The sequence below is a fragment of the Fictibacillus fluitans genome (assembly GCF_030418125.1).
Classification (GTDB): Bacteria; Bacillota; Bacilli; order Bacillales; family Fictibacillaceae; genus Fictibacillus_C; species Fictibacillus_C fluitans.
On sequence record NZ_JAUHTR010000001.1, the window covers coordinates 403,190 to 459,809 of the forward strand.

The following is a 56,620-nucleotide window of genomic DNA, read 5'->3' on the forward strand; positions in this document are numbered from 1 at the left end:
TGCCATGGTATTTCCGAGAAGGTTCAAACTTTTGATGTCACAGCGGAGCCAGCGAATGTCAGGTGTCAAATAGGTTTTTACGCCTTTCTCCTGTGCTTCTGCGGGCGGATCCATTTTTCGGGCAAAACCGGTAATCAGGCAGGCAGCTTCTTTTTCGTATAAGTGAGCCCTTGCTGAAGCGCCTCTGGTCATTTGTATGTAAACAATGCCATTATGGATGTTATTCGCCTGAATCAATTCAGCGGTCTTCTCCTTTAGTTCCTCTATGGGACAGGGCATCTTCATTTCAAGCTTTCGGGCACTTTCTTCAAAACGGCGGAAATGCTCATCCATCGAGAAGGGTTTTCCACCATAGATATAGACAACTTCATAAATGCCGTCCCCAAAATTATAGCCTCTGTCCTCCATGTCGATGGATACATTCTCTCGTTCGGTAATCTGGTTATTAAATAAAACAAATGTATTTTCCATTACATATCACCTCGTATTCGATTATATGACAGGTTCACTGCCTTCCGCTACCATCAAAGTGGTTTTACGCCAGTTTAAAAAAAGATCGCCCCTAAACGCTGGCAATCTTCCTTGATGAATTCTATTCTTTTTTGGCGGAAACGACTTTTTGATTCTTTAATGTTACGATGTATTTGTCTTTCCCGACTTTTACTTTGAATTCATCATCGTACTGGTTCTTTAAATCTTCGTCCAGCTCGAACTTTTGCTGAAAATGATTGCTGATCGCTTTCAAGTTGGCTTTGCGGGCATTCTCTCTTTGTATGGAAGAAGATAAAACGATAATAAAAACAACGGTGCTGATGACAAAAATAATCTTCGCTTTTCTGCTCACGGCCGGCTCCCTTTCTCCATTTGATTCCAAGGATAAGTATATCCTATCTTCGCCATGAAAAAAAGCAGACGTTTGGTCTGCTTTTTCGTCTTATTTCCACCAGTCATCCTGCGGAGCGGCAGGAAGGCGACGTTTATGTTCTGTAATGGCATACCGGTGTTCGATTTTTTCTCTCGCTTCTCCAGAAACTTCTTTTCCTTCCAGATAATCATCCAATTCATTATACGTAATGCCAAGAGCTGTTTCATCGGGCACTCCTGGTTTGTCATCTTCAAGATCAGCCGTTGGCACTTTCATGTAGAGCCTTTCTTCTGCTCCAAGATCCTTCAACAGTGCTTTTCCCTGTCTTTTGTTAAGACCGGTTAATGGAACGAGGTCACATGCTCCGTCTCCGTATTTGGTGAAAAACCCGGTAATTGCTTCAGCTGCATGATCCGTACCGATGACAAGGCACTGGTTGGCTGCTGCAATATCATATTGAACTTTCATTCGTTCTCTGGCTTTAATATTGCCCTTTAGGAAATCAGTGATCTTTCCTCCAGTTGCCTCGTGGAAGGCGTCTGCCGATGCATCCACCGCATTTTTAATATTTACCGTAACCGTGCGATCTGGATGAATGAAATTCATCGCGCGTTTTGCATCTTCTTCATCATGCTGCACTCCGTAAGGAAGACGGACGGCGATAAACTGGTAGCTGTCATCTCCTGTTTCCTGCTTTAATTCATCGACTGCCATTTGGGCCAGCTTTCCTGCAAGCGATGAATCCTGACCACCGCTTATTCCCAGGACAAAGCCTTTCAACTTATTGCTCTTCACATATTCCTTCATAAATCCAACTCTGTTTTTGATTTCCTCCTGTGGATTTATTTCAGGTTTCACTCCTAAATCATTAATAATCTTTTGCTGCGTTTCATTCATGATTTCATCCACCTTTATCGAAGTAATATAGTAATAGTACCCTGTAATATAAAACCAAAAACTATGTTAACTTTTATCACATGGTATTATATCATTCCTGTGCACTGTTGTATTATTTTTATTACAAACGGTATTCTTTTTTCAAATCGGAGAGCTCTGAAAGCGAGCGTGCAGACCAGTCATCCGCTCTTTGCTCCAATTCCTTTTGCATCTCATCGAGTGAGGCCTTCAAGGATTCAGCATAATCAGGCACATGCTCTTCGAAGGGTTTGACAGTATGGTCCGGAGCCCATGTTTTTTCGTGAAAAGCCAATGCTTTTCGCTGATGAAAAAATGGAACATCCACCTGGTTCGGATTGTGCAGATCTCCCTGTTTCGGATGCTTCAAAACAGCCAGAATGCTCACGAGCACTTTTCCGTTTTTCACCTGTTCTGCCTCACCTATGTATTTCCCAGTCTTGTATAATGCGGTAACTTTCATTCCGGGTTCAATTGAATTCATGGTTTTGGTCTCCTTTCGATTTCTTTCATCACCTCAAAGGCTAAATCTTCATTGCCAAATAACGAAAGCACACCGAGGACGGTTCCGTCCGCTATTTCATCGGATTCCTGTTTTGGAACGGTTTGTTCCAGCATATGATTGAGCATTTTATTTTCCTGCTGGGCAGGGTAGGCACGGAAGTACAATGCTTTCGGATCAATATCGTGATTGATGCACCATTGGGCAAACACGAGGATCATCATGCCTTCATCTTGCTTGTAATTTTGAATAATTTGCTGTTCCAAGTCCTTTGGATCCATATGTTTCACTCCTTCATTCCTCTTTACTATCATAGCATCCCTTGAAAAAAAAGAAAAAAGCTGGTGAAGGATTTTGTGTAAAATCCTTCTCCAGCTGATTTGATGTTACTTGCAATTATTGCTGAACGGGTTTTTTCCAGAAACCGACGAGCAGTGCTGTAACGAGAGCACCGATCAGGATTGCCAGCCCATAAAGGAACGGATTTCCTTCTACAAATGGAACAACAAAGATTCCGCCGTGAGGCGCCCTGAGACCGATGCCAAACAGCAGCGTAAGCGCTCCTGCTGTTGCGGATCCAATTACCGCTGAAGGAATCACGCGTCCCGGGTCAGCTGCCGCAAACGGGATGGCACCCTCGGTGATGAAGGAAAGACCCATGACATAGCAGGTTTTTCCTGCTTCACGCTCTTGCTTGGTAAATTTATTTCTGAAGATGGACGTTGCAATGGCAAGTCCGAGCGGCGGTACCATTCCACCTGCCATAACCGCTGCATGCGGTGCAAAGTTACCCGCATCAATCATTGCGATACCAAATGTGAACGCCGCTTTATTGATGGGGCCACCCATATCAATGGCCATCATTCCGCCAAGCAGAAGACCAACCAGAATGGCGTTCCCTTTGCCCAATCCCTGGAGCCAGGAAGAAAGAGCTTCATTCAATGCCTGGACAGGATCATTAATAACAAAGAGCATGATCAAACCGGTAATCAATATACCAAACACCGGGTAGAGCAATACGGGTTTAATGCCTTCCAGGGATTGAGGAAGCCTGGAAAACAGTTTTTTCAGCCCAAGAACAATGTAACCGGCAAGAAATCCGGCGATCAGGCCTCCGAGGAATCCACTGTTTCCTGTAGATGCCAGGAATCCTCCAACCATACCTGGAGCAAATCCGGGACTGTCCGCGATACTTCGGGCAATAAAGCCGGCAAGCACTGCAACCATTAAAGCAAACGCTGTTTTTCCTCCGATGGCATCAAGCGCAGCAGCAAATTGATTATAGGAAGGATCTTTCGGATCGGCTGCATGTATACCAAACATGAAGGAAATCGCAATTAATATCCCGCCTCCCACGACAAAAGGAAGCATATTGGAAACACCGTTCATCAAATGGCGGTAAAATGCCGATTGACGCTTTGGTTTTTCTCCGCCTTCAGATTCTTGCGGCCTGCTGCCTGCCGAATAAACGGTTCCCCTTTTTTCTGCTGCATCATTCAGAAGCTTTTGCGGGTTTCGGATGGCCTGGGCCACCGGAACCTGAATGAGCGTTTTTCCCTGAAAACGGTCCATCTCCACCTGCTTGTCCGCAGCGACAATAATAGCTGTCGCTTTTTCAATATCAGAGGAGGTTAAACGGTTTTTCACACCGCTTGAGCCGTTGGTTTCCACTTTCAGCTTCAATCCAAGCTCATTCGCTTTGGCTTTTAAAGAGTCAGCAGCCATATAGGTGTGGGCGATACCGGTAGGACAAGCAGTAACAGCGAGTACATACGTTTCATCCTCAGCGGTTTCTACAAATTGCTCTTCCGTTTCCTCTTCTGCTGCTTCAGCGGCTTGTTTTTCATTAATCAAGGTAATAACTTCATCTTCTGTTTCCGCTTTCAGCAAACCTTCACGAAAAGTCATATCCATTAAATAAGACGACAGCTTGGATAACGTCTCAAGGTGTTCATTGTTGGCGCCTTCACTAGCTGCAATCATGAAAAACAGGTGGGACGGCATGCCATCAAGAGCATCATAATCCACTCCCTCCAAACTGCGGCCAAACGCAATGGAAGGGGTTTTTACAGCAGCCGTTTTGGCATGAGGAATGGCAATTCCTTCACCGATTCCTGTTGTGCTTTGTGATTCTCTTGCCAGAATCGCTTCACGATAAACATTTTTATCATTCAGCTTTCCGGCTTCATCCAATTTATTGACAAGCTCATCAATCACATTCGGCTTATCCGTTGAAACCAGATTAAGCTTTATCGTTTCTTTCGTAATCAGTTCTGTAATCTTCATTCTTGTTCCCCCTCTATCAGGTTTACGGTTACTTCCGGAAGATAGCGGTCAATATCCTTTACCGTACAGAAACCTGTGGAAAAGGCAGAAGCGCTTCCTGCTGTAACCCCATATTTAAATGCCTCAAGCACATTTTTATGTCCGGTGTAATGAGCAAGAAATCCGGCAACTACTGAATCGCCTGCTCCAACGGAGTTTTTCAAAATCCCCTGTGGCACATTGGCAAAAAGAGCAAGGTCTTTGCTGACAAATACTGCCCCGTCACCGGCCATGGATACAAGCACATGCTGCGCACCTTGGGCTACAAGCTGTTTTCCATATGCGGCGGCCTCCTGTGGGCCATGGATGGCGGCGCCTACAAGATCACTTAGCTCGTGGTGATTTGGTTTAATTAAAAATGGCTGATGAGCCAGGGCTTCCTGTAAAGGCTTTCCTTTTGAGTCAAGTATGGCCTGTGCTCCCTTTTCCCGAATGGAGGTAATTAGTTGACCATAAAAATCTTTTGGTAAACTGGAAGGCAGACTGCCCGCCAGCACAACAAAATCAGTGGGTTCGAGATTCGCCAGCAATTGTTCTTCAAGCTGTTCCAATGCAGATGCGGGAATGGAAGGAGAGATTCCATTGATCTCTGTTTCTTTTCCGGTATTCAATTTAATATTGATTCTGGTGTTTTCTTCGACCCTGATAAACCGGGTGCCAATCTCGGCATTCTTTAATGAAGTTTCAACAAAGTCACCGGTAAAACCGCCGACAAATCCGGTAGCGATGCTCTCCACACCGAGGTTTTTCAATACTTTAGAAACGTTGATTCCTTTTCCCCCTGCCACTATGGATTGTTCATTGACAAGGTTGATATCGCCTTCCATCAGACCATCTGTTTTTACGAAATAGTCTATGGAAGGATTTAATGTTACTGTATATATCATTTTTCCACCGCCTTAACCAAGGTCTTCTTTTCAAATGGTGCAAGCTGTACTTTTTGGCTGTTAACCGTAATAATAAATGCTTCTTCAAGCAGAGCGACTTTGGAAAAACTGGATTTTCCAAACTTCGACGGATCTGCGAGGATATATCTTTCCTGAGAAAGTTCAAGCACCTTTTGCTTTAAAATGGATTCTTCAGGATCCGGGGTAGTATATCCCCAGTCTTCATGAATCCCGTTTATACCGATAAAACATTTATCAAACCGGTAATTTTCCAGGCTTTTTATGGCTCCGCTGCCGATCATGGCACCTGTCTTTGGCTTAATGAGACCGCCGACAAGATACGTGGGAATCCCCTTTTCCACGAGCGGCTCCACAAGATGAATCCCGTTCGTCACAACGATCAGGTTTTCCAGATTCAAATGCGGAATCATCTGCATCGCAGTTGTTCCGGCATCCAGATAAATGCATTCATGCTCCTGAACCAAAGAAGCGGCATATTCGCCTATCTTCTGTTTTTCCTCCACGTTTCTGGAGGTTTTCTCGGCAAGGGAAGGTTCTTCCGCTTTGTCCTCGATCCTCGATGCCCCGCCATGTATTCGTTTTAGTCTTTTAGCTTTTTCAAGTCTGTCCAAATCTCTGCGTATAGTTGATTCCGAAGAACCAGTTTCCTGAACAAGTTCTTCGAGGGTCACTACTTTTTGGTTATCGATCAACGATAAAATAATTTCCTGGCGCTGTGAAAACAGCATTATACCCCTCCTTGCTGCTGTTTTTATTATAAAGTAAGCCTTTTCAAAAATCAATCAAAAACTTTCAAAAACAATCAATTTCAATCATCAATTGTAATTTTCAGTCATAATCGTTCATTTGAGTGAGCGTTTTTGAAAAAAAATAAAAAGCAGCCAGAGAAACCTGGCTGCTTTTGGCTGATTTTAATTATTGTGCTTTTGTTTCATTCATTTCATTTTCAATCTCATATCGGTTTTTCGGATGCTTGCGGCATTCGTCCGAACATGAGCGTTTATATTTAACTTCACATTCCTCACAGCAAACGTGCTGACGGTTGCAATCCGGATTTGCGCAGTTTACATAACGATCTTCAGTTTTACCGCAATAATAGCACTTGGCAATAACCACATCTTCTTCAGTGCGGTTGACAGGAACTGCGATTCTTTCGTCAAAGACGTACATTTTGCCATCCCAGTACCGTCCTTTTGTTTCCTCGTCCTTGCCATAGGTTGTAATTCCGCCATGAAGCTGGTAAACGTCCTTGAAGCCTTCTTTAAGAAGGTATCCTGAAAACTTTTCGCAACGGATTCCCCCGGTGCAGTAGGTAAGGACTTTTTTATCTTTGAACTGATCAAGGTTTTCTTTCACCCATTCCGGAAACTCACGGGACGCTTTTACATTCGGGCGAATCGCATTCCGGAAATGGCCGATTTCATATTCATAATCATTTCTTCCGTCAACAATGACAACATCGTCCCTCTGGATCATTTCCAGCCATTCTTTTGGGCTCAATCGTTTGCCGGTAACCTCGTTCGGATCCACGTCATCTTCAAAGCGCCATGTAACAAGCTCATTTTTTGGACGAACGAACATTTTTTTGAAGGCGTGCTCTTCTACTTCATCAATCTTAAAAACGATATCTTCAAAACGGGGGTCGCTCTTCAAATCACGCATATATTGCTCGGTTTGTTCAACCGTGCCGGAAATTGTCCCGTTAATGCCTTCAGGGGCTACAATAATACGGCCCAGTACGCCGAGTTCCTTGCAATACTTTAAATGTTTTCTTGCAAAGTATTCATGCTCCTCGACTGGCACATACTTATAATACAATAAAATTCGATAAGGCTTTTGCATTTCGTTTGTCATATTAATCACCAACCTGCAACGTTGAATTTTGTTTTTGAAATGCGTTTTTACATATAAAAAACCACCGGATTTCCCCCGTGGTATTTATAACTTTAATTGGCGCGCCCACCAGGATTCGAACCCAGAATACGAGAGCCGAAATCTCGTGTGATATCCATTTCACTATAGGCGCTTAACTGACTGTTTTGGTCACCGTCACGAGATATATCATAATCAATTTTCAGGAATAATACAAGCCTTTTTGGGAAAATAAATTTATTTTTTATTTAAGACTTAATTTTCCAGCGATTTTCGGTTGATATATCCTTCTTCTACGCCATGATAATGAGTGATGGCCGGTTCTCCCTGTCTCCAGCAGAGCAAGACTTCCTCGTTTCCGATCATACCCGGAAAATCGATAAGCCCTGCATGAATATCTTTTAGTTCCGCCCCAAAGGAATGAATATTATGGATATAGCTCTGTGCCTCCATTTCCATAAAATCCAGCTTGCTTTCAAGGACAAAAAAATCCTCATCCGGCGGATTGTCCGACAACCGGAGCTTTTCTAATTGATCATAAAATTTCACAAAAGAAAGCTGAAGATGCTGAAGGGCTTCTAGTTCACGTGTGATAACCGGCAAAAGCTGGTTTGCTTCTTCAACAGTAAAATATTTCATGCTATTGACTCCTCTAGTGTTTAATACAATTCTATTATAACAACACTTTGGACGAATAGCATTAATAAAGTACCGGGTATAAAAACTCAAGCTTAAATTAGACGGTTGCCGTCTGCTTTTTTGGCTGCTTCAGGTCCAGATAAAAATTTCTTACCTTCTCATCTTCAAGAAGTTCCGGGAAGTCCCTTCGGTATTCGGAGCTGATTAAAAGGTAAGCTGCCAATGCCCCGGAATTTTTCGTCATGAGACGGCGAAGAGTCAGCCACTTTTCCTGTTTTGTTTTTAGATGGAATTTTGTAACAAACAGCATCATTCTATCATCCGCACTGAAGTTGTTATGGTTTCCGCTATAGAGTGTAAGACTAGTAATTCCTTTCATTCTCCATCACCATCCCCTTCAAGGTCTTTTTACCATTATTATTCAATGTTTTTAGAAATATACTTCCCCCTGCTAAATAAATCTATTACTACTAGTAAACTTATTTTTAATTACTAGACTGTTCAGTTTGCGATTTGAACGATTTTTTGCTTTAATTGAATTATCAAAAAATGGGAAATATTGATAAAATTAAAGGAAAAGCGGGGAATAAGCATGTCAGTCACAAAATTCAATACGTTTCAATTAGAAGAGGCAACCATCTCATACATACAGGACGCGTTGGAAAAAGAAGAAATCACATCGCTAAAGCTCGTGACCCTGTACATCGAAAGAATTTCGAAATATAACCACAACGGCCCAAAACTTAATGCAGTTATAGAAATCAACCCTGATGCCGTCAACATTGCAGAAGCGCTCGATGAAGAAAGAAGGCACAAAGGAGCAAGAGGCCCCCTGCACGGGATTCCGGTTTTGATCAAAGATAATATTAATACCGGTGATGCCATGCACACGAGTGCCGGTTCTCTTGCTCTGAGTGAATCCTACGCCGACCAGGATGCCTATATCGTAACCAAATTAAGAGAAGCGGGCGCCATTATCCTCGGAAAGACCAACCTGACGGAATGGGCAAATTTCATGACAGAAAACATGCCGAATGGATTTAGTTCGCGAGGCGGCCAGGTTCTGAACCCATATGGCCCAGGGAAGTTTGATGTCAGCGGTTCAAGCTCAGGATCAGGATCGGCAGTGGCCGGAAATTTTGCAGCAGCTGCGATAGGAACCGAAACATCCGGATCGATCACAAGTCCTGCCGCCGCCAACAGCCTTGTCGGGATTAAACCGACAGTTGGCCTGGTTTCAAGGTTTGGCATTATTCCGATTTCTGTCAGTCAGGATACCGCAGGACCGATGACTCGTACGGTAGCTGATGCTGCCATACTTCTTGGAGCATTGACCGGACTAGATCATAATGATGCCGCTACGGCAAAGGCTGCCCATTCAGGGAAAACCGACTATACCGTCTATCTGAGGGAACACGCTTTAAACGGTGCACGGATCGGTATTTCATATGAATATTCCATCCGTGAACTTTCTCCTTCCCAGAAGGATTTATTTGATCAAGCCATTGCAGCAATGAAGGAAAAAGGAGCGGAAATGGTCTTTCTGAATTCAGCGACCCCACTGGAACAGGAGGATGGAGGTTTCGATGTTTTGCTTTATGAATTTAAGTCGGGAGTCAATTCCTATTTGAAACGGCACACCAGGCTTCCATCGATCACCTCACTTGAAGATGTGATTGAGTATAATTCAAAACACCCTGGAGAATGCCTGAAATACGGGCAGGTTCTTTTGGAGCAAAGTGAAAACACATCCGGGACACTTACCGAATCCTCCTATTTAAACAGCCGTCTGAACGACCTCCAAAAAACCAGGGAAGATGGAATCGACAAAACTCTTAAGGAATTTCAGCTGGATGCCATTTTATATCCGACAGATGCAGGGTACGGATTTCCCGCAAAAGCAGGGTATCCTTCAATAAGTGTTCCCGCAGGCTATGATGAGGAAGGCAAACCCTTTGGCATCCTTTTAACAGCAGGTGCTTTTTCAGAGCCGAAGCTGATCGCACTCGCCTACTCCTTCGAACAGGCAACAAAGCACCGCGTACCCCCAAAACTATAAGACTGCAAGAAAACCGGCTCCCAAAATGGAAGCCGGTTTCTATATATTAATGCAAGATAACCTTTAATGAAATAATCCCCGAGATACTGCTGAGCGCTTTATCAATATCTCCTGGTGTTACATCGTAATGAGTGGTAAATCGTATGGTTTGGGGCCCAAAAGCAACCGCAAGAATGCCTTGCTCCTTGAGCAGCTGCAAAAATTGGCCGGCGGAAAATCCGGTTTGCCCGATATGAACCAGCACAATATTGGTATCCACCTGATTTTCGATGGAAAGTGCCGGAATATCCCTTAATCCGTTTGCCAGCTTGCGTGCTTTTTCATGATCCTCATGCAGCCGCTCTGTCATCTCAGTAAGTGCAATCTGCCCCGGTGCGGCGAGCACACCTCCCTGGCGAAGTCCTCCGCCAAGTCGTTTTCTCCACTTTCTTGCTTTCCGGATAAAATCCTCCGAACCTGCAATCAGCGAACCAACCGGTGCTCCAAGCCCTTTGGAAAGACAAATTTGGACGGTATCACAATAAGAAGCGTAGTCTTTCACACTCATTTCACTGCCTGCCGCTGCATTAAAAAGCCGGGCGCCATCCAAGTGAACAGGAATCGAGGCTGCGGAACAAATCTTGTAAATGTCTTTCATATCACGCAGGGGAACGATTGCTCCTCCTGCCCTGTTATGTGTATTTTCTAAACAAACAAGGCTTGTATCAGGGTGGTGGATATCATCACTCCGAATCGCAATTTTTACATCCTCCGCCTGCATGGAGCCGCTGATTCCCTTAACCAGGCGGGGTTGAACGCCTGCAAAAGCCGATATAGCGGCTCCTTCATACATGAAGATGTGTGAATCACTTTCCATAATAACTTCACTGCCAGGCGCCGTATGAGTTAAGACTGCAATCTGGTTTCCTTGCGTTCCGCTCGTGACAAACAGCGCACTTTCCTTTCCGAGCATGTCAGCGGCGGTTTCTTCCAGGCGATTAATGGCTGGATCTTCTCCATAGACATCATCCCCCACCTCCGCTTCATACATGGCCTTTCGCATACGCTCTGTCGGCTTTGTCACTGTATCACTTCTAAGATCGATCATTGCTCTATATCCCTCCGGGTGTGTTTTTTATTTATCGTACCATAATTGCTTTTTAAAAAAAGAAAAAACTCCGGCAGCCCGGAGTTCGTTTACGCTTAAAGCCGAATGACCGGCTTCTTCTTTGGTTGCAACCCAGCGGTAAGATCCGTTTTTCTTTGGTTCTTTTGAACATCACCTTCCACCCGCTGATAGCGGAGAGAGGCTACAGCCATGTCACCCACCTGCCTTCCCAATTTCATCCCTTCCTCAACATCCGCCTTATAGTGAAGCCCTGCCAAAAACAGAGTTAACGAAATCTCCTCTGCCAGCATTTTAAGTTTTCGGTTCTCATGGGGAAAGAAGTAAGACAGGATCGTGTGAGCACAGCCGGCAGAAGATGCCTGTTCACATACAAACGAAGGAGAGGACATGAATGTCAGGACCGGTTCCAGGGAAGTATCCAGCTGATGGGGACGCGGAACGTCATGTGATTTTTTAACATGGTGAACGACAGCTGCTGTATCCGACAGCGCCATGTTCAAAGCTGCCCTGACTCTGGCAGACAGTAAAGAAGACAAGGCATAAGACGAAATCAAATTCTCGGTAATCCGAGACCAATAGTGTGACAGATGCTCACCGTGAAATTTAATCTTCCCTAGCTGGTCTGGAGTCAAATTCCGTACTGCTGCACGTACTTGTCTCAGCTCATTTCCTTTAAAATCAATAGAAGAAGGGTTCCTCAGCTGCCAGATCACCACGTTTCCTTTTCTGTCGGTATATTCTCCTCTTCTGTTTCGTTTAAGGAAAAAAGTCGGCCAATTGATTTCCCGGCCGCCATCTTGACTCCCGCTGCATTCAAATGAACTCCAGGCAGGATATCTCCGGTTTTTTCTCATCGTACTCCCCCATGCATTCCGTTTTATTTTAAAGAATGATTCATTTTACTTTATGGACGCCGACGAGAAAACTTTCATACATTTTTCAGCGGGCATACACCTTTTCTTTTTTGCCAATTGTCTTCATAATAAAAGAGACTACATATCCTGGAGGTTAAATGATGAATTATTATGCTGTCCGTTTACCAGTACTAGATGAAGAGAAAAGCAAGGTTCACCGTCAGGAGCATCTAAGCTATCTAGAAGACCTTGCTGAAAAGGGAAATATTTTTACATACGGAAGATTTACTGACGGAACGGGAGGCCTTGTGATTTACAAGGCTGCCAATCTCGAAGAAGCAACTTCACTGGCCGAAAATGATCCGTACGTTGTGACCGGTGCAAGAGAATGCGTAATTAACGAGTGGGCCATGAACACTGAGGTGCTTTTGAAGTAACAATAAAATCCCGGCAAAGCAATGCTGCTTTACCGGGATTTTTCTTTAATATAAGCTATAAAACCATCTTTGAACCCATCGTTCGAAAGAAGCTTCTGAACGTAATAAACATCTTTTAACGGACCGCTTTTTTCAAACGATTGAATTAATCCGGAAGACCTCGGATCATTCATAAGTTCCTGATACCACTCCTGTTTTTTTAATTGTGCCAAATATTGATCAAGATCAGGATCTTTTATCCTTAAAATATGCTTTTTGATAAATCCTGCGATTCCGGCACCTGCAAGAAGAAGCAGCATTAACCCCGTCAGCATCGCATTCCCCTCAATCTCCTAGTTCAATGGCGGCATAATGAAACTTTGAGGACGGCCTTTTCAACACCGTAAATCCGAATTGTTCAAACCGGCTGCTTTTATAATGATCCTTTAATACAACCCGTTCTTTGGCGACCCGCTTTGCTTCTGAAATGATATCATCAGTGATCGGCGAATAATCCGCCAGATTTTTCAATCCGCTCATGCTGGGGGATTGTATCGTTTCCTCGAACATCGGGTCAAAGTAGACAACATCAAAGGATCGATCGGGCTGCCTCTTCAAATAGGCTAAATGATCTTCATGGAGGATGGTAATCCGTCGCATGGCTTCATCCATTTCTGTCAATCCGCTCTCCCACGTTATCAATCCGCTTTTAACCAAAAATGCAATGTACTGGTTTTTCTCCAAACCGGTCACTTTCCCTTCCGGCCCGACAGCCAGGCTGCATACGATCGCATCAGAAGCCAAACCAGCCGTACAGTCAAGAACTGTCATCCCTTTTTTAAGGCGGGCTGCCGTGACCAAAGGATCATGCTCTCCCCTTACCAGCTGCTTCACCCGGAACATGGAGGAATTAGGATGAAAAAATAACGGTTCCGACCCGCCGAAAGGATGCAAGGTCAGTTTTTCTTTACCAACCATTAATAGATGATCCTGAAATTGGGTATGTAAGGAAGAGATGGATTTATTTTTTCTAAGCACAAACGTTCCTCCGACCATCTCATTGATTTTTTCCGCTTTTTCGATCAGTTTTTTATCAAATTTCCCTGCCGTCGTTACAATCATTGTTGTTTCACCAGAACCTTTCTTATTTTATCTTTTATCACACATTTGCCGGAAGAGCAATCCTTCACTCAAAACAGCAGCTATCAAGGAGGGAACCCATGAAAAATTGGAGTTTGTTTCAAGGAATCGGAAAGTTCGTTTATACATACCGGAAGCTGATTATCGCGGTTTGGATTTTAATGGCAGCAGCCTTTAGTGTTCTTGCATTGAAACTTCCAGACTCCCTCAGCGGAAGCGGTTTTGAAATGGAAGGTTCATTTAAACAGGTGGAAAATATTATGCAGGAGGATTTTGACCAGCCTAAATCATCGGTTATGGTGCTTTTTCAATCTGATACCCTTTCCCCTGATGATTCGCGATACAAAAACACGGTGGAGAGTACTTTGAAAAAATTGAGAACCGTAAATCATGCGGTCAGTGTAACATCACCTTATTCTTCAGAAAAGATGATTAAAGGAAGTACATCATATGCCACAGTCAATTTTGACCGAAATTTCGGAGAACTTAAAAATTCGATTGAACAGATCCGCTCAAAAACGTCCAGCACAAAGGATGTGAAAATTGGAATCACAGGCGGCCCGGTCATCGCTGAAGACATGAACGCAGCAAGCCAGAAAGACCTGGCACGCGCCGAGGCGATCGGACTTCCTGCTGCGCTGATTATTCTTCTGCTGGCATTTGGCGGACTGGTCGCAGCCGGCCTCCCCATTCTTATCGGTCTGGTCAGTGTCGTATGCGCGATGGGCGTGCTTTATCTGGTCGGCCAGGAACTGAATTTAACGATCTTCATCTTAAATGTCGTTCCGATGATCGGCCTTGCACTTGGCATCGATTTTGCTCTTTTGCTGGTTAATCGATTCAGAGAGGAACTTGAGAAGCATTCCGTGCAAAAAGCAGTGATTATTTCTGTACAAACGGCAGGCAGGTCCATAGCGTTCTCCGGCTTGTGTGTGTTCCTTGGCCTTTCAGGCATGCTGCTTATCCAAATCGATATTTTTCGTTCAGTTGCCCTTGGAGGCATGGTCGTAGTTATCATTTCTGTCATTAATGCGCTAACCTTTCTCCCTGCCGTATTGAGCGTTATTGGCCCGCGTATCAACTCACTGATGATTTTAAAACGCAATCGTGAACGGTCCGGCTGGAAGACCTTCGCATCATTTGTAATGAAACGCCCGGGAATCATGCTGACCGCATCCATTGCCATTCTTATCATTTTACTGTTGCCTGTACGCCATCTGGAGTTATCAATCCCTGAGGCTGAGTCTCTTCCACCTGATTACGAATCCAGAATCATGTTTGAAAAATTCGAGGATACATTCGGCAAAAAAGACTTATATCCAGTAACCATTGTGGCAAAAAGTGATGGAGATATACTGACTGGCCAAAACCTCGACCGGGCGGAGCAGCTGGTAGAACGGCTGAAAAAAGAAAAGGTCGTGGACCGGGTGGACTCCCTGTTCGCTCATACCGGCGGCATGCCTTCAGATCAATTAAAATCTTTTATCAAAACCAAGGAAGGAAAAAGCCGACTTCAGCCGGTGCTCGACCACTATACCAATGATAATCTGACGGTCATTCAGGCCTATCTTACAGTCGGCGTAACGTCAGATAAGGCAAAGCAATGGGTCAAAGACTGGGAAGGCAAGAATAACGGATTGGATCTCACATTAGGTGGTTCGACCAAGTTTAATCAGGAGATCTTCGATGAAATTTTGGATAAAACACCTGAAGGGCTTGTTATCGTTTTGCTTTCCACCTTTATCATCCTTCTTCTTGCGTTTAAATCGTTGTTTATTCCGCTAAAAGCAATTGTCATGAATATTCTCAGCCTTTCGGCAACCTTTGGCCTGCTGGTATGGATTTTCCAAAGCGGAAATCTTATGGATCCTGTCAGCATCGGCTTAATGATTCCCGTCTTTACGTTCGGCATTGTCTTTGGGCTTAGTATGGACTATGAAGTTTTTCTCATTTCCCGGATCCAGGAAGTCTATGAAAACACTGGTGACAACGACAAAGCAACACTGGACGGTTTAACCTCCACCTCCAAAATCATTACCTCAGCCGCCGCGATTATGATCGTGATTACCGGTTCATTTGTAACGACAGATGTCATGCCGGTAAAACAAATCGGCATTGCAATCGCACTGGCTATTTTCATAGATGCCACTCTTGTCCGAATGATTCTTGTCCCTTCCTTAATGAGACTGATGGGCAAATGGAACTGGTGGCTGCCCTTCAAAAAAAATACAGCAAAAGACCACGCCCAATAACGGACGTGGTTTTTTCACCTTTTTGTCCCGCTTAAAAATTTTCTATCCTAAACGATGGAAATGGTTATATAATAAGATAAAAGACTGGCGAAAGGTGAATCGTATGGTATTTATTATTCTGTTATTATCTTATGTTATTGGCTCGGTTCCTTTTGCGCTCATTGTAGGCAAGTGGGGTTATGGCATAGACATCAGACAGCACGGCAGCGGAAACCTTGGAGGAACGAACACCTTCCGGGTACTTGGGAAAAAAGCAGGTTTCATTGTAACCATTTCGGACATCCTTAAAGGAACCCTTGCTGCTTCTCTTCCTGTTTTGCTTCATACAGATCTTCATATCCTAGTTGCCGGCATTCCGGCAGTGATCGGTCATTGCTACCCTTTATTTGCAAGATTTAAAGGCGGAAAGGCGGTTGCCACATCTGCGGGGATTTTATTGTTTTATGCCCCTCTCATGTTTGTTCTGCTTATGGCTGTATTTTTTATTGTGCTTTACATCAGCAAGTATGTCTCTCTCTCTTCCCTCATCGCATGCTTGGCTGCTGTCATTTATGGACTGGTTGTAAAGGACATGCTCTTAACGATTGTAATGACGGCATTTCTGCTGTTTCTTCTATATCGTCACCGCACCAACATTGTGAGGATTATATCCAAAACCGAACCAAAGATCACATGGCTTTAAACGTTCCGCTCAGGAACGTTTTTTTATTTTTAAAAAATCCGCATTTGTCCGTTACCGACCAGGGCAAACGTACATAGGCTGTAAGGTGATATATACCTATATTATTCATTTATGGAGGGACAATAATGGAAAACAAAAAAATAAATGTACCTATGGCCCCGGCGAATAAACCCATGAACACCCCTATCAATATGCCCGTAAACAAACCAGTCAACATCCCGTTAAACCAGCCGCTCAACGTGCCAGCTGCTCCTGTTTCACCCGTCTATGACCACGGATATGGCGGCGGTTATGGCTACGGGGGATCCCATTGTTATGATTATGGTTATGGCGGTGGATATGGCGGATATGGCGGCGGACGTTTCGGATTCACCCTGCTTATCGTTCTCTTTATTTTGTTGATCATTATTGGCTGCTCCTGCTGGTCCGGATTCGGCGGCGAGGAACATTATGAAAGCAGCAGTTCCAGCAGCTCCAGCAGCTCCAGCAGCACAAAAAGCCGGTAATAAAAAGCAGGGGCGATTCGCCCCTGCTTTCTTATTTGATATGAATATAAAGGTCTTCCAGGGTCTCAATGCCCTTTTCAATACATAACCGCAGCAAGTTTCTCCATAAACTGCTCATGATTTTAACATCGGCGTCTGCCTGGTGCCGGTTGTGGCAAGGAATATTAAAATACTTGGCAGCACTGTCCAGGCTGGGAAAAGTGCCTGACCCGGTAAGGCGTTCCATAAGGAGAGCCAGCTCAAGGGATGGCTGTTTTAAAGAAGAACGATATCTTCTCCACAAGTAATGGTTCAAGAACGAATAATCATGGGCGATGTGATAGCCGATGATGATGCCTCCGGATAAAAAGTCCAGAATTTCTTCCGCTTTTTCATCCAATGGCGGCGCCTCTTTTACATCATTAGTGGTGATGCCGGTAAGGAGACTGATTTCTTTTGGAATCTCAATTCCCGGATTGATTAAACTATGAAACTCGCCAAGAATGGATCTGTTTTTAATGCGTGTGGCAGCAACAGAAAAGATTTGGTCACCGTGCTCCGGCCGGAAACCGGTTGTTTCTGTATCAAGTATGATAAACAGGACGTCTTCCAGCCGGGTATTCAGGTCTGCACGTCTGGACGCCTTTTCCTTCAGCAGCCTCCTGATCCAGGCTTCATGCTGAAAGGATCCCGGACTGCCCGGCGGTACTTCTCCCCGTTTCAAACCCAGATTAAACAGGCGGTTCATGAACTGTTTCAGATTTCCGTCAAATCCCGGTTGATTGTTCAAACCGAATTCCTCTCTTTTTTAATTTTTTTTGCAGCCGCTTTGCAAGTCTCATGGCATCTTTCAACTTGGTAGCCTCAGTGGATTCCAAGCGGTTTAACAGGATATGATAATCGAGTTTATCATCATTTTCCCTGGCCCCTACAGAATGGCAGAGCCGCAAATGCAAAAGAAAATCATAAGCCAGAAGACAATCTTCCAGTTGACGCGGAGAAAGCTCTCCACGCTCCTCTAAAGCTATTAGTCTCTCCCTTGTTGAGGATTCCTCAACCTGGCTGATGGCAGCCAAAACTTTTACAGTATTGGTAAAGGGAGCAAACACGCCTTGCTTCAGATCAAAACGGCCCGCGAATTTCCCCCATCTCTCCGTGAATATCATTCCAGCAAAGTTAATCGGAATATCATGGGATCCCGCAAGTGAGGACATCTTCACGATTATTTTCGGATACTGCCGGAGCTCATTAAGATACCAGGACCGCAGTTGATACAAAAGCCCCGGATTCCCAAAGATAGGCCTTGTATCCAGCAGCATCATCAAATATTTCAAATCATGCTCACCCGCCTCGTTCCAGTAGGAAGCGAGCTGTGTTTTCCATTCACTTTCACTATGTCTCCAACGGAGATTGGAGGCCATTACATTTCCAGGACATAAAGGATATCCGGCTTCAGATAAATAATGGACGGCAGCTTGGGAAAACTCCCTGGCAAAACGTTCAGCCTTTACCTGGTCCATCCCGAAATCATAAATCAATCCATTATCCTGATCGGTCCAAATGGTCTGTTCTTGCCTTGCACTTGATCCCATGCTGAAAAAACAAAAATCCCCTTCAGGCTCACCGATTTCCCCGGCAATATGCAAGTAGGCGAAAGAAACTGCCTTCCTCGTTATTTCATCGTGCGCTTCATTTAAATGAGTATAGATTTCACCAGTCGGAAGGCAGGAATCCTGCAACGCCTGAATCCACGAGATAAACTGCTCGTGGATTCTTCGCAATTCTTCCAATGTATCCGCTTTTCGCACCCTTTCCTTCACTCCACGAATCGAAAGGACATCATATTTGTCTTTTGATTCATCAAATAGGTTCAGCATGGACTTAGTTTGCTTTCTTGGCGCTGCTCGTAAGTGAAGGATCCAGGTGTTCAGGGTAGCCGTATGAACCATGTTCACTGATATCGAGTCCGGAAATTTCCTGTTCTGGTGTCACCCGGAGACCCACCATTTTTTTCATGGCAAACAATAAAACGAAGGAAACAATTCCGACATAAACGGCCGCTCCAAGAACTCCGATGGTTTGAACCAGCAATTGCTCAAAGCCTCCGCCATAGAAAAGTCCCGCTTTGCCTACGCCAGTTTGTTCAACAAGGCGTGGAGAGGCAAAAAATCCGGTCGAAATCGTACCAATAATTCCCGCAATTCCATGGACTGAAAATGCAAAAATCGGATCATCAATCCCTTTTCTTTCAAAATAAACCGACGTCCAGAAGGTAAACGCTCCGGCAAAGAAACCGATCACAATAGCTGCCCAAGCTTCAACAAACGCACATGCTGCCGTAATCGCCACCAAAGCAGCAAGAACACCATTTACCATCGCGGGTATATCCGCTTTGCCTGTCAGGAACTTGGAAGTCAAAATCGCTCCGATCGCACCTGCCGCTGCTGCGAGATTGGTCGTCACAGCAATGTAACCGAAAAACCCATCCGCAGTACTCATCGTGCTTCCTGCGTTAAAACCAAACCAGCCAATCCAAAGAATGATTCCGCCAAGAACCGTATAAACCTGGTTATGACCCGGAATGAGGTTCGGGGTGCGATCCTTGTTAAACTTGCCAATTCTCGGTCCAAGAAGAAGTGTAGCTACCAGAGCGGCAATCGCACCCTGGAGATGGACTACCGTTGAGCCCGCAAAATCCTGCATTCCCATTTCTCCCAGCCAGCCACCTCCCCAAACCCAGTGACCGATAACCGGATAAATTAAAACGGTGAAGACGATGCCGAAAATAAAATAAACGGATAATTTCGCACGCTCGGCAAAACCTCCCCATGCAATCGCTAGTGATACACCGACAAATGCAAGTTGAAACAAAAACTTAAGAGAAAGCGGCACATTAGCCCAGGATAAGGCCTCAAATGTTTTGCTGTCGCCTCCAAGCATCCATCCGGAAGTCCCAAATAAGCTGTTCCCCTCTCCGAATGTGATTCCAAATCCGACCGCCCAAAAAGCAATCGTAGCAAGAGCAAAACTTAAAATTTGCTTACCGGCCACATGACCGGAATTCTTCATTCGTGTGGATCCTGCTTCCAGCAATGCAAATCCGGCCTGCATTCCAATCACCAGGATCGCCGCAACCATTACCCACAGAGAATCCATGTACATCATTATCGTGCTTTCCTTCATGTTACATCTCCACCCTTCTCATGTTATCTTTTCTAACATCTGTTAGGTATACTATATGACATGCAGGATAAAAGTGCAATTGTTTTCTGAATTTTTTACAAAATGAGTGATTAGTTGCCCGACTCCTCCTGATTTTTGCAAAAAAAAAGAACCCTCAGAGAATGGCAATAGCTTCCTCAGAAGATTCTTTCATTTATTTACTTATTTGTTATACGTGTTATAAGCGTTCACAAGGTTACCGACAATCTCTTCTGCACTGTGATTCTCGATATCATGGCGGTGGATGAAGTGAACCACTTCTTTACCTTTTAACAGGGCCATAGACGGTGATGAAGGAGGAAATCCTTCGAAATATTCTCTCATTCTTGCAGTTGCCTCTTTATCTTGTCCGGCAAAAACCGTCACCAAATGATCAGGTTTTGCTTCATGGTTAAGTGAATAGATCGCAGACGGCCGTGCCAGTCCTGCAGCACATCCGCACACGGAATTGATGAAAACAAGAGAGGTCCCCTCTGCGTTTTCCATAAAACCATCCACTTCTTCCGGTGTTGTCAATTCATTAAATCCTGCATTTGTAAGCTCGGCTCTCATCGGTTGGGCCATCTGCTTCATATACTCTTCGTAAGCGTTCATAATATCCCTCCAAATCAATCTGTACTTTAATTATAGCCCATTATTAGGATGGAAGAAACTCATTTCACTTGATAATGATGATATGAAGAATCGTTCATCTCCTCTGATGAAATAAAATGGATACCTGTCCTTTCTTGTTGAGCAAACCAAAACATCACTGCCGCGACCGAACTTGCTTTTACAGGCTGGTATTTTTTAAGAACACCTTTGAACAAAAAGGAAAACCGCCCGGCAATCCAGTCAGCGGCACGTTCTCCCTTCCGGAACTCCTCCCGCTCTCCTGTTAACAGAGAAGGACGAAAAATTCCGATCAGCGGCACACCGGCTTCCGCCACGTCATCCTCCATCTCTCCTTTAACTCTGCTGTAGAAAAAACGGGAATCCCTCCCTGCGCCAAGGGCCGAAATTACCATAAACGAACGTGCGCCCTGTTCTGCTGCAAGTCTGGACATCACTACGGGATAAAGATGATCAACCATTTTGAAATTTTCTTTTGTTTTTGCCTTTTTAATCGTAGTACCGAGGCAGCAAAAAACATCATCCGCATTAAAATAAGTTTTATAGTCTTCAAGGCCGTTAAAATCAACAACCACTTCTGTCACTTTCCAATGGCTGATGCCTGTTTTCCTTCGGACAAGCGTAATGATACGGTCATAATGGCTGCTTTCCATCAGCAAATGCAGCAATTCCTGCCCGACCAAACCCGTGGCACCGGCAATAACCGCCGTCTTTCCCATGTTACCATTCCTTCCATTGCCATCCCGGCAGTCATGAAACAGCCCTAATGTGAACTCTTGTTAACGACTTTTGCTCCGAGTACACTTGTAAAATGCTGAAGCGCCCAATCATGGCCTGCGGCATTAAAGCTTTGAACTGCATCCTCATGAACCACAATGGAAAAGCCTCGATTATAAGCATCAATCGCCGTATGCAATACACAAATATCAGAGCATACACCCACCAGGTGGATTTCAGTGATGCTGCGTTCACGCAATTTAAGATCCAGATTGGTGCCGGCAAAGGCACTGTACCTGGTTTTATCCATCCAATATAAAAGTTTTTTCTGTTCGTCCGGCAAGGAGTTAATGTAATCTCCAAGCATTCCGTATTGCTCCCTTCCCTTTGTCCCTTTAATATTATGCGGAGGAAACAGTGACATTTCAGGATGGTACGTATCATCCTCTTCATGCAAATCCACGGCAAATACAACAAGATCGTTATTCTCGATAAATTGCTTCGTAATGGAAGTCAACCGGCTTTCAATGGACTGGCCGGGCGCACCGCATGTCAATTTACCTTCATCCGCAACAAAATCAAATGTATAATCCACAACAATTAAAGCTTTCATTGTTTTGTCTCCTTATGAAATTATCCAAGCGTTTCAATCTCTACGTTCTTTACTCCTGTTATTTCTTTAATATCATAATAAATGTCGGTTGTATACCTTTTATCATACGTTCCAATGGTCAATTCCATTTTACTCGTTCCATTTTCCAGATCCTTCACACGCACATTGTAAATTTTCATGTCCCTTTTCTTAATCTCTTTAATCATTTCAGTCATATCTCTTCCATCAGGAACAATGAGTCGTACTTTTGCTTCCTTTTCCCTCAGCGTTTTCGGGCCAACCCATTTCATGATCATCGGGATCAATTCCACACTGATCAGTATCATGAGGGCGCCTGCTGAAGCTTCCATATAAAAACCGGCTCCTGATGCTATTCCCAATCCAGAAGCGCCCCAAATCATCGCAGCTGTTGTCAGTCCTGATATAACATCATTGCTGCGCCTTAAAATGACACCGGCTCCCAGGAAACCGATTCCGCTGACAATTTGGGCCGCCAAACGCATGGGATCCATCATTGTTCTTCCAGTCAGTTCAGAAAATGTCCTTGCCGATTCAATAGAAACGATCGTCAACAGACAACTGCTGATGGAAATGACCAGACAAGTTTTCAGGCCAACAGGCTTACGTTTCAGTTCCCGCTCAAGTCCAATCACCAAACCGAGGAATGCTGATATTCCAAGTTTGATTAAAATAAGGCTCATTCCCATTCCCCCTTTAATTATATGTATGGTAAATATCCTAAAAATACTATAACCAACCATAAAGCTCAACTATATCTTAGAAATTGTAGATAAACATGCACGCATCTTATATAATAGGAATGATTCTAATTTTTCTGACAAATTTAAGAAAGGAGTGTTGCAAGCGTGATTTCTCACTTGTATTTTCAGGAGGGGATGGTATGTTAGCCGAAAAAAAAGTCAAAAAAGGACAAATCGACTATTCATCCATTGCCTCTTCCCCGTCTTTTCAAAATTTGCTCCGTCAAAAAAAGAAGTTTCTACTGCCCATGTCCATTTTTTTCCTGGTCTTTTACTTTGCTCTTCCCATCATGACCTCCTACTCCACCACCTTAAATGAAAATGCTATCGGAAGCATCAGCTGGGCGTGGGTTTTCGCGTTCTCACAGTTTGTAATGACCTGGGTGCTTTGCATTTTGTACTCCCGAAAAGCGGTAAAATTCGACCAAATGGCCGATGATGTCCTCGCCCAAACTGAAAAGGAGAAAACGAAATGAATACAGCTTTTATGCTCTTCGTCGGAATTGTTGCCATCACACTTGTCATTACATATTTTGCTGCCAGACGAACCAATAATGCAAATGACTTTTACACAGCAAGCGGCGGACTGACCGGCTGGCAAAATGGCCTTGCCATCGCAGGTGATTACATGTCAGCAGCATCGTTCCTTGGAATTGCCGGTTCCATTGCACTTTCGGGGTTCGACGGCTTCTTTTATTCCATCGGCTTTCTCGTCGCCTATCTTGTAGTTCTCTATCTCGTGGCTGAACCGTTGAGAAACCTGGGTAAATATACGATGGCAGACATGATCGCCTCCCGGTTTGATGACAGAAAGGTCCGGGGTGTTGCGGCCCTGAATACCATTACTATCTCCATTTTTTATATGATCGCACAGCTCGTTGGAGCCGGTGCCCTCATTACGTTATTGCTTGGTTTGGAATATACAACCTCTGTCTTAATCGTCGGAGTGCTTATGACGGTTTATGTGGTTTTCGGAGGCATGATGGCCACAAGCTGGGTGCAGATCGTCAAAGCAATTTTGCTAATGGCAGGCACTTTTATCATTTCCGTTATGGTCTTTGCCAAATTTGGATACAGTGTAACCGGAATGTTCGAACATATGAAAACCGCTACACCGCTTGGAGAAAGCTTCCTGAATCCCGGCAATAAATACAAAGACCCGCTGGATACGATTTCTCTCAATATGGCACTTGTTTTAGGCACAGCAGGCCTGCCTCATATCCTGATCCGCTTTTTCACGGTAAAAGATGCACCTACGGCAAGAAAGTCAGTCGTTTACGCCACATGGATGATCGGCATCTTTTACATCATGACGGTCTTTCTTGGATTTGGAGCAGCTGCGTTTGTCGGTAATGAAACCATTGTAAAAGCAAATGCTGCAGGCAACATGGCAGCCCCTCTGCTTGCCCGTGCACTTGGAGGAGATTTCTTGTTTGCCTTTGTATCCGCAGTGGCGTTTGCAACCATTCTCGCCGTCGTTGCAGGACTTGTCCTTTCCGGGGCTTCCGCATTTGCGCATGATTTTTACAGCCAGATCCTGCGCAAGGGAAAAGCGACTGAGAAAGAACAAATGAATGCGGCAAGATGGGCTTCCATCGGAGTTGCTATTCTATCCATTCTGCTTGCACTCTTTGCCCAAAAGCTGAATGTGGCATTTCTGGTTTCTCTTGCGTTTGCCGTTGCGGCCAGCGCCAACCTTCCCATTTTGCTTCTCACTGTTTTTTGGAAGCGCTTCAATACGACAGGGGCAGTAACCGGAATGCTTGTTGGTCTCTTCAGCTCATTGATCCTTGTTGCCATCAGCCCGAGCGTCTGGTCCCCGGAAGCCGGAGCGGCCATACTCGTCGGGGAGCCCTTGTTCCCGCTTGCCAATCCGGGTATCGTATCCATTCCGTTAGGCTTCCTTGGGGCCATCGTTGGTACACTGATGTCCAGGAAAGCCGTGGATGAAAGTAAATTCGACGAAATACTCGTAAAAGTGAACACAGGTGTTGGCCTTCGGGATAATGCTTAACCAGCAAAAAGGACAGCGGCTTTATTCGCGCTGTCCTTTTTGCTTGTCCCAGGCATGTTTGCGCACGAGCGGATAAAAAATGATTCCTGATACTATAAGTCCCATGCCAAAAAGAAAAGTTTTTAAATCCTCCGTACCTGCTTTAATGACCCATAACGAATACAGCGCAGCAAGAACGGCAATCAGACCGTCCCAAAATCTCGATCTTGAAGCACCTTCATACGTTTCGCCGCTAAAAACAAGTTTCACCTGATACAAGGATGCCATCAGATATGGAACGAGGAAGGCCAGTGTTGCAACAAAAATAACGAAATCGAACGCATCCGCCATCGATTGGGACACAACGGAAAATATAAAAAGCTGTGTCATAATATTGGTGACAATCAAGGAAAAAGAAGGTGCGCCGTAGCGGTTTTCTTTGGTAAAAGCCGGAATAAACATCGATTTGTTCGCAGCTTGATACGGGACCTCTGCCGCAAGCAAAATCCAGCCAATGGTCGCTCCAAAAAGGGAAATCAGGCCAAGTATAGCCATTATACTGCTTCCCGACGGTCCGATTACGCTCTCCAGTGCATCAACGAGCGGCTTTTGTGAATGAATAAGCTCTTTTTGCGGAAGTGTTCCCATAACAAGAACCGTAATCCCTATATAAATCAAAAGAGCAAGCAAGAGTCCGATAATGGTTGCCTTCTTCACATCATTTTGCCTTTTGGCCCGGTTGGAAAAAACCACCGCTGATTCTACACCAACAAAGGCCCAAAGCGTGGAGATGGCTGCAGCATTCAACTGCCCCATAAACCCGACGGCTTCTCCCGAGCTGTTTGGCTTTGGTTCAATGAAGGGAATGAGGTAATTCGATTGAAAGGCAAATAAACAGATGATGATAAAAAACAGAAAACCGGCAACCTTCGCCACAGTCGCTGCCAGATTTAACTTTCCCGCTCCTTCAATTCCTTTTAAGATCATAAAATGGAGACCCCACAATAAGACTGAACACACCAAAAAAGTGATTCCTCCCCCCAGGGTGACAGTCGCAGTTCCTGCGGTAAAAAGGGGCTGTTTACTGGTCATCACCGGAAAGAACGTGGAAAGATAGCTTGCAAACGTTGTGATGATGGCCACATTGCCTGCAAAGTTCGCCACCCAATAACCCCAGCCTACCAGATAGCCTGCGACAAGCGAGGTTTCAGAATCCTCCTTGAATAAAGCCTTTGCATAGTTTTGCGGCCCGCCGTTTAAAGATGGTTTTCTCATGGAAAGGTTGCCGAACACCAGGGCTGTCAGCAAAACGCCTAATCCTGTAATCAGCCATGCGCCCAGAACGCCACCGGGGCTTGCCACCTCAGCCAGCGAACGCGGCAGCATAAATATTCCGGATCCGACCATGTTTCCGATAACCAGCGCGGTGAGCACCAGCAATCCAAGCTTATGTTCTTTCATAAGTAAGATCCCTCCAAAGGATTTGTTCCTTCCTACTATCTCCCTCTTTGCGTATCCTAACCGTTTTTTCCGCATCAAAAAAGCATACAGAACAATCCTGTATGCTTGGTAACGTTAAATTTTTAAGAATGTCGTTCCATTTTCCTGCTTCACTTTGTTTTCTTTGATTAATTTGCCCAGTGCACGTTTAAATGCTGCCTTACTGATGCCAAATTCATTTTTGATATCATCAGGATCCGATTTATCGGTATACGGCATTTGGCCTCTGTGATTTCTCAAGTACTGATAAATCATTTCAGCATCTTCATTATACGCCTGTTCTTTTCTTGGTTTCATGGATAGATTGACTCTGCCGTCTTCTCTCACAAACGTCACACGGCATTCCACCCGTTCGCCAAGCCTGAGCTGGCGCGTCATTTCCTCGTTGTGAATAAAACCGATCAATTGATTATCCGTATATACCAAAGCTCCTGCTTCATTGAGTTTGTACACATGACCGGTCACCATCTGATTAAAATGGGTTTCTTCCGCCGCTTCAGCCTGGTCCACGATCTCCTGTTCTGAAGCAAGGTCTGCAAACAGTCTGCCTTTCTTATCAAGGCGGAGCCCGCAGTACAACTGGTCTCCGACAGCGGGCCATTGATCCAATGGACCCGGAAGGTCGTCATTGGACAATAATACATCTTTATGTATGCCCATATCGAGAAAAACACCCAGTCGTTTTTGGGAGCCAACCACCGTCAGCCAGGCCAGTGTGTCCAGCCTTACTTTTGGCTGGGACATTGTTGCCGCCAGCCGGCCTTCATGGTCCTGGTACAAAAAGACATCAATGGTTTCTCCTTCTTTCAATTCCCGTGAAGCTTCACGTTTATGAAGCATCACATCCTCTGATCCATTGCTTAAAAAATAGCCAAACTCACTTAATCGCGCCACATTTAAAGAAGCGACTTCTCCGGCCCTTAACTTATTTTCCATAACTGCTCAATCCCTTTGTTCTTTTTCATAGTATTCACCTTTATATCAAAAATAGAAACCTGCATTTAAGAAAGCAGGCTCCCTTTTTCATTCTTCATCTTTTTTATTTTCTTCGGCTTCCAGTTCCATCAGCTTTTTAATCAGGATATGCTGCGGCATATGCATGATCTGTTCAAGCGGAACATTCAGCTTTTTGGACAGCATAACGGCGGTCTCCGGCGATATTTGTAACGGTTTCATTCGATCAGCCTCCCTCTGCTAAGTATAGCAGACCTGATTCTTCTTTAAAACAATCCAACGGCTTTTCCATCTTCCGTAACATCCATGTTCAGAGCAGCAGGTGACTTCGGAAGGCCGGGCATCGTCATGACATCCCCGGTAAGGGCTACAATAAAGCCGGCACCTATTGAAGCTTTTAATTCGCGAATTGTAATTACAAATTCTGTCGGCCGACCGAGCTTCTTAGGGTCATCCGACAGGGAGTACTGCGTTTTCGCCATACATACGGGAAGTGAAGACCAGCCCTGCTGATCAAAATCCTTTAGCTGTGTCAGTGCTTTTTGCGAAAACTGGACACCTGCCGCACCATACACTTTTTCTGCGATGGTAATGATTTTTTCTTCAAGTGGCTGATCTAGCGTATACAGGGGTTCAAACGCATTACTTTGGGATTCAATAATCTTAAGTACGGTTTTCGCCAGATCCTCCCCGCCTTCTCCGCCTTTTAGCCAGACGTCTGCGATTTCCACAGGAATGCTCCGATCTCTGCACCAATTCAAAATATGTTCAACTTCTGTATCTTGATCCGAAACAAACCGGTTCACCGCAACTACAAACGGCAGACCAAAAGCCCGGATGGTTTCAATGTGCTTTTCAAGATTGGCCATTCCTTTTGCAAGGGCAGCTGTATTCTCACCAGATAGCTGGGTTTTATCTACACCTCCATGCATTTTCAAAGCGCGCGCTGTGGCAACAATAACAACAGCACTCGGGTTGAGCTCCCCATATCGTGATTTAATGTTTAAAAACTTCTCTGCTCCGAGATCTGCTCCAAATCCTGCTTCGGTGACCACAAAATCACCAAGCTTACTCGCCAATTTGGTCGCAATGATGCTGTTGCAGCCGTGCGCGATATTCGCAAATGGTCCCCCGTGTATAATGGCAGGTGTATTTTCCAGGGTTTGTACCAGATTGGGGCGGAGCGCATCCTTTAACAGCAGGGTAAGTGCTCCCTCCACTTTCAGATCACTTACTGTGATTGGCTGGTTATCATATGTATAAGCAACCACCATTCTCGAAAGCTTTTTCTTTAAATCTTTCAGGTCCCGGGCAAGACAGAAAATGGCCATTACTTCAGAAGCTACGGTGATGTCAAAACCATCCTCTCTCGGAACACCCTGTACCGGTCCGCCCAAACCTATTACAATGTTACGCAAGGCGCGGTCATTCATATCAATCACTCGTTTCCAGGCAATGCGGCGGGGATCGATATTCAGCTCGTTTCCACGATGGATGTGGTTGTCGATGAATGCGGCCAACGCATTGTTAGCTGTTGTGATTGCATGGATGTCACCGGTAAAATGAAGATTAATGTCTTCCATCGGAATGACTTGCGAATACCCTCCGCCAGCTGCTCCGCCTTTCAGTCCCATGCTTGGTCCAAGCGAAGGTTCACGAAGTGCAATAATCGCTTTTTCGCCAATCCGGTTCAATGCCTGGCCAAGGCCGACGGTTACAGTTGATTTTCCTTCGCCGGCAGGCGTTGGATTGATGGAAGTAACAAGGACCACCTTGCCTTCCTGCGCGGTTTTTAGTTTATCAAATAAATCAAGGGATAACTTGGCTTTGTATCGTCCATATGGTTCCCAATCCTCTTCCTGCAGGTTCAACTGTGCAGCAATTTCTTCAATCCGTTTCATGCTGGCTTCCTGTGCAATCTCGATGTCAGACTTGTGCGTTACTTCCTTCGTCATCTGTAGAGTACCCCCTGTATACGTGCTATTATCATTCTACAAAAAAACAGTCATAAAAGATAATGTTGCTTTCAACCGCTTTAATAGTGTATCCGCATTTTTGTTTTTGCTGCAAATCCATGTATACTATAATGGAAGTGATTTCAATTTACATACTTAAGGAGGTTCATTTTATGGCAAAGATCTCTGTAAAAGGTTTTGGCGAATACGAAATTGAAGATGGCAAGAAACTGGTACTAGGGCTGGAAGACCAGGGTGTTGATATTCTTCACCGGTGCGGTGGCAATGCCAGGTGTACGACATGCCGTGTTGAAGTACTGCAGGGCAGCTTCGGCGAAATGGGAGAAGCTGAACGAAACATTATTGAAACGAAAGGCCTTGGTGAGAATATCCGCCTTTCCTGCCAGGTAAGAGTGAGCGGGGACGCGGAAATCGCACCGGCGATGACATCATCGAAGGACGGACTTGACGCAGGACCCCGTCCGGCAGAATAAAGTAATCTTTTTACCCTGAGAGCTGCATGGATTATGCGGTTCTCCCTTTTTTACCGTCTTCCTTCCCACTCCTTAAAAAACACTTCAAGAAAGTGCTCCATCTCTTCATGCCGGCGTGCTGCCAGCTGTTTTCCATAGGAAGTATTCATACCATTTTTTAGTTTCAGAAGTTTTTCGTAGAAATGGTTCACAGCCGTTGACCGCCCGTTGCGGTATTCCTCTTTTGTCATGCTGTTTCTTACCTGAATAGAGGGGTCATAAATCAACTGCCCTATATGTCCCGAGTATACAAATGTCCGTGCAATGCCAATGGCGCCCATGGCATCGAGCCGGTCAGCATCCTGAACCACCTTGCCTTCAAGTGATGACATAGGAACTTTGTTTCCGCCCTTAAAGGACATGGTTGAGATGATGTTAAGAACCTGTGAACATACCTCTGCAGGAACCTCATTTTCATTCATCCACTGATTGACTTTTTGAATTCCTTCTTCTTCTGACCCATTCAATTTCTCATCAGCAACGTCATGCAGGAGAGCAGCAAGGCTGCATATGAAAAGATTTGCCCCTTCTTCCCTTGCGATCGTACATGCAAGTTTGTTTACTCTGTAAATATGCCACCAGTCATGCCCGCTCCCGTCCAGGCCGAGCACTGACTTTGCGTAGTTCTCTGCTGCTTCCAAAATTCTTTCCAAATCGATCTGCTCCTTTTTTCTTTCCTTATAAAAAATGGCTGCTCTAGACATACTAACTTAAAAAACAGGTAGGTGAATGGGATGTCAGAACCGTATAATGAGTTAAAACAAGTGGATATGTCGATCCAGAGTGCACAGAGGATCATCGGCCATGCTACAATGAGCATGGACCCGGGCCAGCTTCATGCAGCTAAAGAAGCGCTTGCTACCGCAAAGCAACAATACCAGGACGCACTAAAAAACCCCACCGGCATGGATGGAATGTTTTTGGAGCATGCCAAAGAAACAATTGAACAATGTGAACAGCAAATAAATGAGGCATTAAAGCCATAAAGAAAGAAAAGCCGGAAATTCTCCGGCTTTTTATTATGAATATTAAACGGTAAGTTCGACTTCAAGATCATTTACATAGGCATACGCTTTTTTCTTGGTCGTAATGTTGTTTTCTTTAAAACCTTCAAGGAGGGCAATATAATAACTGCCATCGAATTCCCGCTGGATCTTAAGGGTGATTTCGATCGATATACTGACCATGTAATCACTCATACCGGTGAAGTGCTTTCCGAATTCAATAAATGCTGTATCGCTTTCTTTCAATTTAATCCCTTTTGATTCAAGGTGCTGGAAATAGTCCTGGATTGAAAACTGCGACAAAATACCCCATCCCATTCTAAAAAAGTTCCATTTAAATTGTATCAACCCAAAATGACTTTAATCAATGATTTCTTTTTTTCCGTGAATGATATTGCCGTTCAATGCCTGAGTGGCCAGGCTATCTGCCTCTTTATTTTCATTTCGGTTCAAAAGTTCATAGACAGGCTGGAGCCCGAGTTTTTTTATTTTTTCCTCGATCCTGTCCATCCATCGCTGAAGGTCTTCTTCATAGCAAGGCCATTCGCCGCTCATCTGATGGATCACACCCATTGAATCGCCTTTAATTGTTACGGAAGTATGGTGAACGCCCAGTGCGTCCAACTTATTGACAAGAAGCCAGAGAGCCGCATATTCCGATTCACTGTTGGATGCGATTTCGTCGAACGCAGCATTGGTGCGCACCCGGTATTGCTTGTGGCTTTGTGTATAATAAATAGCCACCCCCTGGCCGGATTCCCGGCTATCCTTTTGAAAGCCTCCGTCGAAATAAGCAACAATATCCGCCGGCTCTGTTTCAATCACTGCGACCATTTTTTGAAGCTCTTTCCTGGACCAATAAACACCTGTTTCATCCATAAAGCTTATGTTGCCGAGTCGGCCTGTTTTCTCAATGTCAGCTGCAAGCAGGACCGCCTGCCCAACTGTAACCGGGTCTGAAACAAATCGAATTTTTTCTTTCGACTTTGCAGGTTTGTATTCCCATTCCAGTGTCAGTTTCAAAACCATGACCTCCACTCTTAAGTTAATCTCCTACCTTATTGTATCCCATTTGGCTATAATAGAACTATCAGGAGGGATGATATGTGATTGAAGTTTATATTGACGGAGCAAGCGCGGGAGACCCGGGGCCGTCCGGTGCGGGAATCTTCATAAAACTGGGAAACGGGAAGGTGGAACAGCACAGCATTCCGCTTGGCTGCCTGTCCAACCATGAAGCTGAGTTCAAAGCCTTGCTTCTTGCTCTTGATATTTGTCTGGAAAAGAAGTATGATCCTGTGTCATTCCGAACGGATTCACAGGCGGTTGAGCGGGCGGTTGATAAACGGTTTGCCAAAGACAAACGATATGACAGCCTTCTTCAGCAGGCGCTCGAAAAGATCGAAGCATTACAATTGTTTTTTATCAAATGGATTCCAAGCAAACAGAACAAAGTCGCTGACGATCTTGCCCGCAAGGCGGTTCAGCTGAATAAAATTACATAAAAAAAGAGCGGAACATGATCAGCCCACTCTCACATTGATTTCAAGTTTGGATAATTCATCTTTTAATAATGAACGATTGACCCGGATCCGGACATCATCAAAATTTAAATCCAGAATACCAGGGACATCTCTGTATATCTCACAAAGGTCCCGGCTCAGGAACGCCATCTCACGGCCAAGCTGAAGCTTCTTGAAATATCTTTTGTACTTAACATCCAGTTCATCCACGCATTCATAAATGCCTTCCACGCTTCCGTATTGCTGAACCAGAGGCAATGCGGCTTTCTCGCCGACTCCTGCTACACCGGGGATATTGTCACTTTTATCCCCGAGCAATGCTTTCACATCAATCCATTGGGAAGGCTCTATTCCGTATTCATCACGGAAGTCATGCACGGTATATTTAATCTCACCTTTTTTGGCGGCAATCAGCTGGGAGGTCTTCTCGCATAAAAGCTGCAGCAAGTCACGGTCATTGCTGTAGATGACGCACTCCCCCTGTTTTTCATCACGCCACTTTTGGGCAAAGGTGCCGATTATATCATCTGCTTCATATCTCGGAATGGTATACTGCGGAAGACCTAACGTATCAAAAAGCGTAACCGCTGTTTCGTACTGCTGGATCAAAGGTTCAGGAAGCTCATTTCTTGTTCCCTTGTAGTCCTGAAACTTTTCTTTGCGCAATGTTTCATTTCGCTTCACATCCCACGCGATGGCCAGATGTGTAGGTTCATGAATTCTTACGAGCTGGAGAAGCTTCTGGATTTTTGCACGCAGGCCATTGGTGAACAAGCCCTGCGAATTGCGCGTGAGCTGATCCCATTCCTTTCCGTATGCTGTGGCAAAATAACATCTGCTCAGCAAGTTAAACCCATCGATTAACAGCAATTTTTCTTGTGTTTCTTCCGACATACTTTCCACCATCCCACCAATAATAAAAGGCTGTGTTTCATAACCGTTGCTGTCTGGAGTGGTTGATTCCCGTTCCAGGCTGCTCGCTTTCCGCGGGCGGGCGCTGAGCCCTGCCGGCGTAAACGCCTCCTAGGTCTCATCTGTACCGCTGTTCCCGCCGGAGTCTCCCACCTTTCTCTCCAATCAACTAACAATGATGATGTAGCAAAAGGTTCTCGAAGCTCACAACAAGTTTAGAAAAACGCCTAATAAAAAAACTTATTTTACCCATAGAAGTAAAATAAGCTTGTTATGTATATCCGCTTTGCCGTAGCTCATCCTGTCTTAAAAACCCGTTCTCACAGGTGGGTATCCGCAGCGGTCTTTTCACCTTCCTCTGCGTAATGGAGAGGCACGGTGTATTCAACCAGTCATTTAAGATTCCCGTATTACTCATATCGGTTTAAGACAAAATAAGAGCCACTAACATCGCAGAATGTAATTATAACTCCAAAGCTTGATTTTGTAAATAATCTTACTTTGTTTTCTTGCCGTGGCGGTGATTTTCCCTTTGCTGTTCATCAATGGCAGCAAATTCTGTATCACTGCGCTGTTCCATTTTCTTTGCGTTATTGTTACGCTGGGCATTGGCATTTCCTTTTTTCTGTTTTCCCAATGTGGTCAGCTCCTGTATATAGAATATACCTATGTTTCCCGGAAGTCAAAAAAAGAATCCTCCTTATAATTTTCCTCATAATGGCAATCCTATGTAGTAAAAGGAGGCTGATATTTATGGCTAATGCTTATTTATGCCCTAACTGCAAAACGAACCGCACACGGTTTAACATCATCGATCAAGTTCCACAATCAGTGAAACTGGATCCTGCCACCGGCTCCATTGTCAACCAGTATAACAGCAATGAAGAGCTTGATCCTTTTCATATCCCCTACAACGGAGCCAATAAACTGATTCAATGTGCTACTTGCGGCGTAGTGGGTGAAGAAGAGACTTTTGTGAAACGGGCTCAAAATAACCCTCTCTAGAAGATGAACAGTCTTGTTCATCTTTTTTTATTGCAATAAAGGAGAATCCCCTTTTGTCACGAACTCATAATGAAATGAGACTAGAGGAGGATAAATGATTGTCTGTTAGAAATTCTGATTCCCATCTTTTTAAGATTCCAAACTGCCAAATCGAAAAAAAAGAGTATCAAATCGTTTCTCAGTATTATGAAAATGAATCCTTCGCCTACAGAACCTTTATTGTGACTCAATCAGGAATGCCTTATCTGCTGTATGAGCTGGCCATCACCTATGAAGCCGTGTATAAGCTGAGCCATTTTTTCCCTCTTTATACTCCCTCTTTCCTGCTTCCTCTCGGACTTAATTTTGTATATGACATGCTCAAAACACCTTGCCCACCCCATACCTCTTCTTTAATCACCAAAGAACACGTTTCATCTTTAACCATCCATTGGCGCTCCCTCCCGCCTATAAATGATCCTTTACATGAACTTTCTTCACTATGAAGCAACGGACCTGTTACTTTTCCTTTTCAAGAAGCTCTTTTTGCTGTGGCTGACTGGCTACCCCGCACCAGTCCATAACAGTTAAAGTTATCATGGCTGCAGCCTCAAAAATCTTATCCAGTTCGATGTATTCATCCGGGTAATGGGCGACAGAAGTGACGCCTGGCCCAAATACAATACTTGGCGTTTGCCCCACTGCTGTTAAAAGACCGCCGTCTGTTCCCCAGGGCGATGCTTCAATAACCGGCTCGTTTCCTGAGATGTCCCTGAAGCGTTTCTTGAGCAGCTGCATCAACTCATGTTCAGTATCTATTGCGCCGGGAAGCCATTGTGCTCCGAACCATTCCACACGAGGAGGGTGCCCCGTCAGCCATTCGTCTTGTATACTCGACATTCTGTCTTCAAACTCTTTTTTAACTTGCTCAAGGGTTTCATCAGGAGCAACACCAATTCTCCCTTCGATCACAATGCAGTCAGGGACTGAAGATGGCCAATCACCGCCTGAAATTTTGCCAAGGTTGATTGGAACGGGGATAGGTATCTTTTCATACAAAGGATTGGTGATTCTTTCATTTCTCGTTTTCTCCAGCTGCTGGATTTCCTGTATGACAACTATTGCCTTTTCAAAGGCACTTACTCCTTCATACCGGGTACCGCCGTGAGCGGAACGACCGAAAACATGAATTCTGAACCACATGGAGCCCTGCTGGGTAGGGAAAATTTTCATGTTTGTCGGTTCAGGAATAATGGCCGCATCTGCTGTGTAGCCTCTTAAAATGGCGGCAAGTGTCCCTGCTCCCCCGCTTTCCTCTTCCATCACACTGTGAAAGATAACATCACCTTTTAATTCCAGTTTCAGGTCCTTGATGCATTCCATCGCAAGCAGCAGACAGAGATTGCCTCCTTTCATATCTGTGGCCCCTCTGCCATACAGCTTTCCATCCTGAATCGATCCGCTATAAGGATCGTGTTCCCACTGTTTTATATCGCCCGGAGGTACAACATCCACATGGCCATTGAGAACAACTGACCGGCCGCCTCCTGTGCCTTTGATCACTGCCGCTACATTGGGACTGTTTGAAAAATCAGTTCGTGTGGCACAGAAATAAGGGTGATTAAGAAATTCCTCCTCGTCCGGATGCCATAGATCCACTTCACAGCCCATCTCTTCCAGCTTTTTAGCAACCAGCAGCTGCACCTCTTTTTCATTGCCCTGTTCACTGTTCTTTCGCACCATTTCCTGAAGAAACGAGATGGCCTCCGGTTTTTTCCTTATCATCCATTTTTGAATGGTCTCCTGCATAAGATCCCTCCTGCTTTTAGATTTGATTATTGAAAGGACACAACCTGATTGCCAATTTCAAGAGCGGCACCCGTTGATTCCACTACTTCCTCTATCGAGTGTGGATGCATGACTTCTCTAAGGACAAGCTTTTCATCCGCGATGTCAATTACTGCCTTTTCGGTAATGATCATATGAGCTCCCTTTTTCACCGTGAGCGGCAATTTGCATTCTTTCACGATTTTCGGATTCCCCTCTTTATCGGTATGGTTCATCAGCACAATGACTTTTTTTGATTTTTGGGCAAGATCAATCGCTCCTCCCATACCTGGCACTCTTTTTCCAGGAACGATCCAGTTGGCGATATCTCCTTGTTCACTTACTTCAAGAGCCCCCAGCACAGTTATATCGAGCAGGCCACGGCGGATAATCCCAAATGCCGTGGCGCTGTCGAAATAAGAAGCCCCCGCGATCAATGTCACAGGATATCCTCCGGCATTGGAAAGATTGCCATCTTCTTTTCCGGGCGGCGGAGATCCACCCATGCCGAGAATGCCGTTCTCCGTGTGCAGCATTACTCCATAGTTTCCTGGAATATAATCCGCAACGAGTGTGGGAATACCGATTCCTAAATTGACAATCATCCCCCGCTGAATTTCCAGGGCTGCTCTTCTCGCTATTTGGTGTCTTGTTTCAGTTCCCAGACCCATTTCCAGTCCACCCCTTTGCTTTGGACGATATAATCCACAAAGACACCCGGTGTTACCACACATTCCGGATCCAGCTGTCCTGCAGGCACTATTTCTTCCACCTCTGCTATGGTGATATTACCAGCCATGGCTACCAGCGGATTTGTGTTTCGTGCGCTCTTGTCATAGATGAGATTGCCATACGTATCCGCCTGTTTGGCATAAACAATGGAAACATCTGCTGTGAGAGCGGGTTCAACCATAAACGTTTTTTCTTCAACCTCCACTGTCTGCTTTCCCTTTTCCACAATGGTGCCAAATCCTACATCCACAAGAATACCGCCAAGGCCCATACCACCCGCCCTGATCTTTTCAGCAAGCGTTCCCTGAGGTATGAATTCCACAGCGAGTTCTCCATTTTGCATCTGTTTGCCCGCTTCCGGATTGGAACCAATGTGGGAGGCGATCAACCGGGAGACGCGCTTTTCCGTAATCAGTTTTCCGGGGCCAATCCAGGGGAAACCTGTATCGTTGCTGATCATATAGATGTCCTTAATTTGTTTATCAATCATTACATTGATCAGGCCGGGCGGAGCGCCAACTCCTCCGAACCCGCCGACCATCAGCGTCATCCCGTCAAAGAAATGAGAAGCTGCTTCCTCTAACGACAGCTGTTTTATTTTTAATGGACCCTGTTTTGACTGGGAAACCATGGTGACTCATCCCTCCTTAACTTGTTGCCTTATGCACGAGGATGCCTGCTGAAACAAGCCCGTTCATCAGTTCCTCCATACTTTCCTCCAATATTCTCAGCATTTCATAGATTTGAAACGATGTAATGGTTAAGGGCGGGGAAATCAGGACGGAATCACCCTCGAATCCTGTTACTCCGCCAAAAGCCGGATAAATCACAAGCCCGTTTTTAAAACAGAGCGAAATCAGCGTTTCCCCCACACGGTGGGTGGCTGAAAAAGGAACGCGGGTTGGCAGGTCGCTCACCAGTTCAAGTCCGCAAAGCAGTCCTTTGCCCCTGACTTCACCGATGATTGGATATTTTTTTTGAAGATCCTGAAGGCTCGCCATCAGTTTTTTCCCCTGTTCCTCTGCGTTTCGTACAAGCTCGTGCTTCTCCATGTAATCAATTACTTCTCCGCAAACCGCTGCTGACAGCGGATTGGCACTGAAGGTATGACCGCTCATTACGATTTTAGAACCCTTTCTGATTACATTGATAATCCGGTCGGATACCATCGTAGCCGCCATGGGTGTATAACCCGCACTCATTCCTTTTCCGAGTGTCATGATATCGGGTTCGATTCCCCAATGCTCCACTGCAAACATTTTTCCCGTTCGCCCCATACCTGTCATCACTTCGTCCGCAATCGTCAGGATGTTGTGCCGGTCACAGATCTCTTTAATTTTTTCGTAGTATCCAGGAGGCGGAGTTACGGCTCCTCCTGCTGCACCGACAATTGGTTCAAAAATAAAGGCCGCAATGTTTTCCGCCCCGATCTCCTGTATGGCACGCTCCAGGTCATTGCCGCACGCCAGCCCACATCCAGGATACGTTTTTTTCAGCGGACAATGGTAACAATAAGGAGCTGCAACCGCAGGGAAATCTTCAAGCAGTGCACTAAACCGTTCCCTTCTTAACGCATGGCCTGACATGGACAGCGCACCCAGTGTGATTCCATGGTAGCTGGTCCAGCGTGAAATAATTTTAGTTTTCGTGCGGATTCCCTGCTCTTGAAAATATTGAATCGCTACCTTTAGCGCCGTTTCGGTTGCTTCCGACCCGCTGTTCACAAAAAATGTCCAGTTTAAATTTCCCGGTGCCAGGCTTGCGAGTTTGTTTGCCAGGCGTTCAGCAGGAGCACTCGTAAAATGAGATCGGTACACAAAAGCAATCTGTTTTGCTTGTTTCTCCATGGCGTCGGCAATTTCCTCCACGCCGTGGCCTATGTTCGCTGTTATCGCTCCGGATGAACCGTCGATATACCGCTTTCCATCGGTATCATATAAATAAATACCCTTACCATGGCTGATCATCGGATAACTTGCATCCAGGACCGGTTTGATGATGCCTGATTTATCCACGGGGGGCACCCCTTTCCTTTATGTTGGAAAGCAACGGATCATGATCCGTTGCTTCAAAAGGTTCAATTATAAAATTTAAAGTAATTCTTCTTTAAAAAACGTTCCGTGGCCATAAGCTCTTTAAATGTCACAACTTCTCCCAGCTTTTTTGTATCAATCAGAAGCAATTGATCTTCAATCTCTTCAATCACATCATCTTCATGGTATTCCATGCCGCAGGATGAACAGCACACCGCAGGAATCTCATCAATCTGCAGGGCACGGGTTCCATCATGCAGCTCCCAGAAGCCCGTTTTTGTCGTTTCCACTGCCCCATCTTCATTGCACCACATGCATTCCTTCATCAGCTGCACCTCCATCAGGCTTCTTTTACCGTGTCATCGCCCGGCTTATCTGTCTCTTTTTGCTGCTCATGCTTATATTTTCTTTCTTTCATTTCATCCCTTTTTCCACGCTTATCCTTGAGCGTTGCATGCTCGGGATTGGTCTGATATGTTTTTCTCCGGTCGAACCGGTTTAGTCCTTCCGGAACAATATTAAACTTTTCATCTTTCATTAAAGCCGTGATGCCGATGGCTGCCGGCTGCTCGGTAATATTCATCGTTTCATTAAAGTATTCATCGGCTTTGCCCGGTACGTAATTTTGGGGCTCCGGATACGAAGTAATCACACCCTCAAAGTTTCTCAAGATCACTTTGTCGGGACTCTGTGAAATCATGTAATTCGGCTGCAGCGAAATTTTGCCGCCTCCGCCGGGCGCATCCACAACAAAGGTGGGAACTGCATACCCTGACGTATGTCCGCGAAGCGCTTCGATAATTTCGAGACCCTTGGATACCGGTGCCCGAAAGTGACCGATTCCCTCGGAAAGATCGCATTGATAGATATAGTAAGGACGAACCCTGATTTTGACGAGGTCATGCATCAGTTTTTTCATAATATGTGTGCTGTCATTGATTCCGGCAAGGATGACCGACTGGTTCCCGACCGGAACTCCGGCATTGGCCAGCATTTCACATGCCCGTTTGGATTCCTCGGTAATCTCAATTGATGTATTAAAATGTGTATTCAGCCAGACAGGATGGTATTTTTTCAAAATCGAGCAAAGGTTCTCTGTAATCCGCTGCGGGAATACTACCGGCGCACGTGTGCCGATCCGGATGATTTCCATATGTGGAATGGCCCTCAGCCTCTTTAAAATATATTCGAGAATGTTGTCATTGATTAATAAACCATCGCCTCCCGAAATCAGGCAATCCCGGACCTGGGGAGTTGCGGCAATGTAATCAATGGCGGCATCCAGCTGCTTTTTGGGAACTCCCATGCCGATCTGGCCGGAGAACCTCCGCCTTGTGCAGTAGCGGCAGTACATGGAGCATTGATTGGTTACAAGAAACAGGACCCGGTCGGGGTAACGGTGGGTTAAACCCGGTACTGGTGAATCCTCATCTTCATGAAGGGGATCTTCCAAATCATATTTTGTTTTCAGAATTTCCTTACCCACAGGAACCGACTGCATCCGTATCGGGCAGCGGGGATCATCCTGGTCCATCAGCCACGCATAATACGGCGTGATATTTAACGGGATGGTCATTGTTGATATGCGAACGCCTTCCTCTTCCTCGGGCGTTAAATTAACAACCTTTTTTAAATCGTCAAGCGTCCTGACAGTATGGGTCAACTGCCATAGCCAGTCATTCCATTGTTCTTCAGTGACATCCTTCCATAACTCTATCTCTTTCCAATGTCGTTTCGGCTGGTACAAACCGTTTACGATCGGCATGATGTTACCTCCTTGTATACTGAGCTCATTTACTACAGTTGCAAGTTTCGTGCCAAATTCCCTGACAATATTTATGAGCGGTGTATCTGTGTCAGAGCTGTTTATTACCACTGTATGCGTTCGCCGGCCTATATGGGAAAAAGAAAAAACCGCCGAAATTTCGGCGGTCCGTCAAGTTTTCATTCGCAATTTATATTGAAGGGTTTGTCTGGGAATCTTCAGGAGCTGTGCCGCTTTTTGAATGTTGCCGTCTGTTTTGGTCAGCGCGGTCGAGATCAGTTCCTGTTCCCTTCTTGCCAGTGCTTCACGCAAAGGCACGATGGATGTTTCTGCCTGCAGCCGGCCTGCTGCCAGCAGATGAAGGGGGAGGTCGGACTTCCGGATGATTTCCTGATCTTCTGCCATATTCATTGCGTATTCAATCACATGCTTGAGTTCCCGTACATTTCCAGGCCAACGGTACCCGCATAAAAGCTGCAGCGCTTCTTCTGTAATGCCCTTCACTTCTTTGTGAAAGGTATGGTTGTAGTGGGAAATGAAATGACGGGCAAGAAGTTCGATATCCAATGGCCGTTCCCGGAGAGGAGGAACCTCAAAGAAAATGACATTCAACCGGTAATAGAGATCTTCCCTGAGCTTCTGTTGTTTAACACATTCCACAGGATGTTCGTTTAATGCTGCCATGATCCGTACATTGACAGCCTTCCCTTTTGTTTCCCCCACCCTGCGCACCACTCCATCCTGCAGCACCCTAAGCAGCTTGGCCTGGATATCCAAAGGCATGGAGTTAATTTCATCAAGGAATAAAGTGCCTCCATCGGCAAGTTCAAAAAGCCCCGGCCGCTCGACGGCTCCCGTAAAGCTGCCTTTTAAGGTGCCGAACAAAATACTCTCCAGCAGCTGTGAAGGAATGGCAGCGCAATTTTGGGCAATGAACGGTTTGTTTTTACGGGGAGACTCATTGTGAATCCCCTGAATTAAAACTTCCTTTCCGGTCCCCGTCTCCCCGAACATGAGAACCGGAGACGATGTTTGTGAAACTTTTTTCAGAAGCTGCTTTAATTGATCAATAGCCGGATCCGCCGAAATAAAGTCTTCCAGATGGTAAGAAGCAAAATGGCCATGGAAGACTTGTTTTGGACGTGCTTGATGAAATTGAGCCTGCATATCGAGCAGCTTTTCCGTCAGCTGTTTGATTTTGGTTAAATCTTTTGAGATTTCTATTGCGCCGATCAGCCTGTCATCGACGAGCAATGGAAGAGTGGTATTTACAGTGTCCACTCGCTTTCCGTTAAAGTTCGTATACGTTTGCTGCTGATTGATAATGGGCTTTCCGGTTTTGATTACTTTTAATAGCGTACTCGTCTCCTGATTCAGTGAAGGAAAGGCATCAAGCACATGGTAGTGGATGACATCACTGACCTTCAGCCCATCCAGCGAAGCGGCTACTTCATTATAAAAAATAGTCATCCCCCTGGCATCAACCGCATGAATGCCTTCGTCAATCGTTTTAAGAATCGCTTTTAGGATTTCGATGGTTTCCACTTTTTCAATCATTACTGGCACCTCCCTCAGGATGAAAGACAAACTGCTGAAAATTCATCACAACCGCCGAAAATCCGGCACTACCTGGAGGATAAATCCTTTACCCATAGATTCATGTCTTCGTATTTATCAAAAATCAGGCAGTTTTTGATCAATCTGCCCTGATAATGATAACCTCTCTGAGAGAAAACAGCATTCATTCCAAAAGATAAGGAACGGGCAATCGAATACGCACAATAGATGTGGCGGGATTTTAACTCTTGTTCCAATTGGTCGATCAGTATTTTCATCAATCCGTATTTCCGGTGTTCCGGCAGTGTGGCACAATCCGTAAGTTCTGCATTATGATAGGTCTGGTTGATATCGGCAGAAGCAGCACTCACCACTTCACCTTCATGTTCCACTAGATAATATACCGTTCCATTCTCCATTGTTTTTTCGATATAGCGTGAATCATTCATGGGTGTAGGATAAACTTCAAAAACCTTGCTGTATAAACCGGCCAGACGTGTGCAATCTTCTCTTAGAGCAAGACGGATCGAATAGGATTCCGGCAAGACAGTTTCTTGTTTCGTTTGGGGAGTGGAAAGGATCTGATCCATGATGTTATCCTCTTCCACCCAATAATCGCTTCGCTTCCGTTCATTGCTGTAATATTTGCACATGGCCACGCAATCGCTGCCGTTAAAAAACCCGCTGAACCAGGCTTCCGGAAGAAAGCCGGAGGACAGCAGTTCAGGAAGATGTTCTGCTCTGGCCTTAACAATCGCTTTTGAAAAGTTATGCTGCTCTGCCAGGCTTTGTACCGCTTTGACCATGGATTGGACGTTTCCCCGGTAGTCATCGACCCGAAGCCGTTCATTAAAATAATCAAGGCAAATGGAAGCTGTAATGTCATTCTGCTTAATCGTTGTATCTTTGTAGTATGTATCTGTTTGCATACTCATGCACCCCCTGGTTTACTCTTCTTCCCTATTCCATATGTAATGAGGAGAATCCTTCAAGATTCTTTTTCCAGAAAAAAAGCAGCCAACTAGAGCCTCTTTTCACTGGCATTCTGTTAGCTGCTCTTTTTTTATTAAAATAATTTGAATAAGGTACGTGAAATTTTATTCTTTCGTTTCAACCGGATTATCATCATAGGAAATCCAGTCACTCCAGCTGCCCGGATACAATATTGGCTGCTCAATGCCAGCCTCACTCATACCAAGGATGTTGGCACAAGCAGTAACGCCGGAACCGCAATAAACGATGATTTCTTTTTTGCCTGACAAGTCTTTATGAAGGTCCCTTAATTCTTCTGCAGGGTGCCATTCCTTTGTGCTGTTGATGTTTTTTAACCACGGTTTGTTGATGGCTCCTGGAATGTGTCCCGCTTTTTTATCGATCGTTTCCTGTTCGCCTGTGTATCTGGCCGCATCCCTTGAATCGATAATGATCGCTTCTTCTGTTTGGATGGCCCGCTTTACCTCTTCCATTCCCACTGCCTGCCACTTACTTTCCCTGATGGTAAAGTGTGTTGGTTCAGGAATGGTGTGTTCATCCGTAACCGGGTTTCCGGCTTTCTCCCAAGAGGTGTAGCCTCCTTGAAGAACAAATACCTTTTCGTGTCCCAGAAATTTCAGCATCCACCATAACCTTGCTGCCATTGACCCATTCTGGTCATCATAGGCGACAACGGTTTGTTCCTCATTGATCCCAAGTCTTCCAAATGTGGCTGCAGCCCCTTCTTTGGAGGGCAATGGATGACGGCCTCCATGCTCCGTTACCTTTCTTGATAAATCCTTGTTCAGGTTAACATACACTGCACCCGGAATATGGGAGCTTTCATACCATTTCTTTCCTTCTTCCGGATCGGCCAAATTAAATCTGCAGTCGAAGATCAGCACGTCCGAGCGTGATAAATGAGCGCTCAGCCATTCTTGTGTTACAATGTGTTTCATGAGGCGACTCCTTTCGAAAATATTACGTTATTTTTTTCAAACATAGGGGAAACTGATGTCATAAGCAATACTAGTAAAGTGAGGATTGATAACATGAATAATCATATTCCAGAAGCCTGTATCGTACTTTTTGGAGCAACAGGTGATCTGGCTCACCGTAAACTGTACCCTGCGCTCTTCCAATTGTACCAAAAGGAAAAGCTCAACGAAAAGTTTGCAGTAATTGGAGTGGGAAGAAAAGATTTTTCACATGAGAAATTCCGGGAGGATGTTATTGCTTCCGTTGCTAAAGCTGGGGATTTCCCAACTGAAAAAGTGGATACATTTGCATCACATTTTTATTTTATCCGCATGGATGTTACAAACGTAAAAAGCTATCATGAACTGAAAGACCTTGCAGATGAGCTTGACAGCACTTATGCGCTTGGCGGAAACCGCATGTATTACCTTGCGATGGCCCCTCAATTCTTCGGGACTATCCCTACACTCCTTAAATCGGAAGGGTTAACGGAGACCAAGGGATGGCAGCGACTTGTTATTGAAAAACCGTTCGGCCATGACCTTGCGTCAGCAACCGAGCTTAACGAACAGCTCCAAAAAAGTTTTCCTGAAGAAAGCATTTACCGGATTGACCACTATCTTGGAAAAGAGATGGTCCAGAACATCCAGGTGATCCGCTTTGGTAATGCGATCTTTGAATCGATCTGGAACAACAAGTATATTTCTTCTGTACAGATAACTTCCAGCGAGACCCTTGGAGTGGAAGACCGTGCGTCATATTATGAAAAATCCGGTGCGATTTTGGACATGCTCCAAAATCATATGCTGCAAATGGCGATGATGGTGGCGATGGAGCCTCCTGGCGGATTGGATCCAAAATTAATCCGTGATGAAAAGGTAAAGGTTCTCCGTGCGCTTCGTTTTTACAATGAAGATGAAGTGGAGAAAAATATCATCCGCGGCCAGTACAAAGAAGGCAAAATGAACAACAAAGCGGTTCCTGCCTATATTGATGAAGAAAATGTGGATCCAGCTTCTAAAACAGATACATTTGTAGCCGCAAGAATTTTCATCGACAACTTCCGCTGGGCCGGCGTACCATTTTACCTTCGTACAGGAAAACGCATGGCAACCAAAGCGACAGAGATCGTCGTTCAATTTAAAAATGGCCCAATGGCCCTTTATCATGAACATAATGATCACTACCAGCCGAACCTTTTGAGGATCCATATCCAGCCAGATGAAGGTTTGAGCCTTTCGTTGAATGCGAAGCCGCAAGGAGATTTCCCTGCCCTGCTTCCAATCAACATGAACTATTGCAATAATTGCCAAAATGAATTGAACACCCCAGAGGCTTACGAAAAGCTGATGCATGACTGCCTGCTCGGCAATTCCACGTACTTCACCCGCTGGGATGAAGTGGCCCTTGCCTGGGAGTTCATTGACGGCATTACAAACGCATGGAAAAACAAGGACATCCCACTTTATAAATATACGTCTGGTACCATGGGGCCGCTTGAAGCAGAAGAGCTTCTAAACGAAGATGGTTATACATGGTGGCCGCCGACCAACGTCCGCAACGAAATTGATAAATAAAAAAAACTCACGGCTATGGAAGCCGTGAGTTTTTTAATGCAGCGCAGGATTAAGGGGTTTTACTGGTTCTTCTGGTTGTTCCTTTTCATCACTGGGTTTCTTTTGCTGTTCCCCTTTTTCTCCTTTTTCCGGCTTGATCGCAAAAAATGCGAGCAGTGCAGCCAGCAGGCTTACGCCTGAAGAAACATAAAAAACAAAGGAATGGTCCGATTTCATGATCAGTGCGTAAATTGGCGGTCCCAGGGCTACACCAACAAACCTCATGGAACTGTAAAGGGAAGTAATCGTCCCTCTTTCTTCTTTTTCGATTCCCTCTGTAATCAGTGCATCGAGGCATGGCAAGGCAGCCCCGATTCCAAGTCCGCTCACAAATAAAATGCCAAGCAGAAAATATATCCCATCCGTAAACGTCACACTAAGTATGGAAACGGACACAAGAAGAATGCCGCAAAAGGTAAGCCATTTCATCAACGTTTTGTTCTGACCGATTTTCTTACCGGCAATAAACGAAGATATGGATAGAGCCAATAAAGGGATGGCCAGGACAAATCCTTTTTTTACCCCATTAATGCCATAGGTTTCCTCAAGGGTCGTTGACAAATAAAATAAAACACCAAAAAGAACAAACATAATGATTCCGCCAATGGCAAAAATAGCGATCAGCCATCTGGCATTGTTTTTAAAGGTTTTTTTGAATGACTGCAAAAACTCTTTGAATGGAGGAGGTGCGTCTTCTTCTTTTTTTGGTGTTTTTACAAGAAATGATACGAGGCCTATGGAGATCAGGCAAAAGATCGGAATAAACCAAAAAGGAAGGTGCCAGATAGATATGGCTAAAGCGGCTCCGATAATCGGACTCAGCACCTTTCCGAACGTATTGCTTGTTTCAATCAGGCCAAGGCCGGAACTCACTTCCTTCTCATCCTTGAACATGTCCCCGACAAGCGGAAGAACAACCGGGGCAGCACCGGCAGATCCAATCCCCTGCAGCAGTCTTCCCAAAAGAATAATGTAGTACGGATTCGCCATTTTCCATGAGGCCCATCCGGTGACCAGACCGCCGAGGCCAGCAATGATCAAGCTCGGGATAATTACTTTTTTTCTTCCGATCCTGTCCGACAGATAGCCTGCAATCGGGATGAGGATAATGGCCACGATGGAATAAACAGTGATAATCATGGATACCTGGAATGATGAAATATGAAGTTGTTTTTCAATTGATGGCAAAACAGGAATAAGCATGGAATTGCCCAAGGTCATCACAAGCGGTATGGATGCCAGTGAGATGAGGGCAAGCTTTTTGTTTGAATCTTTATGATTTGATTCCATATTCTCCTCCAAATCGCAAACAGGCGTTGATCTTTCTTAGTATGCTTTTATGCGCTTTTACCATACAAGAAAATCAAACCCATTGACTGGAAACAATAATTAAAGCTAAACTTAGGAACAAACGGACAAGGATACAGAGAGGAAGAATATGTTGGAACATTTACTTAACCCTTCAGTCAGGCACATCCAGATTTCAGGGATCCGAAAATTTTATAACCAGGTAAGCCATTATCCCGATGCGATATCGTTTACCCTTGGCCTGCCGGACTTTCCCACCCCTGATCACATCAAGGAAGCGGCAAAGCGGGCAATCGATGAAAATCATACCGTATACTCCCATAATGCGGGCTATTTGGAATTGCGCCAGGCGGCTGCAGCCTTCGTTGAAGAAAAATACGGACTCAATTACAATCCCGAAAATGAAGTCATTATCACAAACGGCGCGAGCGAGGCCATTGATATCTCCCTGCGTTCCATTTTGGATGAAGGCAGCGAAGTGTTGCTTCCCGGTCCGGTCTATCCCGGCTATGCACCGGTAATTGAAATGTGCAAAGCCCAGCCTGTATACATAGATACTGCAAAAACTGGCTTTAAACTAACAGCGGAACTGATCCGTGAGCATTTGACACCAAAAACGAAATGCGTTATTTTACCCTATCCATCCAATCCGACAGGCTGTGTTCTAAACCAGGCAGAGCTTGAGGATATCGCGGCAGTGCTGAGTGAAGCCGAGCTGTTTGTTTTATCAGATGAGATATACAGTGAACTGACTTACAGCCATCCGCATGTTTCCATTGCGTCAATGGAAGGGATGAGAGAACGGACGATCGTGATCAACGGCCTTTCCAAATCCCATTCCATGACAGGCTGGAGAATCGGTATGCTGTTTGCTCCAAAAGAGATTTCGCAGCATATGCTGAAGGTCCACCAATACAATGTAACCTGTGCGTCAACCATCTCACAGATGGCAGCTCTCGAAGCATTAACCACCGGTAAGGATGACGCCCTCCCGATGAAGAAAGAATACAGCCACCGGCTTTCTTTCGTGGCGAAAAGGCTCGGTGAGATGGGTCTCCATGCAGAAACTCCGGGCGGTGCGTTTTATATCTTTCCTGATATCAAACGATTCGGGCTGACGTCGCTTGAATTCGCAACAAAACTGCTTGAATCACAGCAGGTGGCAGTTGTTCCCGGTTCGGCTTTTTCCGAGTATGGCGAGGGCTTTATCCGTATCTCCTACGCTGCCTCAATGGAGCAGCTAAAAGCAGGCCTCGACCGGCTTGAAACGTTTATTGCTTCTCTTGACAGTTAAAATTTCCAAATGAAAACAGGCATCCCTCTTTACTTAGAGGATGCCTGTTTTTTTGTGCGGCCGACATACTCTTTCACCATGTCTTCCGAAATTATTTTCCGCTGGGGCACAATGCCTTTTTGTGCAAGCACGTTCATTCGCCGGCTTACATCGTTAATTTCATTTACGCTAAAAGGTTCCTGGCTGCTGCAGCGCTCCACTGCTTCTTCAATCAGTTGTTCCCTTTTCTTCTCAAGCTGGAGAAATTGAGCCACAACCTCATGCTGCTTGCTTGAATGTTTGCTGATTTCCATATGAACACTCATCATGATGCCCACCTTTCTTTATTGATAAAAGTATACCATGGTGCAGACCACATGTACCATTCTTCGAAAAATTTGAAATAATTTATCATTTTACAAAAGATTGTAAAGAGAATAAACTAGATTTTGCCCGTAAACTTCAAGAAAATTACATATTGGGAGAGGAAGTTAGTTATGAAAAAAACAGCAACCTTAGGAATTGTGCTTCTGTTAGCCTTGAATGTGGGCTGCAGCCAGGAAAAAGAAGCAAAGGGTAAAGAGCAGACAAAAACAGAAGCTTCTTCATCCAAAAACGCAGAAAAATCTGCACTTCTCGATTTCGAAGTAGAGCTTGGAGCGAAATTGCGTGACTATCATGCTCCGTTTAACGCCTATACTGCGGCAATGGATCCCGAAAAGAAAACTCCAAAAAGTGACATTGAAAAGCTGAAAAATGCTGCAAAAACATCTGGAGAAGAAGCAGCGAAAGAAATCCCGGAGCTTAACGTCCCTTCTTCCCTGCCTAAAGAAGACCAAAAAACGTTCAAATCGGCCTTTAAAGATCTTGGAGCATCCTATCAAACACGGGCTGAGGGGCTTGGCGATGAAAAGAAAACTGCACAGGCAGATGAGGAATTCCAAAAGTTTCAGAATCAGGTAAATACCATTCATAAGAAGCTCGGTTTAATCGATGCCAACTTTACAAACGAACTTCAATAAAATCAACACAAAAAGAAACCGTCCACGCAGGACGGCTTCTTTTTTATTGGTTAAACAAGTTGTTTTAACGCTTCGCGGGTTTTCTTCATCTCTTCCACCACGAATGGAGAATTCAAAGTTTGAAGAAGCCCTTCATAATAATCAATGTATTCTTTTATGCGGAATTCCATTTCTTTTTGAGCCCCTTCTTCCAACAGCGGCTGATAATACCGGCTGAACACGTCCGCACTATCTTCTGTAAACCTTGTTACAGGTCCTTCGAACAGATCGTACATTTGATTCATTGCCTTTTTCTTGCCGCCTTGCTCAAAGAACTGCTTGGCATTTTTAAACTCTTTATAAACGGATTCACTTCCTTGCACTTGTCTCAGTTCGGTTTCAACCACCAGTGTTTCAAACTGGACGCGCTCTTTTTGCATCTCATACTGCGGCGGATCCCATTCGGCAAGCTTTCTGTCCAGCTCTTCATTCAGCTCCGACATCAATCCGACAATCACTCTCTCCACCCGAAGGACAGTGGCCCTTGATTCCTGTTGAAGGTCAAATTGAATCGTCTGGTGAAGCTCTTTCCCGCTTTTAGGGAGGGCATTTTTTTGCTCTTTTACCGAACCGGAAATGACAGCCGGATTAAAGGCTTCATTAAAAAATTCGGTAAACCGCAGCATGACCCTCTGTTTCACGTAATATAACAGCTCCTGAATCTCTTTTTCCAGAGCATCCTGTTTCTGCACCAGGGAATAATCGTTTATTTTTTCCTGAAGTCCGCTGAGTGTGCGCTGCAGTTCTTCCTTCTTTTGCTCGGCGTTTTCCTGATTGGAGATGGCTTCAGCAATGAAACGGTCGAGCACGCTGCTTGCTTGTGACAGCTGCTTTTTGGCGGCTGTTACCATTACGTGAGCCAGATCATGGTTCAAAAACCCGGTAAATGCCTCCATGAAACGGGTATAACCCGTTGCCTTCAAAAGATGATCCTGCTGATCAACCAGGCTTCCATACTTTTTCTTCAGCCGCTCAGCCTCCCCGGAATGCCAGGCAGATGGTTCTTTTTGTCCCAGCAGGGAAAAGTAGCTGGACATCGGAAATAATTTCGGCTTCCGGATTCCAAACTGGCGAAGGTTATCACCCACATGACCGACTACATCCTGAAGTTCTTCATCGTCTTTGGCCAGGTCAGAGGCATTAATTACAAAAAACATTTTATCCAGCTCGAAGGTATCTTTTACCCGGCCGAGCTGAATGAGAAATTCACGGTCTGCTGCTGAGAACGCATGGTTGTAATACGTGACATACAAAATGGCATCGGATTTTTTAATAAACTCAAAAGCAACATTTGTATGGCGGGCATTGATCGAATCGGCTCCCGGCGTGTCAACAAGTGTGACACCCATTGAAGTTAATGGACAATCATAATACACCGTGACACTTTCAGTAAAACATGCTTTTTCTTCGTCTGCCACAAAGGATTTAAACTGTTCAACAGAAACCGTTTGCTCTTTGCCCAGCAGATTGCTAACCGCGTCAAAACCGCTGGAGACTGCCAGCAGAAATTGGAGGTGCGGCCGCAGTTCGTCAGAATGCCTGGAGCCGTCCATCATCTTTGTAATGGAAACCGCTTCCTCCATCGTGCCTGCCTGCTTTCCAAAATGGACAAGCGATTGATTGATCTCTGCCAGCAAATCCTCTTCTTTTTTAAAGTGGATACGCGCCGTACCATGTAAATACTCCCCGTTTGGAGGGGCGATGCGATTGATTGTAGCCGTAGTGGGATTTGGAGAAACCGGTAGAAGATCCTCTCCTATCAGGGCATTGGCAAATGATGATTTTCCCGCCGAGAAGGCACCAAACAAAGATACGGTAAAGTCCCTGTTCTTCATTTTTTCGGCAAATTGATTCATATCCGAAGCGCGGTTTTTCATCAAGTAAAGTTTTGAAAGAACGTTCGCCGCTTTCTGAAGCTGCTCCGCTTCCTTCAGCAGTTCATTTTCCTCAGCCTTGGCCTCCTCCTTGCCTGTACCAACAGAAGAATCCACCTCTTCAACGGTCTCTTTTACATCTGTATTTTCCGGAAGCTCATCCATGGAAACCATTTCAATACTCTGAATCAAATCCTCTTCAGCCTCTTCAACCGCGTTCGCACTGTTCGCTGGCTTGTTCAGGGACCCTTTAAGCTCTTCTGATATTTCATTCCATTTTCCAAGGATTTCTCTCTTTTCCTTATGGGCCTTAAGTATTTTTTCCTGAGTGTTCAGTTCTGTTCGCAATTTTCGTAGTTCCTGGTTGGATGCCTCTGACGCTTCATCGGCCAGACGATTCAGTTCATCGCGAAAATGAGATGTATATTGTTTCTTGATTTCAGCCACCACGTCGTTGCAATATTGCAGCACATAATTGCCGTTTAATGAAGCCCCCGGTTTAATGAGTGCTGCCAGGCTGTCTTCCCCGATGACAGGCTCACTTTTTACTGAAACACCGTGTGACTGAAAAAAATCTTTTAAATGCCAGCTGATTTGCGTTTTTACATTTTCTTTTACCGATTCATGGAATGCATTCAGTCTTCCTTTTCTTTCTGCATCGGTTTTCTTTCCCGCAAACAAAAGGCCAACCTTAAAGCTGTCCTGCCGGCTTTCAATATAATTCTTGGCCAGATCTCTGGTCTGAAACGGCATGAGGATCGCATTGTCGAGAATATCTTTAAATTCCTTCGTGATGCCATTCTGGTTTTCTTTCTTCTGCTGTTCTGCTCTTTCCATTTCTCCAGAAAGCTTTTCGGCGAGGGCTTTAACACTTTCTTCGTCTTGCTGTCCGGCAAGCTCAAATGCTTCCTGATGATGTTCTTCATCAAGATCCAGACCATTTTGCACAGCTGTGCTGATCAAGCGCTCAGTCTCTTTGCGGGCATTCTCTTCCACCCACTCATCCTTGGCAAGGTAAAACCTCTGAAAGAGCGTTTTAATTTCACGCAGCTGATTGCCGGGATGTTCCTTTTCCATGATCGTTGTAAAAAAGATATCCTCAGACTCTATGTCCCAGCTTTTGAAGCCGTTTTTCACTTTTTCGGCAAAAGCCGAGAAAGCCAGTTCCTTCTCATTATGCTTATCAATTTGGTTCACAATCAAATACACCTTTTTTCCCTGCTCTTTTAACAGGCGGATAAAGGTAAAATTGAGCTGTGAAAGGACATGATTATAGTCCATGATATAAAACACCACATCAGCCATGTGGAGCGCAGATTCAGTGGCTACTTTGTGAGCATCGTCAGTGGAATCAATCCCAGGCGTATCATAAATGGCAATGCGGTCAGGAAGAAGGTCCTGCTCGACATTGATTTCGATGCTTTCAATCTCATGGCCATTTTTCGCCCACTTTTTGATTTTCTCAAGATTAACGGGAGCATCAATATGAATGATGCCTTTATCCCTGACTTTCACCCGTGCGGAAGGGCTTCCGCTTTGGACCTTTACTACATTGGCACTTGTCGGAATCGGACTTGACGGGAGGATATTTTTACCGATCAGCTCGTTGATCATGCTTGATTTCCCGGCCGAGAAATGGCCGCAAAACGCGATAGCAAACTGCTGATTTTTTACCTTGTCGTACAACTCCAGCACGGCGCGGGCTTCCTGCTGTGCATCCAATCCTTTCATTTCACGGTAGACAGCGGCGATTGAAACCGCTGTCGGGTTTATCGTTTTGTCTTTGGTTTCGGTCATTCGTGCTCTATTCATTGAACTCTCCATTTATAATTGTCATTTCTTACACTTTACCATAATTATGTATCATTCTCTATGCTATCGACGCGAGAATTGTGCATATATTCACGAAAAAAGACGGCCTGTTTTTCCGAAACCATACTGATTTCTTTCCATCGACATACTTTGCCTCACAAAAAGTACGCCATCCACCATTCATCCTGAAAAGACCCGTTGATCTTCACCTGTCCTTTTTGAACTCCTTCCACAACAAATCCGGCCTTTTCATACAGTTTGATCGCTACCTTGTTTTCCGAAAAAACGGTCAGGCTGATCTTATACAGTTCATTTTTCTTTGCCCAGGCAATGGAATACTCCATAACCTCCTTGCCGATTCCCAAGCCCTGTCCCTTTGAATTAATCCAAGTCCGAAACATGCCGGTATGGCGTTTCATCGCCAATTCCCCTCTCAGGATCCGTGCAATGCCGATTACTTCCCCGTGTTTTTCTATGGCGGTATACATGTTCCCTTTTTCCTGGCACTCTTTTATAAAGGTTAATTCCTCTTCAAGTGTGCGGGGTCTCTCTTTCTGCAAAAACTCACCGGCTTCCACAATTTCTTTTACTGCTTCAATAATATGATCAGCATCCTCAAAGACAACCGGACGAAGGGTAATGGCTTCGCCGTTCTTCGCTGTAAACGTATGGATGGTATTTTCAATAATCATCGTGATCCCTCCTAACTGGTAGTATGCCAAATCACATGTTCCGCAATCACAGAACATAAAAAAGAAGCCCCTTCACATAACATGAAGGAGCTCCTTTGATTTTAATTTATTTTGCTTTTTTATCTTCTCTTACGCGTTTTGAAGCACGGTAGGACATATCGCGGTTTCCGCCGCCGCCCTGTTGGCGCTGCTTGTCGCTGCGGCCGCCACCGCTTCTTCTCTTATCACGGGAATCGTTGCCGCGCTGAGGACGTCTGCGATCACCGTAACGATTTTCGCGTCGGCCTTTTTTGCTGGCCAATGGCGGTTCAAAGGTTAACTCAATCGGCGTAGTATCCGGCTCTTTTGTCAGCAGTTTTAAGGCAGCTGATACGAGTGATACGGAATCGTGCTCTTCAAGCATTTCCATTGCCGTTTGTTTATAACCTCCGAGATCACCATCTTCCATGATACTCAAAAGCTTGTCAACAGCCATTTTCTGCTGTCCTTCCATCGCTTCATTCATGGATGGTACAGCACGTTTGACCATCTTGCGTTTTGTGATTTTTTCAATGGTATAAAGGTGGTCGATTTCACGCGGTGTAATAAAGGTTAGCGCATAACCTGTTTTTCCTGCACGGCCTGTACGTCCAATACGGTGGACATAACTTTCAGGATCTTGAGGAATATCAAAATTATATACATGGGATACACCGCTGATATCCAATCCGCGTGCTGCAACATCTGTTGCCACAAGCACTTCGATGGTATTGTTTTTGAATGCGCGAAGCACCATGTCACGTTTGGACTGCGGAAGGTCTCCATGGATTCCTTCTGCTGAATATCCACGCTTGTTCAGCGCTTCAGATAATTCATCCACTCGGCGTTTTGTACGACCGAACACGATCGCAAGTTCAGGTGATTGAATATCAAGCAGTCGGGTAAGAGCATCAAACTTCTGCTTTTCCTTCACCTCTACGTATTCCTGTTCAATGCTTTTAACAGTCATTTCACTTGCCTTCACACGGATAATAAGGACATCCTTCATGAATCGTTCAGCAAGCTTTTGAATTTGTTTTGGCATAGTAGCCGAGAAGAGCATAGTATGGCGTTCATTTGGCACGTTCTCAAGGATCGTTTCAATATCCTCGATAAAGCCCATGTTCAGCATTTCATCCGCTTCATCAAGAACGACGGTATGAACGTCTTCAAGCTTTAACGTTTTTCTGTTGATATGGTCGATTACACGCCCTGGAGTACCTACGATAATATGAGGACCATTCTTCAACGCTTTGATTTGTCGAACGATCGATTGTCCACCATAAATCGGCAGTGTTTTGATGCCTTTGAATTGACCGATTTTATTTAATTCTTCTCCAACCTGAACAGCAAGTTCACGAGTGGGAGCAAGAACAATTCCCTGGATTTTACGGGATTTCACGTCAATTTTCTCAATAAGCGGAATACCAAAAGCTGCTGTTTTTCCTGTTCCTGTTTGTGCCTGACCGATAAGGTCCGTTCCTTTAAGTGCTGTAGGAATCGTATCACGCTGGATCGGTGTCGCTTCCTCAAATCCCATATTGTTAATGGATTTTAGCAATTCGGGACTTAAACCTAATTCACTGAATGTTGTCAATGTGTAACTGTCTCCTTTTTCGTCAAAACCATTTCCTTATACTTCCCAAAACATCCTGAAATCATCTTTTAAATCTTAAAAAAACCACGCCTGGTGAGTTTTTTTGTTTACAATAAAGATCATTAAACAAAGTTGGCCTTAAAAAAAGGCACATATATTGAATATTATGCCCCTATACAGAAGTATATATAAACAGTTTTGCCGTACAATTTATTATCGAAAATAACCTTACCATGCCAGAGGAAATATTGCAACCTTTACATGCTGTCCCCTATTTCAAGCACGCTTGGAAAAAGAGAATAATTTCCTGGTTCCATCGCATGCTAATCATTAGTTTATTTCTATGAAAACGGGTGACATAATGAATAATAACTGGCTGTCGATCATTCCCTTTCTTGTTGTAATTCCCATCGCCATCAAAACGCGCCAGGTGCTTCCCGGCTTATTTATCGGCTTTCTTTCCGGCTGTTATCTGCTTGAGCCTTCCCTTATCGGAGGGCTCAAAAAGATGCTTTCTTTTATCATTAAGGGGCTGACCGACCACAGCAACCTGAAGATCCTTCTTTTTTTGTACGCGTTTTCCGGGCTGGTAGGCATCATCAAGCTTTCAGGCGGAATCCGCGGATTTGTGGAGGCCGCTTCCTCAAAAATTAAAACCAAAAAAGGCGCTCTTTTTCTGACTTATGTTTCCACGATCGGAACGTTCAGTGCGCCGAGTTTCCGGTTTGTTACCATCGCCCCCATTATGCGATCACTGTTAAAAAAAGTAAAAATGTCAACACAGGAACTGGGATTTGTCATTGAGACAACAGCTACCCCGATTATTGTTTTGATTCCGGTCGCAACGGCGTTTGTCGGCTACATGACCTCCATTGTTGATATGGCGTTAGAGAACGAAAACATTCATCAGGATGCCTATTCTTTATTTATCCAGAGCATTCCCTACAACTTTTTTTCCTTTGTAATGATTTTACTCGGAATTTATTTAAGTTTTTTCCATCATTCCAGCTCAAAGCCAATGAGCAGCAGTGAATCGATTGAAGAACCGGACGAGGACTGGCACAATTGTGATCCCGCCGTCTCCACAGAGCTTCCCATTAAGCCGTGGAACCTTTTAATTCCGCTCATAATAGCAGTGGTGCTCACATTGCTGCTCACCTGGTGGGACGGAAGCAAAAAAGCAGATGGCTTCCTGCAGTC

60 protein-coding genes, 1 tRNA gene, 1 other RNA gene and 1 pseudogene (2 of these 63 cut by a window edge) are annotated in these 56,620 nt (G+C 44.9%); 16 read left to right on the top strand and 47 right to left on the bottom strand.

Translation table 11 applies throughout. The features are described from left to right. The 12 genes from dat to QYB97_RS01915 all read right to left on the bottom strand — a co-directional run. Positions 1–471: the 5' portion of a D-amino-acid transaminase gene (dat, locus tag QYB97_RS01860; protein ID WP_301164258.1), read on the bottom strand. It extends 387 nt beyond the left edge of the window; only the first 471 of its 858 coding nucleotides appear in the window; its start codon is at positions 469–471; its stop codon lies off the left edge, out of view. 121 nt (positions 472–592) lie between these two features. Then, positions 593–844, bottom strand: a complete 252-nt coding sequence (locus QYB97_RS01865) for a hypothetical protein (RefSeq protein WP_301164259.1) — start codon at positions 842–844, stop codon at positions 593–595. A gap of 90 nt (positions 845–934) precedes the next feature. Next, on the bottom strand, positions 935–1,762 hold the full coding sequence (gene nadE / locus QYB97_RS01870) for an ammonia-dependent NAD(+) synthetase (protein ID WP_301164260.1): 828 nt from the start codon (positions 1,760–1,762) through the stop codon (positions 935–937). Positions 1,763–1,883: 121 nt separating this feature from the next. Next, positions 1,884–2,264 (bottom strand): kinase-associated lipoprotein KapB, encoded by a 381-nt coding sequence (gene kapB / locus QYB97_RS01875; protein WP_301164261.1) that lies wholly within the window; start codon positions 2,262–2,264, stop codon positions 1,884–1,886. Next, positions 2,261–2,563: a hypothetical protein gene (locus QYB97_RS01880; RefSeq protein ID WP_301164262.1), complete on the bottom strand. Its 303-nt coding sequence runs from the start codon at positions 2,561–2,563 to the stop codon at positions 2,261–2,263. The genes kapB and QYB97_RS01880 overlap by 4 nt, the downstream gene beginning before the upstream one ends. Before the next feature lie 115 nt (positions 2,564–2,678). Then, on the bottom strand, positions 2,679–4,568 hold the full coding sequence (locus QYB97_RS01885) for a PTS fructose transporter subunit IIABC (RefSeq protein WP_301164263.1): 1,890 nt from the start codon (positions 4,566–4,568) through the stop codon (positions 2,679–2,681). After that, the gene (gene pfkB / locus QYB97_RS01890; RefSeq protein WP_301164264.1) at positions 4,565–5,494 is read right to left on the bottom strand and encodes a 1-phosphofructokinase; all 930 of its coding nucleotides are present in this window, start codon (positions 5,492–5,494) and stop codon (positions 4,565–4,567) included. The genes QYB97_RS01885 and pfkB overlap by 4 nt, the downstream gene beginning before the upstream one ends. Continuing rightward, positions 5,491–6,243: a DeoR/GlpR family DNA-binding transcription regulator gene (locus tag QYB97_RS01895; RefSeq protein WP_301164265.1), complete on the bottom strand. Its 753-nt coding sequence runs from the start codon at positions 6,241–6,243 to the stop codon at positions 5,491–5,493. The genes pfkB and QYB97_RS01895 overlap by 4 nt, the downstream gene beginning before the upstream one ends. Positions 6,244–6,430: 187 nt before the next feature. After that, positions 6,431–7,369 (bottom strand): oxygen-dependent tRNA uridine(34) hydroxylase TrhO, encoded by a 939-nt coding sequence (trhO, locus tag QYB97_RS01900; RefSeq protein WP_301164266.1) that lies wholly within the window; start codon positions 7,367–7,369, stop codon positions 6,431–6,433. Positions 7,370–7,466: 97 nt separating this feature from the next. Next, positions 7,467–7,541, bottom strand: a tRNA-Arg gene (locus QYB97_RS01905). Between the two features lie 101 nt (positions 7,542–7,642). Next, positions 7,643–8,026 carry a DUF2203 domain-containing protein gene (locus tag QYB97_RS01910; RefSeq protein WP_301164267.1) on the bottom strand — a complete coding sequence of 128 codons (384 nt, stop codon included), beginning with the start codon at positions 8,024–8,026 and terminating at the stop codon, positions 7,643–7,645. A 97-nt stretch (positions 8,027–8,123) separates the two neighbouring features. Next, positions 8,124–8,405 carry a hypothetical protein gene (locus QYB97_RS01915; RefSeq protein WP_301164268.1) on the bottom strand — a complete coding sequence of 94 codons (282 nt, stop codon included), beginning with the start codon at positions 8,403–8,405 and terminating at the stop codon, positions 8,124–8,126. Positions 8,406–8,618: 213 nt separating this feature from the next. Here QYB97_RS01915 and QYB97_RS01920 point away from each other — a divergent pair, with 213 nt between their 5' ends. Next, entirely contained in the window at positions 8,619–10,085 is a 1,467-nt protein-coding gene (locus QYB97_RS01920; protein ID WP_301164269.1) for an amidase family protein, read from the top strand. A 46-nt stretch (positions 10,086–10,131) separates the two neighbouring features. Here the strand turns inward: QYB97_RS01920 and ltaE are convergent, their stop codons facing one another. Continuing rightward, on the bottom strand, positions 10,132–11,172 hold the full coding sequence (gene ltaE, locus QYB97_RS01925; protein ID WP_301164270.1) for a low-specificity L-threonine aldolase: 1,041 nt from the start codon (positions 11,170–11,172) through the stop codon (positions 10,132–10,134). 95 nt (positions 11,173–11,267) lie between these two features. Continuing rightward, entirely contained in the window at positions 11,268–12,047 is a 780-nt protein-coding gene (locus tag QYB97_RS01930; protein WP_301164271.1) for a phosphatase PAP2 family protein, read from the bottom strand. A gap of 158 nt (positions 12,048–12,205) precedes the next feature. Between QYB97_RS01930 and QYB97_RS01935 the strand changes: the two genes are divergently transcribed. Then, positions 12,206–12,484 carry a YciI family protein gene (locus tag QYB97_RS01935; RefSeq protein ID WP_425589751.1) on the top strand — a complete coding sequence of 93 codons (279 nt, stop codon included), beginning with the start codon at positions 12,206–12,208 and terminating at the stop codon, positions 12,482–12,484. Positions 12,485–12,513: 29 nt separating this feature from the next. Here QYB97_RS01935 and QYB97_RS01940 read toward each other — a convergent pair whose 3' ends face one another. Then, positions 12,514–12,798, bottom strand: a complete 285-nt coding sequence (locus QYB97_RS01940; RefSeq protein WP_301164272.1) for a hypothetical protein — start codon at positions 12,796–12,798, stop codon at positions 12,514–12,516. Positions 12,799–12,808: 10 nt separating this feature from the next. Further along, positions 12,809–13,585, bottom strand: coding sequence for a class I SAM-dependent methyltransferase (locus tag QYB97_RS01945; RefSeq protein ID WP_301164273.1), 777 nt, complete (start codon positions 13,583–13,585; stop codon positions 12,809–12,811). A 98-nt stretch (positions 13,586–13,683) separates the two neighbouring features. Here QYB97_RS01945 and QYB97_RS01950 point away from each other — a divergent pair, with 98 nt between their 5' ends. From QYB97_RS01950 to yjcZ, 3 genes and pseudogenes are all read left to right on the top strand, one after another. Continuing rightward, a complete protein-coding gene (locus QYB97_RS01950; RefSeq protein ID WP_301164274.1) occupies positions 13,684–15,855 on the top strand; it encodes an MMPL family transporter in 2,172 nt (723 codons plus the stop codon). A 103-nt stretch (positions 15,856–15,958) separates the two neighbouring features. Next, positions 15,959–16,537 (top strand): glycerol-3-phosphate 1-O-acyltransferase PlsY, encoded by a 579-nt coding sequence (gene plsY / locus QYB97_RS01955; RefSeq protein WP_301164275.1) that lies wholly within the window; start codon positions 15,959–15,961, stop codon positions 16,535–16,537. Between the two features lie 239 nt (positions 16,538–16,776). Then, positions 16,777–16,977, top strand: a pseudogene (yjcZ, locus tag QYB97_RS01960) (sporulation protein YjcZ); the annotation flags it as partial. A gap of 97 nt (positions 16,978–17,074) precedes the next feature. Here the strand turns inward: yjcZ and QYB97_RS01965 are convergent. From QYB97_RS01965 to QYB97_RS01995, 7 genes are all read right to left on the bottom strand, one after another. Continuing rightward, the gene (locus QYB97_RS01965) at positions 17,075–17,812 is read right to left on the bottom strand and encodes an exonuclease domain-containing protein (protein ID WP_301164276.1); all 738 of its coding nucleotides are present in this window, start codon (positions 17,810–17,812) and stop codon (positions 17,075–17,077) included. After that, a complete protein-coding gene (locus QYB97_RS01970) occupies positions 17,790–18,971 on the bottom strand; it encodes a DUF294 nucleotidyltransferase-like domain-containing protein (protein WP_301164895.1) in 1,182 nt (393 codons plus the stop codon). The genes QYB97_RS01965 and QYB97_RS01970 overlap by 23 nt, the downstream gene beginning before the upstream one ends. After that, positions 18,904–20,205 carry an ammonium transporter gene (locus tag QYB97_RS01975; protein ID WP_301164277.1) on the bottom strand — a complete coding sequence of 434 codons (1,302 nt, stop codon included), beginning with the start codon at positions 20,203–20,205 and terminating at the stop codon, positions 18,904–18,906. The genes QYB97_RS01970 and QYB97_RS01975 overlap by 68 nt, the downstream gene beginning before the upstream one ends. A gap of 201 nt (positions 20,206–20,406) precedes the next feature. Next, positions 20,407–20,841: a BrxA/BrxB family bacilliredoxin gene (locus tag QYB97_RS01980; protein ID WP_301164896.1), complete on the bottom strand. Its 435-nt coding sequence runs from the start codon at positions 20,839–20,841 to the stop codon at positions 20,407–20,409. A gap of 56 nt (positions 20,842–20,897) precedes the next feature. Continuing rightward, positions 20,898–21,575 (bottom strand): NAD(P)H-binding protein, encoded by a 678-nt coding sequence (locus QYB97_RS01985; protein ID WP_301164278.1) that lies wholly within the window; start codon positions 21,573–21,575, stop codon positions 20,898–20,900. Between the two features lie 44 nt (positions 21,576–21,619). Further along, a complete protein-coding gene (locus QYB97_RS01990) occupies positions 21,620–22,186 on the bottom strand; it encodes a cysteine hydrolase family protein (protein WP_301164279.1) in 567 nt (188 codons plus the stop codon). Between the two features lie 20 nt (positions 22,187–22,206). Beyond that, entirely contained in the window at positions 22,207–22,887 is a 681-nt protein-coding gene (locus QYB97_RS01995) for an MgtC/SapB family protein (RefSeq protein WP_301164280.1), read from the bottom strand. Positions 22,888–23,087: 200 nt separating this feature from the next. Here QYB97_RS01995 and QYB97_RS02000 point away from each other — a divergent pair, with 200 nt between their 5' ends. After that, positions 23,088–23,423 carry a DUF485 domain-containing protein gene (locus tag QYB97_RS02000; RefSeq protein ID WP_301164281.1) on the top strand — a complete coding sequence of 112 codons (336 nt, stop codon included), beginning with the start codon at positions 23,088–23,090 and terminating at the stop codon, positions 23,421–23,423. After that, positions 23,420–24,961 carry a solute symporter family protein gene (locus tag QYB97_RS02005; RefSeq protein ID WP_301164282.1) on the top strand — a complete coding sequence of 514 codons (1,542 nt, stop codon included), beginning with the start codon at positions 23,420–23,422 and terminating at the stop codon, positions 24,959–24,961. Before QYB97_RS02000 ends, QYB97_RS02005 begins: the two co-directional genes overlap by 4 nt. Positions 24,962–24,982: 21 nt before the next feature. Here QYB97_RS02005 and QYB97_RS02010 read toward each other — a convergent pair whose 3' ends face one another. The 4 genes from QYB97_RS02010 to QYB97_RS02025 form a co-directional block, all read right to left on the bottom strand. Continuing rightward, positions 24,983–26,401 carry an amino acid permease gene (locus tag QYB97_RS02010; RefSeq protein WP_301164283.1) on the bottom strand — a complete coding sequence of 473 codons (1,419 nt, stop codon included), beginning with the start codon at positions 26,399–26,401 and terminating at the stop codon, positions 24,983–24,985. A 114-nt stretch (positions 26,402–26,515) separates the two neighbouring features. Next, on the bottom strand, positions 26,516–27,376 hold the full coding sequence (locus QYB97_RS02015) for a CvfB family protein (protein WP_301164284.1): 861 nt from the start codon (positions 27,374–27,376) through the stop codon (positions 26,516–26,518). 87 nt (positions 27,377–27,463) lie between these two features. Continuing rightward, the gene (locus QYB97_RS02020; protein ID WP_301164285.1) at positions 27,464–27,616 is read right to left on the bottom strand and encodes a YycC family protein; all 153 of its coding nucleotides are present in this window, start codon (positions 27,614–27,616) and stop codon (positions 27,464–27,466) included. Between the two features lie 44 nt (positions 27,617–27,660). Continuing rightward, positions 27,661–29,349: a formate--tetrahydrofolate ligase gene (locus QYB97_RS02025; protein WP_301164286.1), complete on the bottom strand. Its 1,689-nt coding sequence runs from the start codon at positions 29,347–29,349 to the stop codon at positions 27,661–27,663. Between the two features lie 173 nt (positions 29,350–29,522). Here QYB97_RS02025 and QYB97_RS02030 point away from each other — a divergent pair, with 173 nt between their 5' ends. Next, a complete protein-coding gene (locus QYB97_RS02030) occupies positions 29,523–29,843 on the top strand; it encodes a 2Fe-2S iron-sulfur cluster-binding protein (protein WP_301164287.1) in 321 nt (106 codons plus the stop codon). A gap of 50 nt (positions 29,844–29,893) precedes the next feature. Here the strand turns inward: QYB97_RS02030 and QYB97_RS02035 are convergent, their stop codons facing one another. Beyond that, entirely contained in the window at positions 29,894–30,535 is a 642-nt protein-coding gene (locus tag QYB97_RS02035; RefSeq protein ID WP_356948156.1) for an HD domain-containing protein, read from the bottom strand. Positions 30,536–30,616: 81 nt separating this feature from the next. Between QYB97_RS02035 and QYB97_RS02040 the strand changes: the two genes are divergently transcribed. Beyond that, positions 30,617–30,868 (top strand): DUF2564 family protein, encoded by a 252-nt coding sequence (locus QYB97_RS02040; RefSeq protein ID WP_301164288.1) that lies wholly within the window; start codon positions 30,617–30,619, stop codon positions 30,866–30,868. Positions 30,869–30,910: 42 nt separating this feature from the next. Here the strand turns inward: QYB97_RS02040 and QYB97_RS02045 are convergent, their stop codons facing one another. Further along, positions 30,911–31,189: a DUF6123 family protein gene (locus tag QYB97_RS02045; protein WP_301164289.1), complete on the bottom strand. Its 279-nt coding sequence runs from the start codon at positions 31,187–31,189 to the stop codon at positions 30,911–30,913. Between the two features lie 57 nt (positions 31,190–31,246). Further along, positions 31,247–31,909, bottom strand: a complete 663-nt coding sequence (locus tag QYB97_RS02050; protein ID WP_301164290.1) for a reverse transcriptase-like protein — start codon at positions 31,907–31,909, stop codon at positions 31,247–31,249. 83 nt (positions 31,910–31,992) lie between these two features. Between QYB97_RS02050 and QYB97_RS02055 the strand changes: the two genes are divergently transcribed. After that, on the top strand, positions 31,993–32,391 hold the full coding sequence (locus QYB97_RS02055) for a reverse transcriptase-like protein (RefSeq protein ID WP_301164291.1): 399 nt from the start codon (positions 31,993–31,995) through the stop codon (positions 32,389–32,391). Between the two features lie 18 nt (positions 32,392–32,409). Here the strand turns inward: QYB97_RS02055 and QYB97_RS02060 are convergent, their stop codons facing one another. The 3 genes from QYB97_RS02060 to QYB97_RS02070 all read right to left on the bottom strand — a co-directional run bounded on the left by QYB97_RS02060 (position 32,410) and on the right by QYB97_RS02070 (position 33,958). Beyond that, positions 32,410–33,303, bottom strand: coding sequence for a 5'-3' exonuclease (locus QYB97_RS02060; protein ID WP_301164292.1), 894 nt, complete (start codon positions 33,301–33,303; stop codon positions 32,410–32,412). A gap of 292 nt (positions 33,304–33,595) precedes the next feature. Continuing rightward, positions 33,596–33,783: non-coding RNA, 6S RNA (gene ssrS, locus QYB97_RS02065), on the bottom strand. 34 nt (positions 33,784–33,817) lie between these two features. Next, positions 33,818–33,958, bottom strand: a complete 141-nt coding sequence (locus QYB97_RS02070) for a hypothetical protein (protein ID WP_301164293.1) — start codon at positions 33,956–33,958, stop codon at positions 33,818–33,820. Positions 33,959–34,074: 116 nt separating this feature from the next. Between QYB97_RS02070 and QYB97_RS02075 the strand changes: the two genes are divergently transcribed. Together QYB97_RS02075 and QYB97_RS02080 are read left to right on the top strand one after the other, a co-directional pair. Next, complete coding sequence (locus QYB97_RS02075) at positions 34,075–34,326, top strand: DNA alkylation repair protein (protein WP_301164294.1); 252 nt, start codon at positions 34,075–34,077, stop codon at positions 34,324–34,326. A gap of 98 nt (positions 34,327–34,424) precedes the next feature. Beyond that, positions 34,425–34,811, top strand: coding sequence for a hypothetical protein (locus QYB97_RS02080; RefSeq protein ID WP_301164295.1), 387 nt, complete (start codon positions 34,425–34,427; stop codon positions 34,809–34,811). A gap of 13 nt (positions 34,812–34,824) precedes the next feature. Here QYB97_RS02080 and QYB97_RS02085 read toward each other — a convergent pair whose 3' ends face one another. The 9 genes from QYB97_RS02085 to QYB97_RS02125 all read right to left on the bottom strand — a co-directional run bounded on the left by QYB97_RS02085 (position 34,825) and on the right by QYB97_RS02125 (position 44,150). Beyond that, entirely contained in the window at positions 34,825–36,114 is a 1,290-nt protein-coding gene (locus QYB97_RS02085) for a peptidase (protein WP_301164296.1), read from the bottom strand. A gap of 26 nt (positions 36,115–36,140) precedes the next feature. After that, complete coding sequence (locus tag QYB97_RS02090; RefSeq protein WP_301164297.1) at positions 36,141–36,803, bottom strand: 3-oxoacid CoA-transferase subunit B; 663 nt, start codon at positions 36,801–36,803, stop codon at positions 36,141–36,143. Further along, positions 36,770–37,495: a CoA transferase subunit A gene (locus tag QYB97_RS02095; protein WP_301164298.1), complete on the bottom strand. Its 726-nt coding sequence runs from the start codon at positions 37,493–37,495 to the stop codon at positions 36,770–36,772. Before QYB97_RS02095 ends, QYB97_RS02090 begins: the two co-directional genes overlap by 34 nt. 16 nt (positions 37,496–37,511) lie before the next feature. Next, positions 37,512–38,879 (bottom strand): aspartate aminotransferase family protein, encoded by a 1,368-nt coding sequence (locus tag QYB97_RS02100; protein ID WP_301164299.1) that lies wholly within the window; start codon positions 38,877–38,879, stop codon positions 37,512–37,514. Between the two features lie 62 nt (positions 38,880–38,941). Further along, positions 38,942–39,223, bottom strand: a complete 282-nt coding sequence (locus tag QYB97_RS02105) for a YokU family protein (RefSeq protein ID WP_301164300.1) — start codon at positions 39,221–39,223, stop codon at positions 38,942–38,944. Positions 39,224–39,237: 14 nt separating this feature from the next. Beyond that, positions 39,238–40,656, bottom strand: a complete 1,419-nt coding sequence (gene kamA, locus QYB97_RS02110; protein ID WP_301164898.1) for a lysine 2,3-aminomutase — start codon at positions 40,654–40,656, stop codon at positions 39,238–39,240. Between the two features lie 177 nt (positions 40,657–40,833). Continuing rightward, positions 40,834–42,219 carry a sigma-54 interaction domain-containing protein gene (locus tag QYB97_RS02115; protein ID WP_425589752.1) on the bottom strand — a complete coding sequence of 462 codons (1,386 nt, stop codon included), beginning with the start codon at positions 42,217–42,219 and terminating at the stop codon, positions 40,834–40,836. Positions 42,220–42,287: 68 nt separating this feature from the next. Beyond that, positions 42,288–43,148, bottom strand: a complete 861-nt coding sequence (gene ablB / locus QYB97_RS02120) for a putative beta-lysine N-acetyltransferase (RefSeq protein WP_301164301.1) — start codon at positions 43,146–43,148, stop codon at positions 42,288–42,290. A 168-nt stretch (positions 43,149–43,316) separates the two neighbouring features. After that, a complete protein-coding gene (locus QYB97_RS02125) occupies positions 43,317–44,150 on the bottom strand; it encodes a sulfurtransferase (protein ID WP_301164302.1) in 834 nt (277 codons plus the stop codon). Positions 44,151–44,243: 93 nt separating this feature from the next. Between QYB97_RS02125 and zwf the strand changes: the two genes are divergently transcribed. Continuing rightward, complete coding sequence (gene zwf, locus QYB97_RS02130; protein ID WP_301164303.1) at positions 44,244–45,746, top strand: glucose-6-phosphate dehydrogenase; 1,503 nt, start codon at positions 44,244–44,246, stop codon at positions 45,744–45,746. A 33-nt stretch (positions 45,747–45,779) separates the two neighbouring features. Here the strand turns inward: zwf and bcbE are convergent, their stop codons facing one another. Continuing rightward, positions 45,780–47,075: a bacillibactin exporter BcbE gene (gene bcbE, locus QYB97_RS02135; protein WP_301164304.1), complete on the bottom strand. Its 1,296-nt coding sequence runs from the start codon at positions 47,073–47,075 to the stop codon at positions 45,780–45,782. A gap of 151 nt (positions 47,076–47,226) precedes the next feature. On the opposite strand from bcbE, the gene QYB97_RS02140 reads away from it, so the two are divergent. Beyond that, positions 47,227–48,387, top strand: coding sequence for an aminotransferase A (locus tag QYB97_RS02140; protein ID WP_301164900.1), 1,161 nt, complete (start codon positions 47,227–47,229; stop codon positions 48,385–48,387). A 29-nt stretch (positions 48,388–48,416) separates the two neighbouring features. On the opposite strand, the gene QYB97_RS02145 is transcribed toward QYB97_RS02140, so the two are convergent. Then, a complete protein-coding gene (locus tag QYB97_RS02145; RefSeq protein ID WP_301164305.1) occupies positions 48,417–48,695 on the bottom strand; it encodes a DUF2533 family protein in 279 nt (92 codons plus the stop codon). Between the two features lie 168 nt (positions 48,696–48,863). Here QYB97_RS02145 and QYB97_RS02150 point away from each other — a divergent pair, with 168 nt between their 5' ends. Then, positions 48,864–49,388 carry a hypothetical protein gene (locus tag QYB97_RS02150; RefSeq protein ID WP_301164306.1) on the top strand — a complete coding sequence of 175 codons (525 nt, stop codon included), beginning with the start codon at positions 48,864–48,866 and terminating at the stop codon, positions 49,386–49,388. Positions 49,389–49,438: 50 nt separating this feature from the next. On the opposite strand, the gene QYB97_RS02155 is transcribed toward QYB97_RS02150, so the two are convergent. From QYB97_RS02155 to cshA, 3 genes are all read right to left on the bottom strand, one after another. After that, complete coding sequence (locus tag QYB97_RS02155; RefSeq protein ID WP_301164307.1) at positions 49,439–53,113, bottom strand: dynamin family protein; 3,675 nt, start codon at positions 53,111–53,113, stop codon at positions 49,439–49,441. A gap of 155 nt (positions 53,114–53,268) precedes the next feature. Beyond that, positions 53,269–53,805 (bottom strand): GNAT family N-acetyltransferase, encoded by a 537-nt coding sequence (locus tag QYB97_RS02160; protein WP_301164308.1) that lies wholly within the window; start codon positions 53,803–53,805, stop codon positions 53,269–53,271. Between the two features lie 106 nt (positions 53,806–53,911). Continuing rightward, positions 53,912–55,420, bottom strand: coding sequence for a degradosome RNA helicase CshA (gene cshA, locus QYB97_RS02165; RefSeq protein ID WP_301164309.1), 1,509 nt, complete (start codon positions 55,418–55,420; stop codon positions 53,912–53,914). A 361-nt stretch (positions 55,421–55,781) separates the two neighbouring features. Between cshA and QYB97_RS02170 the strand changes: the two genes are divergently transcribed. Next, positions 55,782–56,620 carry the 5' portion of a Na+/H+ antiporter NhaC family protein gene (locus tag QYB97_RS02170; protein ID WP_301164310.1) on the top strand. Its footprint extends 568 nt past the window's final position, so 839 of the gene's 1,407 nt are visible here — the first part of the coding sequence; the start codon lies at positions 55,782–55,784; its stop codon lies off the right edge, out of view.

Excerpts from the sequence above, each read along its gene's own strand:
- QYB97_RS02020 (WP_301164285.1), bottom strand. The coding sequence starts at position 27,616 with ATGAAACCGTTACAAATATCGCCGGAGACCGCCGTTATGCTGTCCAAA.
- QYB97_RS02115 (WP_425589752.1), bottom strand. The coding sequence starts at position 42,219 with ATGATTGAAAAAGTGGAAACCATCGAAATCCTAAAAGCGATTCTTAAA.
- QYB97_RS01950 (WP_301164274.1), top strand. The coding sequence starts at position 13,684 with ATGAAAAATTGGAGTTTGTTTCAAGGAATCGGAAAGTTCGTTTATACA.
- QYB97_RS02090 (WP_301164297.1), bottom strand. The coding sequence starts at position 36,803 with ATGGGTCTGGGAACTGAAACAAGACACCAAATAGCGAGAAGAGCAGCC.
- nadE (WP_301164260.1), bottom strand. The coding sequence starts at position 1,762 with ATGAATGAAACGCAGCAAAAGATTATTAATGATTTAGGAGTGAAACCT.
- QYB97_RS01935 (WP_425589751.1), top strand. The coding sequence starts at position 12,206 with ATGATGAATTATTATGCTGTCCGTTTACCAGTACTAGATGAAGAGAAA.
- QYB97_RS02095 (WP_301164298.1), bottom strand. The coding sequence starts at position 37,495 with ATGGTTTCCCAGTCAAAACAGGGTCCATTAAAAATAAAACAGCTGTCG.
- QYB97_RS02000 (WP_301164281.1), top strand. The coding sequence starts at position 23,088 with ATGTTAGCCGAAAAAAAAGTCAAAAAAGGACAAATCGACTATTCATCC.
- QYB97_RS02030 (WP_301164287.1), top strand. The coding sequence starts at position 29,523 with ATGGCAAAGATCTCTGTAAAAGGTTTTGGCGAATACGAAATTGAAGAT.
- QYB97_RS01930 (WP_301164271.1), bottom strand. The coding sequence starts at position 12,047 with ATGAGAAAAAACCGGAGATATCCTGCCTGGAGTTCATTTGAATGCAGC.
- plsY (WP_301164275.1), top strand. The coding sequence starts at position 15,959 with ATGGTATTTATTATTCTGTTATTATCTTATGTTATTGGCTCGGTTCCT.
- ablB (WP_301164301.1), bottom strand. The coding sequence starts at position 43,148 with ATGCAAACAGATACATACTACAAAGATACAACGATTAAGCAGAATGAC.
- QYB97_RS02105 (WP_301164300.1), bottom strand. The coding sequence starts at position 39,223 with ATGAAGGAATGCATGTGGTGCAATGAAGATGGGGCAGTGGAAACGACA.
- QYB97_RS01885 (WP_301164263.1), bottom strand. The coding sequence starts at position 4,568 with ATGAAGATTACAGAACTGATTACGAAAGAAACGATAAAGCTTAATCTG.
- QYB97_RS01970 (WP_301164895.1), bottom strand. The coding sequence starts at position 18,971 with ATGGTTCATACGGCTACCCTGAACACCTGGATCCTTCACTTACGAGCA.
- QYB97_RS01995 (WP_301164280.1), bottom strand. The coding sequence starts at position 22,887 with ATGAGCCTTATTTTAATCAAACTTGGAATATCAGCATTCCTCGGTTTG.
- QYB97_RS01910 (WP_301164267.1), bottom strand. The coding sequence starts at position 8,026 with ATGAAATATTTTACTGTTGAAGAAGCAAACCAGCTTTTGCCGGTTATC.
- bcbE (WP_301164304.1), bottom strand. The coding sequence starts at position 47,075 with ATGGAATCAAATCATAAAGATTCAAACAAAAAGCTTGCCCTCATCTCA.
- kapB (WP_301164261.1), bottom strand. The coding sequence starts at position 2,264 with ATGAATTCAATTGAACCCGGAATGAAAGTTACCGCATTATACAAGACT.
- QYB97_RS01880 (WP_301164262.1), bottom strand. The coding sequence starts at position 2,563 with ATGGATCCAAAGGACTTGGAACAGCAAATTATTCAAAATTACAAGCAA.
- pfkB (WP_301164264.1), bottom strand. The coding sequence starts at position 5,494 with ATGATATATACAGTAACATTAAATCCTTCCATAGACTATTTCGTAAAA.
- QYB97_RS02040 (WP_301164288.1), top strand. The coding sequence starts at position 30,617 with ATGTCAGAACCGTATAATGAGTTAAAACAAGTGGATATGTCGATCCAG.
- QYB97_RS01990 (WP_301164279.1), bottom strand. The coding sequence starts at position 22,186 with ATGAAAGCTTTAATTGTTGTGGATTATACATTTGATTTTGTTGCGGAT.
- QYB97_RS01920 (WP_301164269.1), top strand. The coding sequence starts at position 8,619 with ATGTCAGTCACAAAATTCAATACGTTTCAATTAGAAGAGGCAACCATC.
- ltaE (WP_301164270.1), bottom strand. The coding sequence starts at position 11,172 with ATGATCGATCTTAGAAGTGATACAGTGACAAAGCCGACAGAGCGTATG.
- trhO (WP_301164266.1), bottom strand. The coding sequence starts at position 7,369 with ATGACAAACGAAATGCAAAAGCCTTATCGAATTTTATTGTATTATAAG.
- QYB97_RS02025 (WP_301164286.1), bottom strand. The coding sequence starts at position 29,349 with ATGACGAAGGAAGTAACGCACAAGTCTGACATCGAGATTGCACAGGAA.
- QYB97_RS02125 (WP_301164302.1), bottom strand. The coding sequence starts at position 44,150 with ATGAAACACATTGTAACACAAGAATGGCTGAGCGCTCATTTATCACGC.
- QYB97_RS01985 (WP_301164278.1), bottom strand. The coding sequence starts at position 21,575 with ATGGGAAAGACGGCGGTTATTGCCGGTGCCACGGGTTTGGTCGGGCAG.
- QYB97_RS02085 (WP_301164296.1), bottom strand. The coding sequence starts at position 36,114 with ATGCAGGAGACCATTCAAAAATGGATGATAAGGAAAAAACCGGAGGCC.
- QYB97_RS01940 (WP_301164272.1), bottom strand. The coding sequence starts at position 12,798 with ATGCTGACGGGGTTAATGCTGCTTCTTCTTGCAGGTGCCGGAATCGCA.
- QYB97_RS02060 (WP_301164292.1), bottom strand. The coding sequence starts at position 33,303 with ATGTCGGAAGAAACACAAGAAAAATTGCTGTTAATCGATGGGTTTAAC.
- QYB97_RS02160 (WP_301164308.1), bottom strand. The coding sequence starts at position 53,805 with ATGATTATTGAAAATACCATCCATACGTTTACAGCGAAGAACGGCGAA.
- zwf (WP_301164303.1), top strand. The coding sequence starts at position 44,244 with ATGAATAATCATATTCCAGAAGCCTGTATCGTACTTTTTGGAGCAACA.
- QYB97_RS02145 (WP_301164305.1), bottom strand. The coding sequence starts at position 48,695 with ATGATGAGTGTTCATATGGAAATCAGCAAACATTCAAGCAAGCAGCAT.
- QYB97_RS02155 (WP_301164307.1), bottom strand. The coding sequence starts at position 53,113 with ATGAATAGAGCACGAATGACCGAAACCAAAGACAAAACGATAAACCCG.
- QYB97_RS01895 (WP_301164265.1), bottom strand. The coding sequence starts at position 6,243 with ATGCTGTTTTCACAGCGCCAGGAAATTATTTTATCGTTGATCGATAAC.
- QYB97_RS02005 (WP_301164282.1), top strand. The coding sequence starts at position 23,420 with ATGAATACAGCTTTTATGCTCTTCGTCGGAATTGTTGCCATCACACTT.
- QYB97_RS02010 (WP_301164283.1), bottom strand. The coding sequence starts at position 26,401 with ATGAAAGAACATAAGCTTGGATTGCTGGTGCTCACCGCGCTGGTTATC.
- QYB97_RS01915 (WP_301164268.1), bottom strand. The coding sequence starts at position 8,405 with ATGAAAGGAATTACTAGTCTTACACTCTATAGCGGAAACCATAACAAC.
- QYB97_RS02150 (WP_301164306.1), top strand. The coding sequence starts at position 48,864 with ATGAAAAAAACAGCAACCTTAGGAATTGTGCTTCTGTTAGCCTTGAAT.
- QYB97_RS01975 (WP_301164277.1), bottom strand. The coding sequence starts at position 20,205 with ATGAAGGAAAGCACGATAATGATGTACATGGATTCTCTGTGGGTAATG.
- QYB97_RS01945 (WP_301164273.1), bottom strand. The coding sequence starts at position 13,585 with ATGATTGTAACGACGGCAGGGAAATTTGATAAAAAACTGATCGAAAAA.
- QYB97_RS02075 (WP_301164294.1), top strand. The coding sequence starts at position 34,075 with ATGGCTAATGCTTATTTATGCCCTAACTGCAAAACGAACCGCACACGG.
- QYB97_RS02015 (WP_301164284.1), bottom strand. The coding sequence starts at position 27,376 with ATGGAAAATAAGTTAAGGGCCGGAGAAGTCGCTTCTTTAAATGTGGCG.